This is a genomic window from Shinella yambaruensis, assembly GCF_022899355.1.
In the GTDB taxonomy this organism is placed as follows: domain Bacteria; phylum Pseudomonadota; class Alphaproteobacteria; order Rhizobiales; family Rhizobiaceae; genus Shinella; species Shinella yambaruensis.
The window spans coordinates 1-56747 of sequence record NZ_JALJCK010000020.1; the positions used below are offsets into that span (position 1 = coordinate 1).

Here is a 56747-nt window from a genome sequence, read left to right on the forward strand (position 1 = left end):
TCATCCACACAAGAAGCAGCCCGACTGAGGGCGCCAACATCAACCGCGCCAAACCACGCGTGTTCTCCGTCGCCATGAAATTCCCTCCCATTCCTCAGGCGGCGGCCTCATCCTGCCGCACGCTTTTCTCCGTCACGGCCGATTGGCGGCCGCGCCGTCATAGATCGCCAGAACGCGGTCCACCGCGGCGATCAGGATGTCCTCCGCGCGATCGGCCTCCCGCGGCACCATCGTCGGCAGATACTGGTGCAGCACCGTTTCGGGAATGCGAACGCCGGAAAGCGCCGACAGCAGGGCAGCAACGGCGGCCTCCGCCTCCGGCCGCGTCCAGTAGTAGCGGATACGGTCGCTGTAGCTGAAATGGCGCTGGATCCTGAGCGCAGTCTCATCGCCGTGGTAATAGCCGCTCCAGGACCCGGGCACATCGACCATCAAGGCTTCCATCGCCCGCGCCAGCGGTCGGTCGCCATAGCCGGGCACGATGTCCGAGGCGACGAGATCGAGCGCATAGAGCGCCTCGCGGTAGGCAAAGGTGAGGCCCGGCCCGACCTTCAGGATGGGAAAACCATCGCCGACCAGCGCGGCCAACGCCTCTTCCGCCTGATAGTCGGTGGAATGCGCCTCGAAGACCAGCGCCGGCTCCTCGTCGAGCAAGGCGCTGAGGGCCGCGGCGCGCGGCGGATCGTAGGCGACGACATTGTCGCTGCCGAACTCCACGCCGGGCTGCACGACGAAGGCGATGACCCGCGTGAAGGCATCGGAAAGCCCTGCCTTACCGAAAGCGGCACGGTGCACGGCAATCGCCTCCCGCGCAGCGTCGGGCGCGGTCGGCTCGACCGTCGCCAGCGCATGGTCGGCACCGCCGGGCACGGGCACCTCCGTGCCGAGGATATAGACGGGAGCGGGCAGGTTCCCGCGCCGGGCGGTTTCCTCCGCGACGGCGCAAAGAGCCGCGGCCCGTTCGGCAACGGTGCGGTCGTCCAGGGCGGCCGGCTCGCCGGCGCAGCCCATCGAGGCGTCGAGATGGATTTTCGTGAAGCCGGCCGCAACATAGGCCTCCACCATGCCGGCCGCTTTTTCGAGCGCGACCGAAGCCTGCTCCCTGCGCCAGGGATTGGGCCCGAGATGATCACCACCGAAGATGATCTTGTCCCGCGCAACGCCTTCCTCGGCGGCAATCGCTTCGACGAAGGCGATGAAATCGGCGGGCGCCATGCCGGTATAGCCGCCGAACTGGTTGACCTGGTTGCAGGTCGCTTCGATCAGCACCGGCCCCTCGCCCTTCGCCGCCCGGCGCAACGCGGCACGCAGCACGGTCGGGTGGGCGGAGCAGACAGAGGCGATGCCATAGGGACGGCCCGCGCGGCGGGCCGCGGCCAGGCCCGCGAGGAAGCGGCTCATGCCCCTACCTCCCGGCCGGCGGCCGCAATGAATTGATCGAGCGCCTGCCGGCTGGACACGCCTTCCATCGGCCCCTGCCGGTTGACCGCGCACGCCCCGGCGGCATTGGCGTAGAGCAGCGCATGAGCCGGCGGAAGGCCAGCGCGGCGACCGGTGAGATAGGTGGCTCCGAAACAGTCGCCCGCCCCCGTCGGATCGATCTCCTCCACGGCAAAAGCCGGGCAATCGATACGGCCGGAATCCCGGCTGAAATGGCTGGAACCGGCGCTGCCGCGCTTCAGCACGACCTCGCCGATGCCGAGGCCGAGCAGGCGCTCCACCGCGGCCTCTTCCGTCGCCTCGCGGGCCGCGACGAGCAATTCGTCTCCGGAGGGCAGCAGGAGATCGGTGACAGCCAGCATGTCATCGACGAGCTTGCGGCCCTCGCCGTCCTGCGCCAGCTCCTTGCGGATGTTCGGATCGAAGGAGACCGAGCCGCCTCGCGCCCTGACCGAAGCGACCGCCTCGAGAAGGAGGTCGCCGATGCCGCGGATTGCGAAGGCGGACCCCATGACGTGGACATGGCCGGCACGGGCGATGAGCGCGCGTGCAGCGTTCGTCATCGTCGTGTCGCCGGCCGCGGAATGGGCGATATTGTAGACGAAATCCCGCGAGCCATCCGCCCGATAGCGCACGAAGGCACTGCCGGTCGGCTTGCCGGGAATGACCGCGATGGCCGACACGTCGACGCCATCGGCGCGCAGCCGCTCCACGTTGAGCGTGCCGAAGTCATCGGCGCCGACCGCCGCCACAATGCCCGCCGCACCGCCGAACCGCGCCACCTGATCGATGAAGATCGCCGGCGCGCCGCTCGCAAACGGCCCGACGAGCGGCTGCGGCGCAAGGAACCCCGCCCCGACCGTCGTCGCCATGATCTCCACCAGGATCTCACCGACCGTCACCGTCGGCCCCAGGCCTTCCGGCGCCACTGCGCTCACTCTCATCAATGCACCCTCCCTGCGACGGAGCCCGAAAGCATACCGCGATCATTTCCCATTGGTGATAGCGGATCAGCCCGGCAAAAGTCAACAATTTTTTACGCACGTAAATTTATTTATGTGAAATTCGATTGCAACTCCTCAAGAAGGCTGGAGAGAAAATCTGCAACTTCAGATTAATTCCCTTTTATTACAAGGCGTTACTGGCAATCGTCGCCATTGCACCATCGCAATCGCGAAATTTGTCGCTTGACAACAATGGCTGTTTCACCGCATAAAAACTTTACGCATGGCATTTTATGCGTAAACATCCGTAAAGGAGGAACGGACCCATGAGGAACATGACCCGCATTCTATCGTCGTCCGCCATCGGCCTTGGATTGCTGACCGGCCTCGCACAGGCCGAGGAAATCAGCATCGCTACCGTGAACAACGGCGACATGATCATCATGCAGAAGCTTTCCGGCGCCTGGGAAAAGGAAACCGGAAACAAGATCAACTGGATCGTGCTCGAGGAGAACGTGCTGCGCGAGCGCGTGACCACCGACATCGCCACCCGGGGCGGCCAGTTCGACATCATGACCATCGGCGGCTACGAGGCGCCGATCTGGGGCAGGCAGGGCTGGCTGGCGCCGGTCGACGACCTCGGCGATGACTACGACTACGCGGACCTGCTGGAGCCGATCAAGGCGGGCCTGACGGTCGACGGCAAGCTCTATGCCGTCCCCTTCTATACGGAAAGCTCGTTCACGCTTTACCGCAAGGACCTGTTCGATGCCGCCGGCCTCACCATGCCGGAACAGCCGACCTACGAACAGATCAAGGAATTCGCCGCCAAGCTGACCGACAAGTCCAAGCAGCAATATGGCATCTGCCTGCGCGGCAAGCCGGGCTGGGGCGAGAACATGGCGTTTGTCGGCACGATGGTGAACGCCTATGGCGGCCGCTGGTTCGACATGGATTGGAAGCCTCAGCTCAGTTCCGAGCCGTGGAAGAAGGCGATCACCGACTATGTCGCGCTGCTTTCGGACTACGGCCCGCAGGGGGCCACCGCCAACGGCTTCAACGAGAACCAGACGCTCTTTGCGACGGGCCACTGCGCCATGTGGATCGACGCGACGTCGGCCGCCGGCCGCGTCTACGACCCCAAGCAGAGCCAGGTCGCCGACAAGATCGCCTTCACGCGCGCGCCGATCGCCGAGACGGCGAACGGATCGAGCTGGTCCTGGTCGTGGAACCTCGCCATTCCGGCGACCACGCAGAAGGCCGAGGTCGCCAAGTCGTTCCTCAAATGGGCGACCTCCAAGGACTATGTGAAGCTGGTCGGCGAGAGCGAAGGCTGGGTCGCCGTGCCGCCCGGCACGCGCAAGTCAACCTACGCGCTGCCGGAGTACCAGAAGGCGGCCCCCTTCGCGGAAACCGTGCTTCAGGCCATCCTCTCGGCCGACCCGTCGAAGCCCACCAAGGATCCGGTGCCCTATACCGGCGTGCAGTTCGTCGCCATTCCCGAGTTCCAGGCGATCGGCACCTTCGTCGGCCAGCAGGTCAGCGCGGCCCTTGCCGGCCAGCAGACGGTCGATGCGGCACTCGATGCCGCCCAGGTCCAGGTCGAGCGCGACATGACCCGCGCCGGCTACATCAAGTAAGGCTCCCGCCTGCGGGCATGGCCCGCAGGCCCTCCCAGGAGGATCCGGCACTCCGGTGCCGGGTTTCCCGCACGACGAACATTTCCAACGAACGCATTTCGCGGCACCGGCTTTGACCCGCAACGCATGGAGAAGAGACATGAAACTCAAGGACAAGGTCGCGCTCATCACCGGCGGCGCACGCGGCATCGGCCTCGGCTTTGCCGAAGCCTTCGTGGCCGAGGGCGCCAAGGTCGTCATCGCCGACATCAATCTCGCCCGCGCCGAGGAAGCGGCGGCGGCGATCGGCTCGGCCGCGACAGCCATCAGGATCGACGTCACCAACCTTCAGGACATCGATGCGGTCGTCGGCAAGATCGACGCCGATTTCGGCGGTATCGACATCCTCGTCAACAATGCCGCGATCTTCGACATGGCGCCGATCCAGGCGATCACCGAGGAGAGCTACGACCGTGTCTTCGACGTCAACCTGAAAGGCCCGCTCTTCACCATGAAGGCCGTCGCCAACGTGATGATCGCCCGCGGGCGCGGCGGCAAGATCATCAACATGGCGAGCCAGGCCGGCCGGCGCGGCGAGGCGCTGGTGACGCTCTACTGCGCCTCCAAGGCCGCGATCATTTCGGCAACCCAGTCGGCAGCGCTCGCCCTCGTCAAATACGGCATCAACGTCAATGCGATCGCCCCCGGGGTGGTGGATGGCGAACACTGGGACATCGTCGACGCAAAATTCGCCGAATGGGAAGGCCTGAAGCCCGGCGAGAAGAAGGCTGCCGTGGCGAAATCCGTGCCGATCGGCCGCTTCGCCACGCCCGACGACATCAAGGGCCTCGCCGTCTTCCTCGCCTCCAGCGACAGCGACTACATTCTCGCCCAGACATACAATGTCGACGGCGGCAACTGGATGAGCTGAGCCATGGCGAACCGCATGAAAGCGATCCAGTTCACCGCCAAGGGCGAGGCAAGGCTCGCCGATCTCGGGGTCGGCGATGTTCCGGCCGGCCATGCCCTCGTCAAGGTCAAGGCGGCCGGCCTCTGCCACACGGATATCGACGTGCTGCATGCCCGCTACGGCGACGGCGCCTTTCCGCTCGTGCCGGGCCATGAATATGCCGGCATCGTGGAGGCCGTCGCCGCTGACGTCACGGGCCTCCAGGTCGGCGCGCGCGTCGCCGTCGATCCGAACCTGCCCTGCGGCACCTGCCCCGCCTGCCGCAAGGGCCTGACGAACCTCTGCCGCGACCTGAAGGCCTATGGCGTTTCGCACAATGGCGGCTTTGCCGAATACAGCGTCGTGCGCGCCGACCAGTTGCACGGCATCGGCGACCTGCCTTTTCCCGTCGCGGCCCTTGCCGAGCCGCTCGCCTGCGTGGTGAACGGCCTCAACAGCACGGGCATACGCGGCGGCGCACCGCTGCCGAAGGACGCGCTCGTCATCGGCGCCGGGCCGATCGGGCTGCTCCTTGCGCTGTCGCTGAAGGCGGAGGGCGTCGAGACCGTGACGGTCGCCGATATCAACGAGAGCCGGCTCGCCTTCGCCGCCGGTCTCGGCCTCGGCGGCATCGTCTCCGGTTCCGATGAGCTTGCAGCCAAACGGCGAAGCTACGACTTCGTCGCCGACGCCACGGGCATTGCCAGCGTCGTCGAAGGCATGATCGATCTTCTCGCCGACGGCGGCACGGCGCTTGTCTTCGGCGTCTGCGCTCCGGATGCCCGCATCTCCGTGGCGCCCTTCGAGATCTTCCGCCGCCAGCTGAGGCTTGCCGGTTCCCATTCGCTGAACCGCAACATTCCCGATGCGCTCGAGATCCTGAAGAAGGATGACGGCGGGATGGCGCGGCTCGTATCGCATCGGCTGGCGCTGGAAGAGGTTCTGCCCTTCTTCACGAGGAAGCCGACGGACCCCGCGACGATGAAGGTGCAGTTCGCCGCCGACTGATCACCGAACCGCCGATAGTCGGCCTCGATTTCGGCTTTTCCCGCGAAATGAGGCCGGCTAAGAAGGCGAACACCGGAACCGCAGGAGCACCGCTTGGCCAAGTCGATCAGAACAATGGAGGATTTTTCCGAGTTCGTCGGCCTGTCCCGGCCCACGGTGTCGAAATATTTCAACGACCCTTCTTCCGTTCGCAAGAAGACGCGGGACGCCATCGAGGAGGCGCTGAAAAAGTCCGGCTTCCGGCCAAACATCTTCGCCGTCAACCTCAACCGCCGTCGCAGCAACATCATCGGCATCGTCGTGCCGACCTCGATCGACCCCTTCTACATGGCGCTGACGCGGCGCATCGAGCTCATCGCCAACGAGGCCGGCTTCCACGCCTTCGTGCTTTCGGCGGATGGCCGCGCCGATATCGAGGACAACGCGATCAAGACGTTCAAGTCGATGAACGTCGCCGGCGCCATCATAGCTCCGCTCGGATCGGCCGCGCGGCCGAAGACGCTGGAGCAGCTCGGCCAGTCCATCCCCCTCGTCTATGTCGACTCCCCGCTCGACGAGACCTCCGCCTTCGTCGGCACGGACAACCGCCAGAGCTTCGGCCTCATCGTCGACTACCTCTGCCGCTCCGGCGAGCCGCCCTGCTATCTGGGCATGCCGCATGTCAATACCAACGCGCTCACCCGCGAGACCGCCTATCTCGAAGCCATGGCGCGCCTCGGCATGGAGCCGCATGTCCTGCCGGTCTCGGAAGCCGCAAGCTGGGATTTCGAACGCTTCGCCTTCGAGGAAGCGAGCCGCCTGCTCGAAAAGCCGGCCGCGCTCAAGAGCCGCACCATCCTGTGCGCCAACGACCGCCTCGCTTTCGGCGTCATCGCCGCCGCCTGGCAGAAGGGCCTGAAGGTCGGCCACGGCGCCGACTATGACCTGCGCATCGCCGGCCACGACGACCATCCCCTCTCCCAATACGCCTGCCCCCCGCTCACCACCGTCGCCCAGAACTACGACGAGATCGGCCGGCTCGCGATCCAGCTCCTGCTGCACAAGCTTGACGAAGCGGACCACCCTGCATTGGGCAAGGAGCAGATCTTGCTGAAATCGGAACTGATGCTGCGGCATTCGGCCTAAAGCCCTTGAACGGACCCGAAACGGCGGCAGCACATCGCTCCGCCTTCCTCAAACGGCCTTCAACCATTCCGCCCAGCGCGGATCGCTCATCACGAAGCGCGCCCGCATGTGCTTCCAGAAGCCGTATTTGAAGAAATCGAAATCGAGGCGGGAGATCCGGTTCTGCACCATCGCCCAGGTCGACCATTTCAGATCGACCAGCGCCTTGAACAAAGAGACCCGCGCCAGGAGAGCCGGATCGAGGCGGCCGTAATATGCCTCGATCATCTCCGCCTCCACCTCCGGCGAGAAGCACATTTCGCTGAACCACAGGGCAAGTTCGGCCGCCCGGTCGTTGGTCGAGGCATATTCGAAATCGACGAGCATGACCCGCTGGTCGGCATGAAGCAGGAAATTCCCGGCGAGCGTATCGTTCATGCAGGGGGCGAGATCGAGGCCGGACGCTTCCAGCGCCTGCCGCGCCTCGCGGTAGCGCGCATTGAGCCAGCCGAAATCGCCGGGAAACTCGCCGCCCAGCGCCAGGGCCTGCTCGAAATGCTCGTCGATCATGTCGAAGGTCGTCTTGCGCTGGGAGAGCGGCGTGCTGTCGTTGAAAGCCTTCAGGGCGCGCAGGCCGTTGAAGCGCACGACCGGATCGAGAAAGTCGGCATTGGTGGATGTGCGCAGCCCCTCGACGAACTCGCTGACCTCCACGCCGGTCTCGGGGAAGAAATCGATGATGCGCGCGCCGACGCCGGCGGCATGCGCCTTGCGGCCGGCCTCGTTCGCCGTCCGGCGGTCGATGAACATTTCCGTGCCTTCGCCCGGGATCTTGACGAAGAAGCTGTGCGGCGCGCCATCGACATGCACCCGCCAGTTCGGATTGCTGATGCCGCCGGGCACCGGCTCGTAGGAAACCGGCCGCTCCCGCCAATCCGCGACGGCGAGAATGGCGGCCTCGATCGCCCGCTCCGCCGGAGATACGCCTTCACCCAGGCTGCGTCGCATCCGCCCCTCCCTCAGACCTGTTTCAGCCACGTTTCGAAGCGCGGCCCCTCGATCACGGTCCGCGCCCTGAGCAGCCGCCATTCGGCATATTTGAAGAACTCGACGTGCTTTCGCGGCGAGCGCGCCGCACTGACGAAGCCCCACAGCGCCCACATCAGATCGTCCGCCGCGCCATAGAGGCGTGCGCGGGCAAGGATCTGCCCATCCGGTTTACCGGTCGCGATCTCGATCGCCAGCAGCGCCTCGCCATCGAAGGCAAGCAGTTCGGCAAGCACGGTTCCAAGATCATGGGCGGGATCCGCCTGTCGCGCCCATTCGAAATCGACCAGCCGGACGGCGTCTTGCGGCCCGACCATCACGTTCGACGACGCGCCATCGGCATGGCAGGCGACGCGATCGACGCCGGCCGCCGCGATCGCCGCGCCAATCCGCTCGACGGCCGCTGCAACGGTCCGCACCGGCGCGGGCAGGATCACGCCGGGCGCTTCGGCAAGCCTTCGATAGGCGGCGACGAGATCGAACACGCTGCGGTCTTCGGCGAGCGGTGCAGCCTCCTGGAAGCGGCGCTTGGCGGCAAGCAGGTTTTCGAGCACCGCGGGACGGCGAAGCACATCCGCACGGCCCCATGCCCATTCCTCGCCCAGCGCCTCGAACATGAGGACACCCCGCGCGGGATCGGCATGCAGCAGCCGGGGCGCGATACCGAGCTCTCCCGCCTTGCGGCTGGCCTCCGCAACGCGGTCCAACGCGATGAAATCGGCCATGTCGTCGTGACGGTGCTTGAGGAAGACCGGCGGCCGGCCGGGCGCCGTGGCGAAAAGGCAGGTGTTCTCGACGGCCCGGTGAATGGGAGAAACAACGCCCCCGACCGGCGGAGAAAGCACCGCGCCAGACAGGCCGACGGCTGCGAGCGCGAGCAGGATCGCCTCATGGTTCTGCATGAAATCCTCCCTCGGCGAGCTGTCGCAACAGTGCTGTCAAAACCTTGAGACCCGCCTTCATATCCTCCGGATGGGTCAGTTCGTCGGGATGGTGCGCGATGCCGTCGACGCTCGGAATGAAGATCAGGGCCGAGGGAATGCCGGTATTTTGCAATGCGACGGCGTCGTGCCCGGCGACCGAGCGCATGACCAAGGGCTCGAAACCGCAGGCGCGCGCTATGTCGCCGGCAAGCGCCGCCAGACGGTCGTCCATGCTGGCGGGCGGGCGCAGCCCATCGGCGGCAATCTCCAACCGCGTGCCGGTTTCGAGCGCCGCCTTTTCGAAGGCCGCGATCACCGCCCGGCCAGCGATGTCGAGTTCGGCGACGTCGAGACCGCGCAGTTCGAACCAGACGGTCGCGCGCTCGGCCACGACGTTCGGCGAATTCGGCTCGATGACGAGGCGCGCAGCCGAGCGATGGAGGTGGGGATGATGCGCGGCGACAATGGCCTCGAAGGCCGTAATGCCCCGCGCGGCGGCGAGAAGCGCATCGCGCCGGTCCGCCATGGGTGTCGGTCCCGTATGGGCGGCGCGGCCGGTCCAGGCCGCGGTGATCTTGCGAGCCGCCCAGGTCCCCTCGACGACGCCGATCCGCCGCTCGGCCTCCGTCAGGACCCCGCCCTGCTCGACATGCAATTCGACATAGGCTTCGGGGCAAGGCGGAACGCTTTCGGTTTCGCCGGCCACACCGATCGTATCGAGGGCGTCGCGGAGCGCAATGCCGGCCCCGTCCTGGAGAGCAAGCGCATCGTCCAGCGGCAGGGCACCCGAAAAGACGCCGCTGCCGGTGAGGCTCGGCTGGTAGCGCGCACCCTCCTCGTTCGTCCAGTTGACGACGGCGAGATTGCGGCTTGGACGAAAGCCGCCGGCGCGGATTTCCGCATCGAGATCGAGCGCTGCGCAGCCCGCCGCGAGCACGCCGAGCGCGCCGTCGAAGCGGCCGCCGCGCGGCTGGGTGTCGAGATGCGACCCGGCAAAGACCCAGGAAGCCCCCTCACCCGCCCAGTCGAAACAGGCGAACTGGTTGCCGATCGCATCCTGCGCGATACGGGCGCCGCCCCTCGACATCCAGTCGGCAAAGAGGCGGCGCGCCGCGCCATCCTCGGCGCTCGCCGCCAGCCGCGTGATCCCAGCCCCGGGACGCGCGCCGATCGCGGACATCCGGTCGAAAACCGCCGCCAGATCGGAGCCGGCCATAGCCGCTGCGCTATCCATGGATGATCTCCAGTCCCTCGGCCTGGACGGCCGTGACGAGAGCGGGCGGAGGACGGCGGTCCGTCACCAGCGTATGAACCCGGCCGAAGGGCGCGGTGATGACGTTGCCGACCTTGCCGAACTTGGAGTGATCGGCAAGCATCACGCTTCGCGACGTCTGCTTCAGCAGCACCTGGCGGATGCGCGCCTCGTCCTCTTCGAAGTCCATGAAGCCGTAACCGGCATTCACGGCGGCCGCGCCCATGAACACCATGTCGAAATGGAACTGCTGGATATAGGCGATCGTGTCGTAGCCGACGAGATCCTGCTCCACCGGCCGCAGGTGCCCGGGCGTCATCAGCACCTGAACGCCGAAATGCTCGCAGGCCGCCTGCGCGATGCGCAGCGAGTTGGTGTAGAGCCTGAGTTTCTTGAAACCGACGAGCCGGCGGGCGAGCGCCAGCGTCGTCGTGCCGGTGTCGAGGAAGATGACGCAGTCGTCGACGATGAGATCGCGCGCAAGGCCTGCGACCTCGTCCTTCTCCAGCGCATTCAGCTTGATACGCTCGGTGATCGGCGTGTCGGCGGTGCGGCCCGCCGGAATGGCGCCGCCATGCACGCGCCGCACGGCGCCCTCGGCCTCCAGATCCTTGAGGTCGCGCCGGATCGTTTCACCGGAAACGCCGAATTCGGCCGAAAGCTCGAGCACGCTGACGCGCTGATCGCGGTCCAGGCGCTCCAGGATGACCTCCTTGCGGATCTCACTCGACATGAACGGCTTCCTCCTCATGCGGCGCCGCGTGCCGGTGCAGGCAGGCGGCGTAGTTGCCGCCGGCAAGGGCCAGCAGCGGCGGGTCGGTTTTCGCGCAGTCGCCCTGCGCGCGCGGGCAGCGCGAACGGAACGAACAGCCGAGCGGCAGATCGATCGGGCTTGGCGGCTCGCCGTCGAGCAGGTAGCGCGGGCGCGGAAAGCGGTTGTCCTCCAGCGTCGGCATGGCGCTCAGCAGCGCCCGGGTATAGGGGTGGTGTGGCTGTTCGAAAAGCGTGCTGTTGTCGGCCAGTTCCACGATGCGCCCGAGATACATGACGGCGATACGGTGGCACATCCGACGCACGAGCGCGAGGTCGTGCGAAATGAACACATAGGAAAATCCGTGTGTTGCCTGGAGCCGGTTGAAGAGGTCCAGAAGCTCGGCCTGCTCCACCTGGTCGAGCGCCGACAGCGTCTCGTCGAGGATGAGGAGGCGCGGCTTCAGCACCAGCGCGCGGGCGATATTGATGCGCTGGCGCTGGCCGGCGCTCAGACCCACCGGCAGCCGGTCGGCAAGCTCCATGTCGAGCCCTACCTCGGCCATCGCCTCCTGTGCCCGTTTCCCCGCCTCCGCCCGGCCGATGCCGTGAATGAGCAAAGGCTCCTCGATCATGCGCTGGAGCGGCATGCCTGACGGCAGCGAACCGTAGGGGTCCTGCAGAAGCAGCTGGAAGGACCGGCGCATTTCCGTCAGCGAGCGGGCGGAAAGGTGCGAAAGGTCCTTGCCGAGGAAGGCGATGCGGCCACCGTCCGGCTGCTCCAGCCAGGCGAGGAGGCGGGTCAAGGTGGATTTGCCGCAGCCGCTTTCGCCCACGATGCCGAAATTCTCGCCGGCCTTCACGGTGAAGGAGACGTCGCGCACCGCCTTCACCTCGTTATAGGCGTTGAAGGAGCCTCGCCGGCGCACGAGGTAGGAGCGCATGACGTTGTCGACGGTCAGCACGGCCTCGCCTTCCTGCGCCGCCGGGGCCGTCACATCCTTCCAGATCGAGGGGATGCGCGAGATGAGCGCGCGCGTATAGGACTGGCGGGGACGTGCGGCGAGCTCCGCCGTGCACCCCTCCTCCACGATGCGGCCGCGCTGCATGACGAGCGTGCGCTCGGCGATCTGCGCCACCACCGGCAGCGACGACGAGATGAAGAGGAAAGCGGTATCGAGGCTCTGCCGCAGCCCGTCGATGAGACGGATGATCTGCGCGGCCACCGTCACGTCGAGCGGCTGGGTGATGTTGTCGGCGATGACCAGCGACGGATCGGAAACAAGCGCATCGACGATCATCACCCGCTGCATCATGCCGCCGGAGAACTGGAACGGCGCCTCGTGGAAACGGGCGCCCGGCGAAGGGATGCGCACGCGGGCGAGCAGGTCGAGCACCTTGTCGCGCGCCTCGGCCCGGCCGATCCCGGGCCGCACGCAGCGCAGCTTCTCGACGATCTGCTGGCCGATCGGCAGACGGGGATCGAGCGATCCCATGGGATTGGCGCCGATGAAACCGATGCGGTTGCCGCGGATGGCGGAGAGCGCGCGCGGCGGCAGCGACAGGATGTCCTTGCCCTCGAAGACGACCTTGCCGGCGGTTATTTCCAAGGGCGTGGAGACGGCGCACACCAGCGCACGGGCGAGCACCGACTTGCCGGAACCGGCCTCGCCGACGAGGCCGAGCACTTCGCCGGGCGCCAGGGCGAAGCTGACATCGTCGACGACGCGCCGGCTGCGCCCTTCACGCTCAAGATCGACGCTGAGATTGGAGACGGCGAGAATGGGACCGGCCATCACGCTTCTCCCCGCAGCACGGCATTGCGCGCGCGCTCCAGCGCCGATCCCATCAGGTTGAGGCAGGTGAGCGAAACCAGCATGAAGACGCCGGGCATGGTGGCGATCCACCAGGCGTTCAGAAGGTATTTTCGCGCATCGGCGATGACATTGCCGAAGGTTGGGGTCGGCGGCTGCACGCCGAGGCCGAGAAAGCCGAGAATGGATTCGAAGATCATCATGCGGGCGATGTCGAGCACCGCGACAAAGGCGATGGGCGGCAGAACGACCGGCGCGACGAAGAGCAGCATGATGCGCAGGTCCGAAGCCCCGAGCACCCGCTCGCCCAGCACATAGCCACGGCTGCGCTCGCCGAGCGCCACGGAGCGGGCGACGCGGGCATAGAGCGGCCAGCCGGAAAGCCCCAGAACGAGGATGATCGCCGGCACCGTCGGGCGGGAAACGCCGAGAATGGTGATGGCAAGGATGATCATCGGGATCGAAAGCTGCGCATCGGTGAGCCGCATGATGACGGCATCGACCCAGCCGCCGCGGAACCCGGCATAGAGCCCGAGGCTGCAGCCGACGACGAACATCAGGACGACGGTGGTGATGCCGATCAACAGCGAATAGCGCAGGCCCACCAGACAGCGCATCAGCACGTCGCGGCCGAGCTGGTCCGTGCCGAGCAGATAGGGCCACTTCCAGCCCTCGGCGGGGAACGGCGGCAGCAGCTTGGAACCGTAGGCGATCTTGATCGGATCGACCGGGCTCACCAGCGGCAACAGGATCGCAAGGCCGACGAGCAGGGCAAAGCCGACGAGGCCGATGCGGAAATCCGTGCGCGCCGCGGCGATCTGGAGCATGCGCCGGGTGGGCGTGACGCCCCGTTTGGCCGCGGGGCGCGGGGCGACATTCTCATGGGCGATATCGGCCACGTCAGTACTCCAGTCTCGGATCGATGGTCATCGCGATGAGGTCGACGAGAACGTTGATCATCACGAACATCACGGAAATGAAGATCGCGATGCCCTGGATGAGCGGGAAATCGCGTTGCAGCACGGCATTGATCGTCAGGAGGCCAAGGCCGGGATAGTCGAAGATGAACTCGATGACGAGGACCCCGCCGAGCAGCATGCCAAGCTGCACGCCGAGCAGGTTGATGAGCGGGATCGCCGAATTGCCCAGCGCATGGGAGAAGATCGTGCGGCTGCGCGAAAGGCCACGGATCGGCGCGAGCTGGATGAAATCCTCGCGCATCACCTGCGCCACCGAGACGGTGAGCGTGCGCAGGATGAACGGCACGATCTCCACCGCGAGCACGATCGCCGGCAGGATGGTGTAGCTGAAGCCGCGATAGCCGATGGCCGGAAGCAGTTTCAGCTTCACCGACAGGAACAGCGTCAGCACGATGCCGAGCCAGAAATTCGGCGTCGACACGCAGATGGAACCGATCGCCAGCGCCAGCTTGTCCGGCCATCGCCCCGGATACAGCCCGCCCAATGTGCCGAGCGGCACGGCCACGAGCAAGGCGAGCGCCAACGCCACGGCCGCAAGCTGGAGCGTCATCGGCAGGGTCGCGAGGATGAGATCCAGCACCTTGGCGCGCTCCTCGCGCGTCGCATCGTCGAAGGACGAGCCGCCGAGGCTTGCGCCGCTTTTCGGGCGCACGAAAGACGTGCCGAGATCGCCGGTCACGAGATCGCCGAGATAGGAGACGAACTGCACGGGAATGGGCCGGTCGAGGCCGAGTTCCTTCGCTTTCATCACCACCACCTCGTCGGGCGCCATGCCGCCGACGATGAGGCGTGCCGGATCGCCCGGCACCACACGCAGCAGCGTGAAGATGATGAAGGTCACGAGCAGGATGATGAGCGCCCCCTGCAGGAGCCGTCTCAACAGGAACGACAGGACGAACATGCGGTTTCCCTTGCGCTGATCGGTATGGAAGCGGCCGCCCTCGACGGCGGCCGCCGCTTGCCATCAGGCCAGGGTCGCCTTGTTCGCGTCCATCATGCCGTTCGGGTAGAAGTACATGCCGTCCAGCCCGTCGCGCATGGCGTGGATGAAGACCGAGGTGAACAGCGACAGCGCCGGCACCTTGTCCGCCAGCATCGGCATCACCTCGTTCTGGATCACCGCCTTGCGCTCCGCCGGATCGAGCGTGTTGCGCTCCTTGTCGAGAACCGTATCCAGATCCTTGTCCTCGATGCCGCAGATGCGCTTCGAGCTCGAATGGAAATGCGTGCGCAGCACGAGGTCCGGCTCCGGCGAGCCCGTCGACCAGCCGCAGTCGATCATGTGACCCGGCCCGCCGCCCGGCCGGTCATAGAGCCGCTCGTTCCAGGCGGCGACCTCCATGACATTGAGCTTCACGGGGAAACCCTGTTCCTGGAGCATCGCCGTGATGACCTCGCCATATTCCTTGGTTTTCGGATAGAAGCCGACCGAGGTGATATATTCGAGTTCGGGCAGGCCCTCGCCCTTCGGGAAGCCGGCTTCGGCCAGAAGCCGCTGGCTTTCCTCCGGATCGTATTCCGGATAGTTCGGCGTATCGACATAGCCGAACTTCACCGGCGAGATCCACGCCTTGGACGCGTGGCCGGAGACGCCGAGAATGTCGAGCAGCACGGCGCGGTCGATGGCATGGGCGGCCGCCTTGCGCACGCGCGGATCGTCGAAGGGCGGCTTGGAGCAGCGGAACCAGAGATATTTGTTCTCGACGGACACAGCCTTGTTCAGCGTGTAGCCGCCGGTCTCCTCGATGGTCTGGACCTGCTCGGCCTCAAGACGCTCGATGAGGTCCGCCTCCCCGTTGAGCAGCGCCAGCGTGCGGGTGGTCGCATCGCCGACGAAGCTGAAATTGATGCCGGGAATGGCCGGTTTGCCGAGATGGAAGCCGTCAAAGGCCTCCAGCACCGTCGTGTTGCCATCCTGGCGGGCGAACCTGAAGGCGCCGGTGCCATTCGGACGCGAGGACAGCGTCTTCGGGTCGGCGACGTCCTTTGCGGACATGATCGGCAGGAAGGCCGACAGGAACCAGAAGAGGCTCGCCGGGTAGCCGGCCTTGTCGGTCTTGATGCGGGCGACATGATCGCTCACCACTTCGACCTCGCAGGGGCCGGGATACCACGCCGCCGGCCGGTCGGGCTGGCTGGCATATTCGAAGGTCGCCTTCACGTCTTCGGCGGTGAAGGGCTTGCCGTCATGGAAGGTCACGCCCTCGCGCAGCGTGAACTCCAGCGTATGCTCGTCGACGAGCTTCATGTCGGTCGCCAGTTCCATCACCAGTTCGTCCGGATTGTCCGGCCGCATCGGCGCGCGGGTGAGATAACCGAAGACGAAGCTCTCCAGATTGATCTGGGCGAGCGTGGTGTGCGAGGACGGGTCCCAGTTGCCGGTCAGGTTCTCCGCCGACATGAAATTGAGGACCTTGCCCTCGGCGGCATGCGCCGGATCGACGAAAAAGGCGGTGTTGAGGACCGGAAGGCCGACGGCGACGCCAGCGAGCGCGGAACTCTTTAGGAATGCTCTCCTGTTGAATTGCATGACGATATCTCCGCAGTTGGATTGCTGGGTGTTCCCCACCCCGCTTTGCCGCCAGCAACGACAAGCGGAGGTATTTTATTTTGGAAAAGATGGTCTTCGGCCTGCTGGCAGAAGGCCATCACAAGCGCATCGGCATGCCGCCGGCCAACGACCTGAAGGCCGACCGGCAGGCCATTCGCCGTCAGCCCGCAGGGCAGCGAGGCCGCCGGGTTGCCCGACAGGTTGAAGGGATAGGTAAAGGGCGTCCAACCCGTCCAGGCCAGCACCTCGGACGGCGACGTGAACCCTTCGGGCGCCTCGCGGTCGGCGGCGAAGGGCTCGACCGGCACGGTTGGCATGAGCAGGAGGTCGATATCCTCGAAAAGCGCATGGACGCTGCCGGCGAATTCGGCGCGCGCCTTTGCGGCCGCAAGATAATCGGCGAGATCGTAGCGCGCCGAAGCCTCGACGAGACCGCGAAAACCGCTCCCGAAAGCCGAGAGGTCCGCCTGCGCGCCATAGGCGACGCCACGGCCGGCGACCCAAAGCGTTTCGAAAATCCCGATCGGGTCCTGCCAGTCGAGCACGACCGGGCGGATGTCGATGCCGAGCGCCGTGGAGAGGGTCGCAACGGCGTCCCGCACCACCCGCTCGATTTCGGGCGCGACGGAAAAGCCGAACAGGCTCGGGACGAAACCGACGCGCAACGACCCGAGGGATCGCGGCGCGGTGTAGTCGGCGCCGTCATCGGGCAGCGCCTGATGGTCGCGCGGATCCGGCCCCTTGAGGATGTTGAACAGGAGGGCGCTATCCTTCGCCGAAAGGCTCATCGGACCGGCATGGGAGAGCATTTCCGTTGCGCTCCACGGCCAGGCCGGTACGCGTCCCAGCGAACCCTTCATGGCGAAAATTCCACAAAAGGCTGCCGGGATGCGCACGGAACCGCCGCCGTCGGACCCCAGCGTGAAGGGAACCATCCGCGCGGCGAGCGCCGCACCGGAACCGGAACTCGAGCCGCCACTCGTCAATTCCAGATTCCAGGGATTGCGGGTCGGCCCGTAGAACTCCGAGCAGCCGGATCCGGACCAGCCCATCTCCGTCGTCGTCGTCTTGCCGATCATGATCGATCCGGCATCGATCATCCGCTGGACAATCGGTGCCGTCGCCTTGGGAGCGAAATTCCTGTAGGCGGCCGAGCCTCGCTGACAGAGCCGGTCCGCCACGAAGAAGAGGTCCTTCACCCCCATGGGGATGCCGTGCAGCGGGCCGCGCAGGCGCCCTTGCGCCCTCTCCCGGTCGCAGGCGCGCGCCTCCTCCAGGGCCTCCCTTTCGTAGACCTGGCTGAAGGCGTTGACGACCGGGTTCAATCGCCGGATGCGCTCCAGGCTTTCCTGCACGAGCGCCTCGGAGGTGAGGCTGCCGGAAGCAATTGCCGATCTGAGTGCAAGAACCGAAAAATCCACGACCTTCGTCTCCAGTTATGTGGATTTATGTTGGTTTTGTGGAAATTGTCAATATGCAGAAAATCAACAAAACACAGCCAAACCGGCACGCCTTACGCACCGAACGGCAATCGTGTTGATTTGCAATGAGAACTCACCCGGCACTGCCCCGATCAGCATGGAGTTGCGTAGCGAGGGCAAGGCAAGGCGGCACCCGCCGACCGCGACCGAAGCGTCCTTGCCGACCGATGGATTGTCAGATTATCTATAATCCATGAGCAAGACCGACAAGACACTCGCGATAACAATCGAGGCAACGCTTGCCGAGCGGATAATCTCGGGCCGGATACAACCCGGATCGCGCCTGCGCCAGGACCATGTTGCCGAGGAATTCGGGGCAAGCCATGTGCCGGTGCGTGAAGCATTCAGGCGTCTTGAGGCCAGGGGGCTGGCTTCAAGCGAGCCCCACAAGGGCGTCCGCGTCACCTCCTTCGACGTGGCGGAGCTGCGCGAGGTCGCACAGATGCGCGCGTCGCTGGAAGCGCTCGCCTTGAAGAATGCCGCCCCGAAACTGACCCGGGAACTGCTGCTGGAGGCGGAAAAGGCAACCGTGAGGGCCGAAAACGCGCAGAATGTGCGGCAGTGGGAAGAGGCCAACCGCGCATTCCACCGCATGATCCTTGCTCCATGCGGCATGCCGCGATTGATGGCCGCGATCGACGACCTTCATCTCGCCAGCGCACGTTTCCTGTTTGCGGCCTGGCGCTCGGACTGGGAGGCCCGCACCGACTACGACCACCGCGCGATCCTCGCGGCCTTGCGCGGCGGGCAGGTGAACGCCGCCTGCGATGTGCTGGCGCGCCATGTGGGTTGGATGGGGCGTGGCGCCGGCGCGCGGCCGAGCGTGGAAACCCAGGTCGCTGAAAAGCTTCTTGGCTGATTATCTATAATCTGCATTGCGGCCGGTGGAATTTTCTCGTTGTTATAGATTATCCGTAACAGCAGGAATGACATCATGCACCGATCCTCGCCGGCCAATATCCTCTCCATCGATCTTCTGCGCGCTTGCGGGCTTGTGATCGGGGCGGCAGTCCTGATTGCAGCCAGCGCCAAGGTGCAGATTCCGTTCTGGCCCGTTCCCATGACGCTGCACACGCTCGCGGTCCTGTCGTTGTCGGTCATCCTCGGGCCGCGCCTCGGCCTGGCGGCAATGGCGGCCTATCTCGGCGCGGGGCTCGCCGGCTTCCCCGTGTTCTCCGGGTCTCCCGCAAGGGGTGTTGGAGCGGCCTATCTGCTGGGCCCGACGGGCGGCTACCTTCTCGGATACCTGGTGGCAAGCTGGCTCACCGGCCGACTCGCCCGGGATGGCGGCGCTCTCCGCATCGCCCTGGCCATGCTTGCCGGCCTCTGCCTTGTCTACGCAGCCGGGCTTTCCTGGCTTGCCGGGTTCGTGCCCTCAAAATCCCTCGTCGCGACGGGCCTTGCCCCCTTCCTTCTGGCGGATCTGCTGAAGGTCGGTCTCGGCACAGCCATGATCTGCGGCTGGCGCAGCCTGCGCAGCGGGGCTGCGCGATGATCCGCACCGATTGGAGCATTGAAGAGGCGCAGGCCATCCACGACCTGCCCTTCCCCGAGATCATGTATCGTGCGCAGGACATGCACCGACGCAATTTCGATCCAACGGCCATCGAGACCGCAAGCCTGTTGTCGATCAAGACGGGAGGCTGCCCGGAAGATTGCGGATACTGTTCACAAAGCATCCACAACGATCCGGGCGTCAAGGCGACCAAGCTGATGGAACTCGACGAGGTGCTGCGATCGGCCCGGCGGGCCAAGGCTTCCGGGGCACAGAGATTCTGCATGGGCGCGGCCTGGCGAAGCCCGAAGGACCGCGACATGGACAAGCTCTGCGCCATGATCAAGGGGGTCCGGGAGATGGGGCTGCAAACCTGCATGACCCTCGGAATGCTTTCGCCCGAACAGGTGGAGCGCCTCAGAGCAGCGGGGCTCGATTTCTACAACCACAATATCGATACCTCGCTCGAATATTACGGCGAGATCACCACCACCCGGACGATGGAAGATCGCCTGGAAACCGTCGATCGCGTGCGCAAGGGCGGGATCAAGGTTTGTTGCGGCGGCATCCTCGGCATGGGGGAAGAGGCCGCCGACCGCATCTCCATGCTCGTGACGCTGGCGACCTTGCCCGTCCATCCCGACAGCGTCCCCATCAATCTCTGGAACGAGATCCGCAACACGCCGGTTGAGAAACGGGCAAAGCCCGTGGACCCGTTCGCCCTCGTCCGGGCCGTCGCCCTGGCACGGATCCTGATGCCGCGCAGCGTAATTCGCCTGTCGGCCGGCCGGACAGGCATGAGCCAGGAGCTCCAGGCGTTGTGTTTCGTCGCGGGGGCGAACTCCATCTTCGTCGGCGACGTTTTGCTGACAACGGAAAATCCGGCGGCCTGGCAGGATCGGGAGTTGATCGGCAAGCTGGGGATGCGGTTTGCCCCGCTGCGCGCGGCAACCGTGCCGATCGCCGCCGAGTGAGGTCATGGCGCCGGCAGCGGCGCCACAACACGCCAGCGCCGGCTGCAAGGCGGCGGGCCGCCCTCGCGTCAGTTCAGCAGATGCACCAGCCACAGTGAGATCGCCGGAAAGGCGAGGAGAACGACAAGGCGGACGAAGTCCGCGATGACGAAGGGGAATACCCCGCGATAGGTGCTCACGATCGGAACGTCCCGGGCGATTTTGTTGATGATGAAGACGTTAAGGCCAATCGGCGGCGCGGTGAGGCCGATACCGACGACGACGAGCACCAGTATGCCGAACCAGATTGCAACGTCCTCGGTCGGCATGCCGAAGTCGAGCGAGAGCACGACCGGCATGAAGACCGGCAGGGTCAGCAGGATCATGGCCAGTTCGTCCATCACCGCGCCGAGGACGATATAGGCCAGCATCATGCCGCAGATGACGGCATAGGGCGGCAGGGACGATTCGCCGATCATCGAAGCGAGCGTCATCGGCATCTGGGTCAGCGCCAGGAATGCGCCGAAGACCTCCGCGCCCAGCAGGATGAGGAAGATCATGCCGGTCGTTTCCGCCGTCTGGAGGAAGCTGTGCCGGATGTCCTCCAGGTCGAGGCGCCTCTGCGCAATGCCGACCGCCAGCATGATGGCGGCCCCGACGGCCGCCCCCTCGGTCGGCGTGAACACCTGGCCGTAGATGCCGCCGACGACGACCACCGCGATGGCCGCCGCCGGAACGACGGCGAAATCGGCAAGGACCATGAGCAGGCCGAGGATCGCCAGCAGCACCCCGCCGACCGCGCCGAGATATCCCGCAAGCCAGGCGCCCGCGGCAAGGAGAACCAGCACGGCGCCCGCGGGGCGGGCCCATGCGGGGCGCGGGGTGGCTGCCGGCGGCGCGAATTCGATCGGCGGTGCCAGCTCGGGATTGCGCCGAACGGCAACGGCGATCGCGACGATGTAGAACGCCACCGCGATGAGCCCGGGAATCAGGGCCGCCTGGAAAAGCTTGGCGATGTTCTGCTCGGCGGTAATGGCATAGATGACGAGGATGACCGAGGGCGGAATGAGGATGCCCAGCGTGCCGCCGGCCGCGATGGTGCCCGTGCCGAAGCCCGGATTCACGTTCGCCCGGCGCAGTTCCGGCAATGCCGCCCTTCCGAACGTGGCGGTGGTGGCGACCGACGAGCCGCAGATGGCGCCGAAGCCGGCGCAGGCGGCAATCACAGCCATCGGCATGCCGCCCCTCAGGCGGCCAAGGCTGTGTTCCGCCGCGCGCAGGAGCGTTGCCGCGATGCCAGAGCGCTCCGCCAGCGCCCCCATCAGCACGAACAGCGGAATGACCGACAGCGTATAGCTGGCGAACTGGCTGTAGGCGTTGGTCTGCAGATAGTAGATCAGGGCGTGGGGGCTCGACAGCCATGCATAGCCGGCAGCGCCGACCACCAGCATGGCCAGGGCGATGGGCATGCGCGCCGCGATCAGCAGCAGCATGGCGCCGAACCCGAGCAGCGCGATGGAGAATCCGCTCATCTGCCGCCTCCAAGCTTGCGAAAGGCGACCGCGAGCGTGATCAGGCAGGCGAGTGCGGCGAGAAGGGAGCAGGTGACATAGACGGGCCAGATCGGCCAAGCGATCTGGATCAGCGTTTCGCCATAGGCGCGTGCGCTCAACCCTCCGGCCAGGAGCCCCCAGGAGAAGAAGCCGAGGAACCCCGCCAGCAGGAGGTTCCAGAGCCCATCGACAACGGCATTCAAGCGCGATCGCAATTTGAGCGTGAAGGTATCGACGGCGATGTGGCCGCTCTTGGCTGCCGTATAGGCCAGAAAGGCGAACACCGCGGTTCCGACGCTGATCTCGACCAGCTCGTAGTCCCCCGGGATCGGTTTGTTGAACAGCCGGCGTCCGGCGACGCTGACCGTCACCAGCACAGCCGCAAAGCAGATGAGAATGCCGCCGGCCACGGCCAGCATGCCGGCCAGGCGCTCGACCCAGCCCGCTCGATGATCCGGGCGCGGTTGTTCGACCTTTTCCATGAAAGGCTCCATAGCGATCGTGGAGAGATGCGCCGGAACGGCCAGGGCACCGTCCCGGCGGTCCTGGTCAGGCCTTGGCGTATTTCTGGATCGCGTCCTGCGCAGCCTTGAGAAGCGCCTCGCCGTCGAGCCCCTTCGCCTTCATGTCGGCGACCCACGTGTCGCGAACCGGCGCCGTGGCTTCGACCCAGCGCGCCTTTTCCTCCTCGCTGATCGTGGTGACCTTGTTCTTGCCGCCGGCCTCGACCTTGGCGCGAACCTCGGCGCCAACCCTGTCCCACATTTCACCGGCGGCGTTTGCGAAGGCAAGGCCGCTGTTGCGGTCCAGGATCTCGCGCAGTTCGGGGGCAAGGCCCTCGTACCGCGCCTTGTTCATCGCCAGGAAGAAGGTCGCGGTATAGAGCGTCGGCGTGCCCGGTATTTCCAGATGATACGAGGTCAACTCATCGATCTTGAGCGAGGGCACAACCTCCCACGGCACGACGCAGCCGTCGATGGCGCGCTGCGCCAGCGCTTCCGGAATCTGCGGGATCGGCATGCCGACCGGTGTTGCGCCGAGCGCGCCAAGCGCTTCGCCGGCCAGGCGGGTCGGGTTGCGCAGCTTCAGTCCGGCAAGGTCTTCCTTCGTCCTGATTTCCGCATTGCTGTGGATCAGGCCGTGGTCATGGGCCCAGAAGCAGAGGATCTTGGTATCCGTCACCCCTGGAACGACATGGGCCTGGGAATATTCCTCGCAGGCCGGCGCGTTGACCGACGCCTTCTGCGCGGCGACGAACGGCAGTTCGAAGACCTCTGTCGAGGGGAACCGCCCGGGCGTGTTGCCCGGCAGGGTCCAGACGATGTCGACGACGCCGTTGACCGCCTGGTCATAGAGCTGCGGCGGCTTTCCGCCGAGCTGCATGGCCGGGAAGATCTCGACCGTGAGCTTGCCGTCGCTCTCGTCGGCCAGCATCTTGGCCCAGGGCATCAGCAGGTGCTGGTGGACATTGGCGGCCGGCGGCAGGAAGTGGTGCAGCCTGAGCGTAACGGCATCCTGAGCGCGTGCGATGGTGGACTTCAGAACAGCCGGGGCGGCAAGCGCAATCCCCGCGGTCGCCATGAACGTTCGCCTGGTGAATTCCATTCTCTCCTCCTTGGATCCGGCCTCCCCGCCTGCTCCTCCTCGAGCAGACGAATGCCTGATTTCATGCTGGAAGCGGCCGCGCCACACCAGCATATTTAACATGCTAAGCAAATTATGCAGGTTTCGCCCGATAATCAATAGGCGTGATCGCGGCCAGAACATTTACAGCCGAAGCCGCATCGCTTCGACGTCATGCTCGCCCAGGATGGAGCCGCCCGCGCAAGCCGACGGCAGGGGGAGAAGGAACGTTATTCATGGCGGGGGGATCACGGCTACAGTAGCGGCCCGACGATCGCGAGGGCATTGTTCCACAGGCGCCGCCCGATGCCCCAGGAGCCGACCTCCTCCGGCAGGATCCGCAGGCATTGCGTGAGATAGGTCTCCTGCCGGGCACGCAGGGTCGCCGTCAGGTCTGCATCCTCGACGAGGATGTTGTTCTCGTAGTTGAGGTCGAAGCTGCGCCGGTCCATGTTGGCCGAACCGATCAGCGTGATTTCCCCGTCCATGGTCAGCGTCTTGGCGTGAAGCAGCCCGGCTTCGTATTCGAAAATCTTCACCCCCGCATGGAGAAGGTCGGAATAATAGCTGCGGCTTGCCGCCGCGACGGCGAAGTCGTCGTTGCGCGCGGGGAAAACGAGGGTGGTGTCGACGCCCCGGTTGGCGCAGGCGCAGAGCGCCGCCTGCATCGCCGCGTCCGGCACATAGTAGGGCGTCGTGATAAACAGCGAGCGCTTCGCCGCATAGATGAGGCTCTCGAACATTTCCGGCATGGCCGAGTTGCGGAAGGTGGGGCCGGTGGCGATCACCTGCGCGGTGAAACCGGGCTTCACCGCTTCCATCGGCCGGCGCAGGAGATCGCTGATATCGCCACCGCCGTTGCCCATCCAGTCACTGGCGAAGAGATGCTGGTTCTGCCGCACCACCGGACCCTCGAACCGCATCAGCACATCGACCCAGGGGGCGAATTTCCTCTTGGGCAGGAACTCGGGATCAGCGCAGTTCTGGCTCCCGCAATAGGTGATGCGGTTGTCGATGACCGCGATCTTGCGGTGGTTGCGCAGATCGATGCGGCCGGTAAGCGCGCGCAGGAGCGGGTTGCCGATCACCAGCGCCCGGCGGACCTCCGCCCCCGCCGCCGCCATGTCCCGCCAGAGCGGGCCACGCACGAGATCGCGCGAACCGAGATCGTCGACGAGGACCCGGCAGGCAACCCCGCGCCGCGCGGCACGCTGCACCGCCTCCGCCACCTTCGTGCCGTTGCGGTCGGCAAGCCAGATGTAGAACAGGAGATGGACATGGTCGCCCGCCGCGTCGATATCCTTGACCATCGCATCGATGGCGGCGTTCGAGTCCTCCATCAGGCGGGCGCTGTTGCCGCCTACCGGCAGGTAGCCGCTGATCGACCTGCCGACGGCGAAGAGCGCCTCGTGCCTGTCCGGCGTCCGCGGCACGGCATGCCAGCCCGGCGCATCCTGTGGCCGCGGCAGGCCAAGGAACGCCGCCCTCAGCCGTTCCACACGCTTGCGCCCGACATTCGTCTGCCCGACGAGAAGATAAGCCAGCGCGCCGAGATAGGGCAGCGTCAGGACAAGAACGAGCCAGGCGGCGCGCGATTCCGGCTGCCGGTGCGGACGCAGGAGGATATGCGCGGCAGCAACCGCGACAACGAGAATGTGCACGGCCATGAACACCATATTGCGCCTCCACCCGTCGCATTCCCTTCACCGATCCCGTACCATCCCGAAAACCCCTGGGAAAGGCGAGACCACCCATGCGCGCATTGCGTCGTATCGTTGACGATATCCGGGCGCTGGTCCGTGCCAGCAGCATCCCGCACTCCCACCTGCGCGACAGGCTGAGCGCCGCCCTCGCGCTGACCTTCCTCGTTGACATCGTCGCGAGCGGCCTTCTTTTCCTTCTGGAGAGAAACCATTCGCAAACGGACATCCATACCTTCTGGGATGCGTTGTTCTTCACCACCTCGCAGTTGACGACGCTCTCCTCCGCCATGGCAAACCCCGTCACCGTGCCCGGAAAGGTGCTGTGCCTGCTGATCGATATCTATGCGATCACCGTGGTCGCGACCGTGGCCGGCATGTTCGGCGCCTTTTTCTCCCACCGCAGCGCCGATATCGCACGAGACGGGCAGCGGGATGGCCCCGACAGGCCGGCGTGAGGGATGGCCGGCCCGCCCCTCAAGGGGCATGCCCGTAGAGAAGATCGAGCGCGGCGAGCACGATGAGAAGATAGGTGCCGTTGCCGGCGGCGTCCTCGTCTTCGGAAAGGTCGAAGCGTTTCCACGCGCCTTGCCGGTTGCCGGCCTCGTATTCGCGGATCACCGTATCGGCGGTCTCACGGATCTCGGCGAACTGCGCGGGATCGAAATGCAGCCCCTCCCCGTCGGCGAAAAGACCGTGCGCCCTCAGAAAAGCCGCCATGGGCATGGACGTCCCGGAAAGATAGAACAGGAGGTCGCCGGCATCCATCGGCTGGTCCGCCGATTGGGGCACCAGGCCGACGCGGTCGGTCAGCAGACCGGCTTTCGCCTGGATGTCCTGCGTCAGTTGACGGGTCGTCACGAGGGTCATGACGTGCTCCCTTCGTCCTCGACGAGACTGAGAGCGCCGCCCTTGTGCGCGGCGATGTGGTCGGTCTTGTCGCTCTTGATCTCATATTGCGGATCATCGGGCGATGCCCGGTGGGTGTGGCCCTTGTAGTCGAAGTCTTCGGTATGGACGGCGATGATGGTGCCCGACACCCGGCCGGCCTCCGAATTCCAGGTGACATGGTCACCGACTGCAAATCGCCTGCTCACTCCGTCCTCCTTTCCTGCCGTTCCGCCTCACTCCGGCACCAGCGCCACCGCCGCTTCGGTCGTCAGCGTGCGGAAGGTCAGGCTTTCCTGCACATAGAGGTCGACGGTCGTGGCCGAATGGCCGAGATAGCCGATGGAGAAATCCTGCCCGACGGTCAGCTCGAAATCGCCGCCGCGCAGCGACAGGACGAGGCCGCCTTCGATGGCCGGCGCCCAGACGATCCCGCCGTCGACGATCCGCTCGATATGGTGGAAGACCGGATAGCCATCGTCGCTGCCGCCGCTCGCGGCGATATAGGCGTCGCTGCCGAGCACCAGCGCATATGGCCCCTGCACGCCGGCAAGGCGAAGCTGGCCGACCGCCCGCGCCACCGCATCGGAATAACGCTTCACGCCGGCCGGCAGCGGCACGGCGGGATTGCTCGCGGCCGCGCGGATACCCTCGATGCCGGCGGCGGCATAACCGTCGAACACGGCGCGGTCCTCGGCAAAGGCGATCGTGCGCATCGCCTCCTTGACCGGCGACCAGTCGCTGTCGAGCGCGCCGCGCTCCACGTCGTCGATGGCGCTGCGCGAAAGCTGGAAGGGCACGCGAAGCTCGACCAGCGCCTTGACCTCGCGTTTCACCGACTGCACGCCTTCGGCAGGCGGCGCGATCGGCATCACATGGCCCGTTCCGACCGCCGAAAGGCCGGAGCCTGAGGGACCGACCATGTCGACCACCCGGCGGGCGGCAAGGTGGCGCTTGAGCGTGCGCGACGCCTCTTCCTCGATTTCCGCCCAGGCGGCCTCGGAGACGGGTGCAAGTGCACGGTGCAGGTTATTCATGGGAAGCCCCTTTCCGGAGAGAGCCGATGCCGAGCGATCCGTCGCCGCGGCGCGAGGGTGGCGGGTCCGCCGCCGCCGGCGCAGCCGCCTCGGGCGCCGCAACGCCATCGGGCAGGACCGCGTCGAGGAAGGAGGCGGAGGGAATGAAGAACAGCGTGCCGGTGACCGCGCGGCTGAAATCGAGCAGCCGGTCGTAATTACCCGGCGGACGGCCGATGAACATGTTCTCCAGCATCATCTCGATCCGCCGCGGCGAGCGCGCATAGCCGATGAAATAGGTGCCGAACTCGCCCTTGCCGACGCTGCCGAACGGCATGTTGTCGCGGAGGATCTCCAGCTGCTCGCCATCCTCCTCGATCGTGGTGAGCGCGTTGTGCGCGTAACTCGGCTTGGCGGCATCGGAGAGCTCGATGTCTGAAAGCTTTTCCCGGCCGATGATCCTCTCCTGTTCGCAAACCGGCACACGGTTCCAGGCGGCGAGGTCATGCAGGTATTTCTGCACGATCACATAGCTGCCGCCGGCAAAATCCGGGTCCTCGTCGCCGATGATCGTGGCCGCCACGGCAGCGCCGTCGACCGGGTTTTCCGTGCCGTCGACGAAGCCGATCAGGTCGCGGTCGTCAAAATAGTTGAAGCCGTGCACCTCGTCTTCCGTCGAAACGAAGCCGGTCAGCCGGCTCATGATCTGGCTCGCCAGCTCGAAACAGAGATCCATGCGCGCGGCGCGGATGTGGAACAGAAGATCGCCGGGCGTGGCGACCGCATGGTGCTGGCCGCGGATTTCTCGGAAGGGATGCAGCTCCTTCGGGCGCGGCACGCCGAACAGCCGGTCCCAGGCATCCGAGCCGATGCCGAAGACGCAGGAGAGCCCGCCCTCCAGATCGCGGAAACCAACCGCCCGCAAAAGGCCGGACAGATCGGCACAAAGCGCGCGAACCGCAGTCTCGGCCTCCCGGCCGGGCCCGAGCGTGACGACCAGAAAGATGGCTGCGCGCGTCAGCCGCGCCGCGACCGGCTGCGGGACGACGGAAGGGAGGACTGCATTCATGGGCGACCTGCTCGACAATGGCGGGAAGAGACGAAGCCGGCTGGAAAGCCGGCTCAATCCATGTCGCGGAAGGCGTGTCCGTTTGCCTCGACCGCCTTCACCACATTGGAAGGTAGCGAGTCTTTTTCCACCGTGCCATCGAAAATCCAGTCCTTCGCATCGGCAATGTCGGGCAGGCCGGCGCCGGTGCGCACATAAAGGCCGATCGCCGGGTTTTGAGGGTTCAGATAGAGATCGTAGTTTTCCATGAGGGCACCCTGTGCTGGAGAAAACGGGGCGGCCGGAGGAAAGCCGCCCCGGAGCTGGTCAGAGGTCGACCGGACGGCCGGATTTTTCCTCTTCCAGCGTCACGGCGATATTGGCATTGGCCGACAGGCGCACCTTGTCGCCCTCGACGCCGGCCACGAAGCCCATCTCGATATAATGGTGGTGGCCTTCGTGATGGCCGAAGCTGTCGCTCTTCTTCAGCTTGATGCGGTTGCCTTCCACACGGTCGACCGTGCCCACATGCACGCCGTCGGCGCCAATGACTTCCATGTTTTCCCGGACCTTGTCGCTCATGCCATTTCTCCCTTTCGGATGATGTTCAGACCATGTCGAATTCGTCTTCATCGACGAATTCAGGCTTCCTGCCATTGAAGGTGATATCGCCATCGGCGGCGGAGACGCGAACGCTCGTTCCGTCGCGCACCTCGCCGGCGAGGATCATTTCCGCCAACGGATCTTGTACATAGCGTTGGATCGCCCGTTTCAAGGGACGCGCGCCGTAGGCCGGATCCCAGCCCTTTTCCGCCAGCCAGTCGCGGCCGGCGTCATCGAGGGTGACCGCGATCTTGCGCTCTTCCAGCATGCGGGCGAGGCGCGCGAACTGGATGTCGACGATCTTGCCCATGTCGCTCTTCTGCAGACGGTGAAAGAGGATCACGGCATCGATGCGGTTCAGGAACTCCGGCCGGAAATGCGCCCGGACCATCGTCATGACCTCATCGCGCACCGCGCTGGTCTTTTCCCCTTCCGGCTGGTTGACGAGGAATTCCGCGCCGATGTTGGAGGTCATGATGATGAGCGTGTTGCGGAAATCGACCGTCCTGCCCTGCCCGTCGGTCAGCCGGCCGTCATCCAGCACCTGTAGCAGGATGTTGAACGTGTCGGGATGGGCCTTCTCGATCTCGTCGAAGAGGATGACCTGATAGGGACGGCGGCGAACAGCCTCCGTCAGCACGCCGCCTTCGTCATAGCCGACATAGCCGGGCGGCGCGCCGATCAGCCTTGCGACGGAGTGTTTCTCCATGAATTCCGACATGTCGATGCGCAGCATCGCGGTGTCGTCGTCGAAGAGGAAGGCCGCGAGCGCCTTGGCAAGCTCGGTCTTGCCGACGCCCGTCGGGCCGAGGAACATGAAGGAGCCGATCGGCCGGTTCGGATCCTGGAGGCCCGCGCGCGACCGGCGCACGGCGGTGGAAACGGCACGCACCGCCTGCGCCTGCCCGACGACGCGCCTGCGCAGCGTCTCTTCCATGTGCAGCAGCTTTTCCCTCTCGCCCTCCAGCATCCGGTCGACCGGCACGCCCGTCCAGCGCGAGACGACCTCGGCGATATTGTCGGCGGTCACCGTTTCGCCGGTGGAGGAATGTTCGCCCTCCTCGATGGCCGCGAGCTTCTTTTCGAGCTCCGGGATCGTGCTGTAGGCAAGCTCCCCCGCCCGCTGGAATTCGCCCTTGCGCTGGGCGTTGGCGAGTTCCGTGCGCAGGTTCTCGAGCTCGCCCTTCAATCTCTGGGCGTCGGACAGCTTGCCCTTTTCCGCCTGCCATTTCGAGGTGAGGTCGGCCGAGCGGCGCTCCATGTCCGCCAGTTCCGTGTCCAGCGCCTTCAGCCGGCTTTTCGAACCTGCGTCGTGCTCCTTCTTCAAGGCCTCCTGCTCGATCTTGGCGCGGATGATCTCGCGGTCGAGGGAATCCAGCTCGTCCGGCTTGGAATCGACCTGCATCTTCAGCCGCGCCGCCGCCTCGTCCATCAGGTCGATGGCCTTGTCCGGCAGGAAGCGGTCGGTGATGTAGCGGTTGGAGAGCGTGGCGGCGGCGACGAGGGCGGAATCGGCGATGCGCACGCCATGGTGCAGCTCGTATTTCTCCTTGAGGCCGCGCAGGATGGAGATCGTATCCTCCACCGTGGGCTCGGGCACGAAGACCGGCTGGAAACGGCGGGCGAGCGCCGGATCCTTCTCCACATGCTTGCGATATTCGTCGAGCGTTGTCGCCCCCACGCAATGCAGCTCGCCACGCGCCAGCGCCGGCTTCAGGAGGTTGGAGGCGTCCATCGCGCCGTCCGTCTTGCCGGCACCGATCAGGGTATGCATCTCGTCGATGAAAAGGATGATGCCGCCGGCCGCGGAGGTCACCTCCTGCAGCACGGCCTTCAGGCGCTCCTCGAACTCGCCGCGATATTTCGCGCCGGCGATCAAGGCCCCCATGTCGAGGGCCATCAGGGCCTTGTCCTTGAGGCTTTCCGGCACGTCCCCGTTGACGATGCGCAGCGCCAGCCCTTCCACGATCGCCGTCTTGCCGACGCCCGGCTCGCCGATCAGAACCGGGTTGTTCTTCGTGCGGCGGGAGAGGACCTGGATGGTGCGGCGGATTTCCTCGTCGCGGCCGATCACCGGGTCGAGCTTGCCGTCGCGGGCGGCGCGCGTGAGGTCACGGGCATATTTCTTCAGCGCGTCATAGGCGTTTTCGGCCGAGGCACTGTCGGCGGTGCGGCCCTTGCGCAGCTTGTCGATGGCGGCGGCGAGGAGCGCCGCGTCGAGCCCGCTGCGGTCCAGAAGCTTGCCGGCGTCGCTCTGCCTGTCCTCCAGCATGGCCTGGAACAGGCGCTCGACCGTGACGAAGCTGTCGCCGGCCTTCTGTGCCAGCTTTTCCGCCGCGGACAGCAGCCGGGCGGCCTCCGAGGCGAGATAGACCTGGCCCGAGCCGCCCGTGACCTTCGGCAGCTTCGCCAGCTCCGTCTCCGTCACCGCAAGAAGGGTGCGCGCGCTGCCGCCGGCCCGTTCGACGAGGCCCGAGACCAGTCCCTCCTCGTCGTCCAGAAGAACCTTGAGCAGATGCAGGCTGGTGAATTGCTGGTTGCCCTCGCGCGTGGCCAGCGACTGTGCCGACTGAATGAAGCCGCGCGCGCGATCGGTAAATTTCTCGACGTCCATCGATCACCTCTCCCATGGGCCGGCCTGCCGCCGTCCTGCCTCGGGAAAGGAATTGCAACGGGCATGCCAGTCTTCATGACGAGAGAAATCAAGGGCTTGCGCTGCAGATTGGCAGCCGCTCAAGACAGAGTGTCGAAAAGCCCGCGGACATTCTGTCCGGCATTCCTGTCAGAAATCATCCTCTGTCGCCGGCAGCCAGACCTTGAAGGTCGTGCCTTCGCCGGGCTCGCTGCGGACCGTGATCTTGCCGCCGTGCTGCGACATCAGCATCTGGCTGATCGAAAGGCCGAGGCCGGTGCCTTCCCGGGATTTGGTGGTGAAGAAGGAAGCGAAGATCCTGCCCATCACGTCCGGCGTCATGCCCGCGCCGGTATCGCTCACCTCGATCTCGACGCCGTCCACGCCGCCATGCGCGGCATCGACGGTGCGCAGTCCAAGGCACCCGCCCCGCGGCATGGCATGGATGGCATTGACGATCAGGTTGACGAGAACCTGCTGAAGCTCCGTCCGGCTCATCCGGATCAGGCGCAGCGCGCGGTCCTCGCGCTCGACGGTGATCATCGTCTTCTTCAGGAGATGCTGCACCAGCGGCAGAGTGTCGGAAATGACATCGGCCGGGGCATAGTCCTCGGTAAAGCCGGCATATTCCTGCGGCTTGGCGAATTGCAAGAGCTTGGTGACGATCTCGGTGATGCGGTTCATCTGCTGGTTGATCAGGCGAAACTCCGTCTTCGCCTCCTCGGCGCCCGGCCCCATCATGTCGCGGATGATTTCGAGGTTGCCCTGCATGACGGCGATCGGGTTGTTGATCTCGTGGGCAACGCCGGCCGTGATCTCGCCGATGGCGGCGAGCTTCTCCGACATGACGAGCTGGCGCGTCGTCGTCTCCAGGCGCGCGGCGGTATCGCGCAGTTCGAGCGCCCGCTGCTCCGCCCGCTGGCTGAGCTGGTCGTTCCACAGGCGAAGCTCCGCGTCACGCGTCTGGATGCCGTCGAGGAGCCTGTCCAGCTCGCTCGCCACGAGACCGATCTCGTCGCGGTTTTCGACCGCCCCGGTCCGCGCCGCAAGGTCCCCGTCCTCGACCCGCGCGATGGTCTCCTTCATGCGTTCGAGCGGCCTGAAGATGGTGCGGGCCCAAATGAGGAAGAGCGGCACCGTGGCGAGGACGGCAAGCAGGAAAGCGACGCCCATCGTCAGCCATGTCTCGTGTTTCGCCTTGGCGAAGGGCGCCTCGACGAAGCCGGCGTAAAGCATGCCCACCCGGCGGCCGTAGCTGTCCACGATCGGCTCATAGGCCGAGACATACCAGTCGTTGACGACGAAGGCACTGTCGAGCCAGGTCTTGCCCTGGTCCAGCACCGTGCTGCGCACCTCTTCGGAAACGCGGGTGCCGATGGCGCGCCGATCACCGAACAGGCGTACATTCGTACTGACGCGTATATCGTCGAGAAAGAGCGTGGCGGTGCCCTGCGTGCCGTCGGGCTGCGTGGAACCGTGATAGATGAGATCGTTGATCGCATCGACGAAACCGAGGTTGCGATTGAGCAGGATGCCGCCGACGAGCGCGGCACGCCGCCCGTCCGGCAAAAGCAGCGTGGCGGCCGATTGGAGAACGAGCCCGCGCGTCTCGACGAGACCACCCGGCGCGCCGTCACGCACCACGGGCACGATCTCGACGCGCGCCCTCTCCGCCAGTTGCGGGGAGAGCGCCGAAAGCTCCGAACCGGCGAACACGTCGATCGCCGTCCTCGACCGGCCGGCAAGCGCCGAAACCACCACCGGCCAGTCCCAGCGCAGCGTTGCGGGCGTCGCCGCCTTGTCGCCGGCAAGGATCTCGCCGTCGTCAGCAACCACATACAAGAAATCGAACCCGCCGCGCTGCGCGGTCGCCTCGAGATAGACCGGAAACGCCCGGTCCGACTCGTTCCCGGCGCGCAGCAGCTGGCGGAAGCGCTCGGATTCTCCGATGGCGACCAGCCTGTTTTCGGTGTTTTCCAGAATACGGGAAAGATATTGGCGTGCGATCGTCAGGTCGTCGTTCACCTTCGCGATCGTCACCGCGTCGAAACGATCGTTCCACCGGTCGATGCCGATCGCGAGCAGGACCGGCAGGACGACCAGCATCGGAACCAGCGCGATCGCCAGCAGGCGGTAGCGCACCGACCGCCGGAAGAAGCCCGATTTTTCGCTCGCCTCAGCCATACCAGCTTGCATATTTTCGATCGATGGTCTTGCGCGAAATGCCGAGGCGCCGCGCCGCTTCCTCCCGGTCGCCGCGCGCCTCCCGCAGCACGGCAAGGATATGCCGCCGCTCCATATCGGCAAGGTTCTCGCTGCGCGGCTGGTCGTCATCCGCCGCGACAGGCCCGATGCTGGCGGGAAAGCCGCCGAGGATGACGCTGCGCTCGATCAGGTTGCGCAGCTCGCGAATATTGCCGGGCCAGTCGTAGCGGAGCATCGCGGCTTCCGCCTTCTCGTCGATGCGAACGGGCGGCATGCCGAGCTGCTGGGAGAGTTCCCGCATGAACATGTCCGCCAGTTCCAGCACGTCCTCGCCCCGGTCGCGCAGGGGCGGAAGATGGATCTGGATGACGTTGATGCGGAAATAGAGGTCCGCCCGGAAGGTACCTGCCTCCACGCGCTTGGCGAGATCGGCATTGGTGGCGAAGATGAAGCGGGCATCGAAGGGAACCTCTCGCTCCGAGCCGACCGGCCGCACGCGCCGGTCTTCGAGGACGCGCAGCAGCTTGGTCTGCAGCGGCAGGGGCAGCTCCCCGACCTCGTCGAGAAACACCGTGCCGCCATGCGCATGCAGCATCAGGCCTTCACGGCTGCGGCTGGCGCCCGTGAAGGCGCCCTTGAGGTGACCAAACAGTTCGCTCTCGATCATGTCCGCCGGAATCGCGCCGCAGTTGATCGGCACGAAGAGCTTGTCGGCCCGGTCGGACAGCATATGCAGGGAGCGCGCCGCCACCTCCTTGCCGGTGCCCGACTGGCCGGTCAGGAGAACGGATGTCGGCAGCGGCGCGATACGGGCAATCGTCTCCCGGATGTGCTGGATGGCCTTGGACCCGCCGAGAAGCTTGTTGCGCAGGAGAAGCTGGTGCGACGGCGAGGTCAGTTCGTGGCGCAGCACGTCGTTCTCGCGCTGCAGCCGCTTGCGGTCCAGGCAGCGGGCAATGGCGTTGAGCAGCTGGTTCGAGCGGAAGGGCTTCAGGATGAAATCCACCACGCCGGCCCGCAGCGCATCGATGGCCGTGTCGAGGTCGGCATAGGCCGTCATCAGGATGACATCTGCAAAGAAGCCGATGGCGCGCTGCTCGGCCAGCCATTCGAGACCGGTCTGGCCGGGCATGATGTTGTCCATGATCACGACGTCGAAATTCTGCTCGTCGAGCTTGCGGGACGCCTCCACCGTATTGGCGGCGACATCGATCAGCCGGCAGCGCGGCCGCAGCGTCTTGATCAGGAAGTTGCAGATGCCGGGCTCGTCGTCGACGATGAGGATCGCGGCCTGGGCCAGCCATGGCCCGAACTCCGCAAGGCCGGGCGGCTCCGCCGCGCTTTTGTTCTGTCCCATCGTCCCGTCCTTTCCGTTTCCGCCGTCAGTCCCTGTTTTCGCCGACGTGCTTTCGCAGGGCGTCGAGCGCCTGGCGCATGCCGTGCAGCTGGTCCATCAGGTGCAGGATGACGTCGATGCCGGCATCGTTCGCGCCGAGGCCCGCGCGCAGCTCCAGGATCAGACGTGCCCGGGCGATGTCGATCTCCCGGAACCGCGGGCCCGACGGCGTCTGCTCGGGCACCAGCCATTCCTGCGCGATCCACACGTCCACAACCTGTCCCTTCAGCCCGGCGCTCTCCAGGAACGCCTCCTTGCTCATCGCCATGATCAGGCCTCCTCACGCGGATTGAACGCCTGCCCCTTCGCCCAGCCGGCCACGAAGGCCTCCAACGCCGGGTCCGGCGGGCTCGGCAGAACCACCTTCAGCCGCACCAGCTGGTCGCCGAAGCCCCCGCCCCGACGCGGCGCCCCCTTGCCCTTCAGCCGCAGCGTCGTGCCCGTGTTCGAGCCCTTCGGAACCGTCATCGTCACCGCGCCCGTGGCCGTCGGAACCCGCACCCGGCTGCCCAGAACCGCCTCGCCCAGCGAGACCGGCAGCTCGAGCGTGATGTCGTCGCCCTCCCGCGTGAAGCGCGGATCGGCCAGCACCTCCACCTCGATCAGTGCATCGCCCGCCCCGCCGCCGCCCGGCGCCCCCTTGCCCTTCAGCCGGATCACCTGGCCGCTGACCAGGCCCGGCGGGATCTTCACGTCCAGCGTGCCGCCGTCCGGCAGCGTGATGCGCCGCGTCGCCCCGGCGATGGAATCGGCGAAGGCGATCTCCAGCCGGTAGTGCAGGTCCGCGCCGCGCCGGTTCGCCCGCCCCTTCTGGCTGCGGCGCAGGAGGTCGGCGAAGATGTCGTCGCCGTCCATGAAGTCGGCATAGGCCGAGGCATCCGCATAGGGATGGTCCGCCGGCCCGCCGGCATAGTCGCGGTAATAGCCCTGGCGCGGCGGGCGCTCGGCGCCGGCGGCGTCGATCTCGCCCGCGTCGAAGCGCTTGCGCTTGTCCGCATCGCCCAAAAGGTCATAGGCCGCGGCGACCTCCTTGAACTTGTCCTCCGCCGCCTTGTCGCCCGGATTGAGGTCCGGGTGCAGCTTCTTGGCAAGCTTGCGGTACGCACTCTGGATCTCGGCCGCCGTCGCGCCGGGCACAACGCCGAGAACATCATAGGGACTTGTCACGACCGGCTCCAAATCGGGTTGTGTCGATCATAATTAGGCCATGGCGGGCTTCCGGCAACGAGGCAGACTGCCCCGCCGCCGAATTTCCCCCATCATCCTCATTTGCGCTCGTCGTCGGGAACCTCGCTGAACTCCGCATCGACGACGCCGTCCTCCGCCGGGGCCGACGACGCCGCACCGGCGGACGCGGAAGACTGGGCGAGCGCCGAGACCTTCTCCTGCAAGGCCTCCGCCTTCTCGCGGATCGCGGCCGCATCCTCGCCGCCCAGCGCATCGCGCACGGCCACCGCCGCGGCTTCGACCGCCTGGCGATCCGCAGGGGCGGCGGCCGTCCCCTCTTCGGCAAGCGCCTTTTCGGCCGTATGCAGCACGGCTTCGGCGACGTTCCGCGCCTCGACGACCTCCTTGCGCTTGCGATCCTCGGCCGCATGCGTCTCGGCATCCCTGACCATGCGCTCGATATCCGCCTCGGAAAGACCGCCGGAGGCCTGGATCTGGATGCGCTGCTCCTTGCCGGTGCCCTTGTCCTTCGCAGAGACGTTGACGATGCCGTTGGCGTCGATGTCGAAGGTCACCTCGATCTGCGGCACGCCGCGCGGGGCGGGCGCGATGCCCATCAGGTCGAACTGGCCGAGCATCTTGTTGTCGGCCGCCATCTCGCGCTCGCCCTGGAAGACACGGATCGTCACGGCGCTCTGGTTGTCCTCGGCGGTGGAGAAGGTCTGGCTCTTCTTAGCCGGCACCGTGGTGTTGCGCTCGATGAGACGGGTGAAGACGCCGCCGAGCGTTTCGAGGCCGAGCGAGAGCGGCGTCACGTCGAGCAGCAGCACGTCCTTGACATCGCCCTGAAGCACGCCCGCCTGGATGGCCGCGCCGACAGCGACCACCTCGTCCGGGTTGACGCCCTTGTGCGGTTCCTTGCCGAAGATCTTCTGCACGGTCTCCTGAATCTTCGGCATGCGCGTCATGCCGCCGACCAGCACCACCTCGGCGACATCCTTGGCGTCGAGGCCCGCGTCCTTCAGCGCATTGAGGCAGGGCTCGATGGTCCGCTGCACGAGGTCCTCCACCAGCGCTTCGAATTTCGAGCGGGTGATCTTCACCTGAAGGTGCTTCGGCCCCGTCGCGTCCGCGGTGATGAACGGCAGGTTGACCTCGGTCTGCGTGGAGGAGGACAGCTCGATCTTCGCCTTTTCCGCCGCTTCCTTCAGGCGCTGGAGGGCGAGCTTGTCCTTGCGGAGGTCGATGCCCTGGTCCTTCCTGAATTCGTCGGCGATGTACTCGACCAAGCGCATGTCGAAATCCTCGCCGCCGAGGAAGGTATCGCCATTGGTGGACTTGACCTCGAAGACCCCGTCGCCGATGTCGAGGATGGAAATGTCGAAGGTGCCGCCGCCGAGGTCGTAGACGGCGATCTTGGCCTGCTTCTTCTTCTCGAGGCCATAGGCGAGCGCGGCGGCCGTCGGCTCGTTGATGATGCGCAGCACCTCCAGGCCCGCGATCTTGCCCGCATCCTTGGTGGCCTGGCGCTGGGCGTCGTTGAAATAGGCGGGAACCGTGATGACCGCCTGCGTCACCGCCTCGCCGAGATTGGCTTCCGCGGTCTCCTTCATCTTCTGCAGGATCATCGCCGAGATCTGCGAGGGCGAGTAGGGCTTGCCTTCCGCCTCCACCCAGGCATCGCCATTGCCCGCCTTGACGATCTTGTAGGGCACCAGCCCCTGGTCCTTGGTCACGGTCGGATCGTCATAGCGCCGGCCGATCAGGCGCTTGACGGCGAAGATCGTGTTCGTTGGATTGGTCACGGCCTGCCGGCGGGCCGGCTGCCCGACGAGCCGCTCCCCGTCGCTGGTGAAGGCGACGATCGACGGGGTCGTGCGCGCGCCTTCCGAATTCTCGATGATACGCGCCGCCTTGCCGTCCATGACCGCCACGCAGGAATTGGTTGTCCCCAGATCGATACCGATGACCTTTGCCATTGCGAACTCCTCCTTGCTGTTGCTCTTCCGGTCGGCGGATGCCGTCGCCATCCGTTTTCTCAGCAATGCCCATGCCAGTTCGCAAGCCGCGGAAATTCAATCATTTAAGAGAAGGAAGGCCACCGCCGCAGACAAGCTGTCCGCCTTTCGGGGGACAATCTGTCGGCGTGGGGGCCGCCTCGACGCACAAATCGTTGATTTCGCAATCGCGGCCGCATGGCACGTTTGTTGCAGTCCGTTCGCCGGGAGGGCCATGTGCGGTGACCTTCCGGCATGGCAGACAGCGAGGACAGCAGATGACGATGCTCGGAAAGTGGCGCGCGGCAGCGCCATGCACAGCCAAGATGGGGCTCAGGGAGGCGCAGACGATCCTGCGCTCGCAAGCCGAGCCTGCCGGAACCGAACGGGTTCTGCTCGGCAATGCCGGCTTTCGCATCCTGGCCGAACCTCTTTTCGCCCGCATCGACTCTCCGCGCGAAACCGTCGCCGCCATGGACGGTTTCGCGGTGTCGGAAAAGGCCGTTCAGGCCGGCTGCCTCACCTTCGCGCTCGCCGGCGCCAGCTATCCCGGCGACAGCGCCCCTGCCGGCCGCGATCCCTCCGCAGCCGTGCGGGTGACGACCGGGGCGCCGATGCCGCCGGGCAAGGACCGCGTCATCCCCTTCGAGCTCGTGGAGGAGACGCCGGCGACCATCCGCCTCGCCGGCCCGCTTCCCGGCGCACGCCACGTCCGCCTGAAGGCCTCGGGCTTCGAGGCCGGCCAGCTCGTCCTGCCGCGGGGTACGCTTCTCGACCCCGCAAAGCTCCTCGTGGCGGCGGCATCGGACAATGGCGACGTCCTCGTCCATCGGCGGCCGGGAGTGCGCGTCATCACGAACGGCAGCGAGCTGGTCGGTGCGGGCCTTGCCGCCGAGACCGGCAATCGCGTGCCGGACAGCCTTTCCCTGCCGCTCCTTCTGATGGCGCGGCAATGGGGTGCCGACGCCGTCGGCGGCATGCTCTGCCCGGATTATGCCGGCGCGATCCGCAAGGCCGTCCTGGCGGCGCTTGAGGATTGCGACGTGCTCGTCATCGCCGGCGGTGCCTCGAACGGCGATTGCGACCTCGCCCGTCCCGTCCTGCGCGCGCTCGGTCTCGTCCCCTTCTTCGCGGGCGTTTCGATCAAGCCGGGAAAGCCCGTCTGGTATGGCAAGGCCGGCGGCGTCCATGTCCTCGGCCTCCCCGGAAACCCCGCCGCCGCGATGACCATCGCCCGGCTTTTCCTCGCGCCCCTCCTCTCCACCCTTTCCGGCCGGCCTTTCGCGGCGGCGCTCGACTGGCAGGAGAAGCCGCTCGGCGCGGCCGCCGAGGCGGCGGACCCGATGCGCGACATGGCGCTGTTCGGCCATCGCGGCCCGGATGGCACCGTCACCATCCTGCCTCGCCAGTCGGCTTCCGCGCAATTGCCGCTGGCGAAGGCGGAGTTGCTCGTGCTGCGCCCCGCCGGCGGACCGGCCCTGCCGACGGGTGCACCCGTGCCCGTGCTCGACCTGTAGGCGGCCGCTTCCACCGCCCACCCTGATCATCGGTCCAAGGCCGCCTCGCACTTTGCCCGAAATGCCTAGCCGCCATCCGCCGCCGCCGCCGGACCGCCCCGCGCGACCCCCACCTTCGCGGCCCGCAACGGACGCGAACCGATGGCATAACCCGGCGAGACGACCGTGCTGACGGTGCCGCTCGGCACCGAGGGATCGGCCACCTCGAACAGGGCCTCATGGAGGTGGGGATCGAACCGCTCGCCGAGCGGTTCGATCCGGCGAATGCCGTGTTTCTCGAAAACCTGCATCAGGTCCTTGCCGGTCAGCGCGACGCCATCGGAAAGCGTCTTCAGCACGGCCGAGCCTCGCCTTGCCTCCGCCGGCACGCTGGCCAGCGCCCGTTCCAGATTGTCGGCGACACCGACGAGGTCGGCCGCGAACTTGCTGACGGCATATTGCCGCGCATCGCTGACATCGCGCTCGGCGCGGCGGCGCAGGTTCTCCGTCTCCGCGAGCGCCCGCAGCAGGCGGTCCTTGAGGTCGGCGACCTCCGCTTCCAGCCGCACGACGGCCTCGACGGCGGCTTCGCCGGGTTCCTCGCGGGGCGTCTCCGTTTCCACGTCGTTCGGAGTTGCGGGTTTGCTCATGATCTGCTCCTCGCTCTTCATCGTTGATGGCTACCGGCCGGATGCCGCCTCGCTGAACATCGCCGCGCTGCCCGTGAGCACGGCGGCGACGAGCTTGGTGACGGCCACGGCCACATTGCCGGCCAGTGCCGCATAGACCGAGGCATGGGCGGCATGCGGTGCCGGCGGGCGCGGATCGGAAAGTGCTGCGTTCAAATCCGTTCCTCCCTTGCCGCCGGCCGTCAGGCCCGTAGCCAGAACCGCAGGATCGCGGCGACGAGGCCGAGCACGGCGACGCTCGACAGCCAGATCAACAGCATCCAGCCGACCTGCCGCACGGTCGGCATCAGTGATATCCGTGGGTGCCGACCTTACCGCGGAACACCCAGTAGGCCCAACCGGTATAGGTCAGGATCAGAGGGATGATGACAAGCGCGCCGACCAGCATGAAGCGCAGGCTTTCCGTCGGCGCGGCCGCATCGCGGATCGTCACGGCCGGCGGCACGACATAGGGGTAGAGGCTGATGCCGAGCCCGACGAAACCGAGCAGGAAAAGCGCCAGCGCCATCAGGAAGGGAAGCCGCTCATGCCCGCGTCGAAGGCTCCAGAAGAGGATGGCCGCGGTGATGGCGACGAGCAGCGGCACCTGCGCGGTCAGCAACACGCCCGGCATCTCGAACCAGCGCCGCCAGTATTCGTAGTGGAGGTTGGGCGTGGCGGCGCTGACGGCGGCAAGCGCAACCAGCGTCATGATGCCGAGCCTCCACGCCATCGTCTGCGCATGGCGAAGGCTCGACCCCTCCGTCTTCCAGACCAGCCAGGTGGCGCCCAGCAGCGCATAGCCGGCAACCACGGCAAGGCCGGTCAGCACGCTGAACGGGCTCAGCCAGTCCAGCCAGCCACCGGCATAGGCGTCGTTCTCCACCGTTATCCCCTGGAGGATGGCGCCGAGCGTCATGCCCTGCGCAAGAGCCGCGACGACCGAGCCGAGGCTGAAGGCGACATCCCAGACCGGGCGGTGGCGCGGATCACGCCAGCGGAATTCGAAGGCGACGCCACGGAAGATCAGGCCGAGCAGCATGGCGATGATCAGCGGATAGGTCGCCGGCAGCACGATGGCATAGGCGAGCGGAAAGGCCGCGAAGAGCCCGCCGCCGCCCATCACCAGCCAGGTCTCGTTGCCGTCCCAGACCGGCGCGATGGAATTCATCGCCTGGTCACGCTCCTCGCCCACCTGGAGCGTGGGAAACAGGATGCCGATGCCGAGGTCGAAGCCGTCCATGACCACATAGGCCATGACGGCAAAACCGATGATGCCCGCCCAGACGAGCGTGAGGTCGAGGCTTTCCATGGCGCTTACTCCCTGCCCACCGTGCGGGCGGCGACACCCGAAGCGGGCGTGATGCCCGCTGCGCGCTGCGGCACCTTCTGCGGTTCGCTCTCGCCCGGCTCCGGCGGTTTGGCCATCAGGCGCAGGAGATAGTAGGTGCCTGCGCCGAAGGCGGCGAAATAGACGATCACGAAGGCGATCAGCGAAACGGCGACGGCGGGCGCAGCGAGCGGCGAATGGGATTCGGCCGTGCGCAACAGGCCGTAGACGGTGAAGGGCTGGCGGCCGACCTCCGTCGTCACCCAGCCGGCGATGACCGCGACGAAGCCGGACGGCCCCATGAGGACGGCGGCGCGGTGCAGCCACGGCCAGTCGTAGAGCTGCCGGCGATAGCGCGCGAAAAGGCTCCACAGGCCGATGCCCAGCATGGCGAAGCCGAGGCCCACCATCAACCGGAACGACCAGAAGACGATCGGCACCGGCGGCCACTGGTCACGCGGGAAATCCGTGAGGCCCGGCAGCGGCGCAAACGGATCGTGCTTGAGGATGAGCGATCCGAGATGGGGGATCGACACCTCATAGCGCACGTCCGCGGCCTCGCTGTCGGGCCAGCCGAAGAGGATGAGCGGCGCGCCATTCGGGCTCGGGCGATAATCGCCTTCCATCGCCAGCACTTTGACAGGCTGGTGCTCCAGCGTGTTGAGGCCGTGCGCGTCGCCGGCAAGGATCTGGACCGGCGCGACGAGCGCGGCCATCCACATCGCCATCGAGAACATCTTTCGTGCCCCCGGATTGGCCCGATCCCTGAGCAGATGCCAGGCGCCGACGGCACCGACCGCAAAGGCCGTGGTCAGGTATGCGGCGATGACCGTGTGGACGAGGCGGAACGGAAAGCTGGCCGTGAAGACGATATCGAACCACGAGCCCGCCGGAATGAACTGACCCTTGTCGTTGATGGCGAAGCCGGCCGGCGTCTGCATCCAGCTGTTGACGGCGATGATCCAGGTGGCCGAGATCAGCGTGCCGAGGGCCACCATCGATGTCGCGAAGAAATGCAGGCCCTTGCCGACCTTGTTCATGCCGAAGAGCATGACGCCGAGAAAGCCCGCCTCAAGGAAGAAGGCCGTCATCACCTCATAGGCCATCAGCGGCCCGATCACCGGCCCCGCCTTGTGCGAGAAGACGGACCAGTTGGTGCCGAACTGGTAGGACATGACCACGCCGGAGACGACCCCCATGCCGAAGACGACGGCGAAGATCTTCAGCCAGTAGCGGTAGAGGTTGGCGTAGACACCCTTGCCGGTCTTCAGCCAGAGGCCTTCCAGCACCATGAGATAGCTGGCAAGGCCGATGGAAAAGGCCGGGAAGATGAAATGAAAGGAGACGGTGAACGCGAATTGCGCGCGCGCCAGCACCACCGGATCGAGCCCATCGAACACTGCCCTCGCCTCCTGTTCCGGCAAGGCTCCGCCCTCGCCCGCCGGGGCGGCGGGCGGCGCCCTGCATCTCGATAATCGTTCAGACCCGCCTTCTATCCGGCGACCACCCGCACCGGTATGGACTTTGCCGCCGGCGTGCCGCTGATCCGGTCGTAATAATCGAGCGGCAGCAAGGGGTTGAGTTCCGGATAGTAGCCGGCGACCGCCCCGCGGGGCATCGGATAGTCGAGCGCCGTCAGGCCGTCGACGCGCCGCGCCATGCCGTCCGTGCTGATGGTTTCGAGCGCGATCCGCGCGCCGGAGGCAAGGCCCCGTTCCGCGAGGTCCTCGGCGTTCATGAACAGCACCATGCGGTCGTTGTAGACGCCGCGATAGCGGTCGTTGTTGCTGTAGATGGTCGTGTTGAACTGGTCGTGCGAGCGCACCGTGGCGAGCCGCAGCATGGCAGGATCGTCGACGACATCGTTCACCTCTAGCCCCGGCAGCAGCAGGAAATTCGCCTTGCCGTTCTCCGTCGGCCAGACGAGCCGGCGCGGCGGGATGTCGAGGTGGAACCCCTTCGGATTCTTGATGCGCTCGGAAAAGCCCGCATAGATTTCGGGATAGACCTCGGCGATCTTGCCACGGATGAGATCGTAGTTGTCGATATAGCTTGCCCAGGGCACCTTGCTGTCCGGCAGCGTGGCCATCGCCATGCGACAGACGATCTCGACCTCCGGCAGCACATGGGGGCTTGCCGGCGTCAAGACGCCGCGCGAGGCCGTGACGTTCGCCATGGCGTCCTCGATGGTGACGAACTGCTCGCCCGCCGCCGTGCGGATCCATTCCGAGCGGGCGACGACCGGCAGGATCAGCGCATCGCGCCCGTGCACCAGATGGCCACGATTGAGCTTGGTGGCGATGCCCACCGTCAGCGCCAGCTTGCGCATGGCAGCGTAGGACCGATCCGTATCCGGGATCGCCCGGACGAAATTGCCGCCCATGCCGATGAAGACCTTGGCCGTGCCGTTCTCCATCGCCTCGACGGATTCGACCGTATGGTGCCCGTGCCCGCGCGGCGGCTCGAAGCCGAAGACGTCGCGCACGCGGTCCAGATAGTCCTGCGAGGGCTTTTCGTCGATGCCGACGGTGCGGTCGCCCTGCACGTTGGAATGGCCGCGGATCGGCGCGATGCCGGCGCCCGGCTTGCCGTAGTTGCCGCGCAGGAGCAGCAGGTTCGACACCTGCTGCAGAAGGCGCGAGCCCTGCTGGTGCTGGGTGAGGCCCATGCCGTAGCAGATGATGGTGGCGCGCGAACGGATGTAGATCTCCGCGCACCGGCGGATCTGCGCCTCGTCGAGCCCCGAGACGCGGACGATCTCGGCCCAGTCCTGCGCCAGGGCATCCGCGCGGATCGCCTCGATGCCCACCGTGTGCTCCGCGATGAAATCCGCATCGAGCACCCTTTCGCCGGCCGCCTCGCGCTCGAACATCACCTTCATCATGCCCTTGATGAAGGAAAGGTCCCCGCCGATCCTGATATGCACGAACTCGCTGGCGATCGGCGTCGAGCCGAAGGTCGCCATCTGCACGACGTCCTGCGGTTCGGTGAAGCGGATCAGCGCGCGCTCCGGCATGGGATTGACCGCAACGATGGGCGCGCCGCGCTTGCGGGCCTCGACCAGGTTGGTCATCATGCGCGGCGAATTGGTGCCGGTGTTCTGGCCGATGACGAAGATCGCCTCGGCATGCTCGAAATCCTCCAGCACGACCGTGCCCTTGCCCACGCCGATGGCCGGCGGCAGGCCGCGGCTCGTCGGCTCGTGGCACATGTTGGAACAGTCCGGGAAGTTGTTGGTGCCGAACGCGCGCACGAAGATCGAATAGAGGAAGGCCGCCTCGTTCGGCGTGCGGCCGGACGTATAGAACTCCGCCTCGTGCGGGCTCGACAATGCCCGGAGGTGCCGCCCGATCATCGCGAAGGCCTCGTCCCAGCTGCACGGCACATACCGGTCGCTCGCCGCGTCGTAGCGCATCGGCTCGGTAAGGCGCCCCTGCATCTCCAGCCAGTAGTCGGACTGCGCCATCAATTCGGTGACGGTGTATTTCTGGAAGAACTCCCGCGTGACGCGGAACTTCGTCGCCTCGTGGGCGAGCGCCTTGGCGCCGTTCTCGCAGAATTCCAGCGTCTTCTTGCAATCGGCATCCGGAAAGGCGCAGCTCGGACACTTGAAGCCGCCCGGCTGGTTCATCGCCAGGAGCGCGCGCGACCCCTTGGTGATGACGCTCTGCTCCATCAGCACCTTGGCGGTCGCGGCAGCGGCGCCCCATCCGCCGGCCGGATGGTTGTAGGTTTTGTATTGCGGCTTTCCATCGGCCATGGCGGACACTCCCCGGATGCGACAGAAATCAAGTAAACCATGTTATGCCATTGAAATCCATAGACAATTTGTCCGAGCTACCATGGACAAACTGTCCAAAGCCGCGCAATTGCCACAGCCAAGCCGTTGAGTTTGCTCAGCCCTCGCCGCTGGCACGCATCCTGCTAAGGGGGAAGAGGCGTGCACGCCGCCGCGCTGTCCCATCTTGCCGACACTCCAATGATCCTGCGTTCAAAACCGAGCTTCAAGGACATCATCTTCGCGATCAACGGCTCCATCCTGCCGAGGATCGCCTGGCACCTCGTGGCGATGACGGTCCTCTCGGTCATCGCGATCTTCGCCGCGCGGGAACATCCCGGGATCTTCGCGAGGATCAGCGCCATTCCCTTCACGCTGACCGGCATCGCGCTTTCCGTCTTCATGAGCTTCCGCAACAATGCGTGTTATGCGCGCTGGTGGGAGGGCCGGGTCCTCTGGGGCGAGCTCATCATCGCCTGCCGGTCCTTCGCGCGGCAGACGGCGGCTCTTGGCGATGACGACCGCCGCTTCCTCCTCCATCGTCTGTGCGCCTTCACGGCGGGCCTCGTCGCACGGCTCCGCGGCGAGGACGAGCCGGCCGCCATCCGCCGCTGGCACGATACCGACGTCGATGCCCAAAGCCCCAACCCCACCAACGACGTCCTCGACGGCATCGGCCGGCACTGCCTCGCGCTGGTGCGCGAGCATCGGATCGGCGAGATCCACTATTCGGTGCTGGAGGGACAGCTCGCGGCGCTCGCAAAGGTCCAGGGGGGATGCGAGCGCATCGCGCTGACGCCCGTTCCCTTCGCCTATTCATTGCTGCTCCACCGAACGGCGCTGGTCTTCTGCCTGATGCTGCCCTTCGCGCTGGCCGGCTCCCTGGACTGGTGGACGCTGCTTCCGGTGCTTCTCGTCGCCTATACGTTCTTCGGCCTCGAAGCGCTCGGCCACCAGTTGGAGGACCCGTTCGGCCTCGACCCCAATGCCCTGCCGCTGGAGGCGATGCAGCGCACCGTGGAGCGGGAGATGCTATCGGTCCTCGGGCATGCGGACCTGCCCGAGCCGATCCTGCCGCGCGACAACGTGCTGCGGTAGCGGCGGGCATTTCCGTCCATGCCGCGCTTCCGGCCGTCGGCGATCGTCTCCGCCTCGTGATCGTCGGCGGATCGGTATTCGCGCGGGGAATGGTCGACATCACAGAGGCATCGCAGACATTGAGGCCTTCCACCGGCCCGGCTGAAGCCGTTCGAAAAAATTAGTTGAATAATTCAACCATTATGTCTAGCCTGACCTCGAAATTCCACGCATGGAAAGCAGCGGGGTTGCCGTCGATGAGCACGCGCAAAAGTCAGGAACTGGCGGCCCAGGTCGATCTGGGCGTGCTCGACGGCCTGCTGAGCTTCTATGTCCGCGTCTTTGAGATCGCCGTCAGCCGGCACCTCGACGACCGGCTCGCGCCCCTTGGCTTTACGGGGCGAAAGGGCACAATCTCCTCGCTCCTGCTGATTGCCCGCCACGCCGGCATCCGGCCGACCACGATCTCCACCCTTCTCGGCATAGACAAGTCGATCACCGTCAAAACCGTTGATGAGCTGCGGCGCGCGAAACTCGTCACCCGTCGCAGCGCGGCGGATGACAAGCGCGCCCAGGAGCTTTTCGTGACCCCGGAAGGGGCCGCGCTTGCGGACAAGGTCGAGACCCTGATCGTCGCGCATTCCGACGAGTTCTTCGCCGGCCTGATGACACGGGAAGAGCACGACATCGTCGTGAACATATTCCGGAAAGCCTTCAACCGGCTGCGCGAGGTGGGAGAATGAGCAAGGGTGTGGCGATGGTCTCGGGCGCGAGCCGGGGCATCGGAGCGGCGGTCGCGTCCCGCCTCGTTTCGGAAGGCTGGAAGGTTTCCCTCGGCATGCGCGGAGGCAGGATACCGGACTGGGCGGCGTCGCTGCCGGCGGAGAGCGTCCTTGCCTGCGCCTACGATGCGGCGGCCGGCAATGAAGAGGCGCGATGGCTTGCACAAACCCGCGCGAGCTTCGGCCCGGTCGGCTGCATCGTCGCCAATGCGGGCATCATGGTGCCGAAATCGGTCATCGAAGCCGAGGACGACGAGGTCGCTGCGATGATGGAGGTCAATGCCTTCGCGCCCCGCCGGCTTGTGCGGGCCGCCTGGCAGGATTTGCGCGCCAGTGGACGGGGACGTGTCGTCATCGTCGCCTCCCTCTCCGGAAAACGCGTGAAATCGGCCCTTTCGGGAAGTTATTCCATGTCGAAATTCGCGGCCGTGGCGCTTGCGCACGGCATCCGCCATGCGGGTTTCGACGTCGGCATCCGCGCCACCGCGGTCTGCCCCGGTTTCGTCGCCACGGATATGGGGCTGTCGCTCTCGGGCCGGCCGGCCGAGGCCATGACGAAGCCCGAAGACCTTGCCCGCATCGTCTCCATGCTGATCGACCTGCCCAACGAGGCGAGTGTCGCCGAATTCGCCGTCAACTGCCAAGCTGAGGAATTCTTCTGATGCCCGGTCCCTTCGTTGTACCCGTCCATGGCGACACCGAACTGCCTGCGGAGGTCGATGTGGTCGTCATCGGCGGCGGCATCATCGGCGTTTCGACGGCGCTGGAGCTTGCCGAAGCAGGCCAGCGCGTGGCCTTGTGCGAAAAGGGCGGCATCGGCCACGAACAGTCCAGCCGCAACTGGGGCTGGGTGCGCGTGGCGCGGCGCGACCCGCGGGAAATCCCGCTGGTGCTGGAGGCCCAGCGCATCTGGCAGGGCCTGAATGCGCGGACCGGGCGGGACACGGGCTATGCGCGGGCCGGGATCATCTTCAATGCCGAGAACGGGGCCGAGCAGGCCTTCTACGAGAAATGGCTGAAGCATCTCGATGGCCACGGCGTGGATTGCCGGATGCTCACCGGCGCGGACTTCGCGGCGATGTTTCCGCAATCGCGCCTTCGCCCGCCGGCCGCGCTCTATTGCGCCGACGACGGCCGGGCCGAGCCGCAGAAGGCAGCCCCCGCGATTGCCGAGCGCGCCCGCGAATGCGGCGCCCATATCCTCACGGAATGCGCCGTGCGGGGCATCGAAACCTCCGGCGGCGCGATCTCGGCGGTCGTGACCGAGCGAGGCACGATCCGCTGCGGCGCCGTGGTGCTGGCGGGCGGCGCCTGGTCGGAGATGTTCACCCGCAGCCTCGATGCCGGCATCCACCTGCCGCAATTGAAGGTGAAGAACTCGGTCCTGCGCACCGAGCCGCACGATGCCGGCCCCGAACAGGCGATGTGGGCGGGCGACTTCGCCATCCGCAAGCGGCAGGACGGCGGCTACACCATCGCCTCGGGCCTCGGCAACATCGTCGACATCGTGCCGGCGTCCTTCCGCTATGCGCGCGACTTCGTGCCGGCATTGCGCGCGGAGTGGCGCTCGCTGATGCTGCGGGCCGGCTGGCGCTTCTTCGACGAGGCGCGCATGCCCCGTCGCTGGGATCTCGACGAGCCGAGCCCCTTCGAATATTGCCGCGTGCTCGACCCCAAGCCCAGCCGCAAGCTGGCCGACATGGCCATGGCCTCGGCGCGCAGGGCCTTCCCGGCTCTCGCCTCGGCAAAGGTCGCGCAGCGCTGGGCCGGCTATATCGACGCCACGCCCGACGCCATCCCCGTCATTTCGGGCGTGGCGGCAATTCCGGGCTTCTTCATCGCGACGGGCTTTTCCGGCCATGGCTTCGGCATCGGCCCCGGCGCGGGCCGGCTCGCAGCCGATCTCGTGCTCGGGCGCAAGCCCGTCGTGGACCCCAGGGAATTCAGGATCGAGCGCTTCGTCGACGGTTCGAAGATCGAACTGCTCGCCGGATACTGAACCAACAAGAAGCCGGAACGGCCGACAAGGGAACGTCAACATTCACACCACCGGGAGAATGACATGTCTGAAAGGGATTTCCAGTTTACCCGCCGCCAGAGCCTGAAGTTCTTCGGCGCCGCCGGTCTCGCCGCCATGGCCCCCTCCGTTCTCGGCATGGGAGCGGCAAGGGCCCAGGATACGCCGAAGGGGCAGATCGTCGTCGGCTTCTCGCAGGAGCCGACGGTCTTCAATCCGCATCTTCTGCATATCGAGGTCGACGAGGGCGTGCATTTCGCGATCTTCGATCCGCTGTTCGACGTCGATGCCAAGGGCAATTTCTATCCGCTGCTCGCCAAGGAAGTGCCGACGGTGGAAAATGGCGGTGTTTCCGCCGATGGCCTGACCTGGAAGGTGACGCTGCGCGACGACGTGACATGGCATGACGGCACGCCGTTCACGGCCGAGGACGTGAAGTTCACGCTCGAGCTGCTGGTCAATCCGGATTTCCGCAGCTGGCGCCGCACGGGCCACAGCCTCGTGCGCGACATAACCGTCGTCTCGCCGACGGAAATCAGCTGGCGCATGGAAAGCGCGTTTGCGCCCTATACCGCGATCCTCGCCTCGACCTTCATCGTGCCCAAGCACGGCTTCGAGGGCGCCGACCCGAACAATGCGCCTTTCAACAACGCCCCGATCGGCACTGGCGCCTACAAGTGGAAGCAGCGCGTGGCGGGCGACCATATCGAGCTTGAGGCCAATCCCGGCTATTTCGGCGACGGGCCCTATCTCGAACGGCTCGTGCTGAAATACATTCCCGATATCACCGTGCTCTATACGCAGCTCAAGACCGGCGACATCGACGTGCTGGCGCTGCAGTGGATCTCGCCCGACAACTACGAGGAGGCGAAGACCCTGCCCGACCGCGTGGTGGAGGTCTTCGGGGCACCGTTCTTCGAAGGCCTCAGCTTCAATCTCCAGCGGCCGCAGTTCAAGGAGCGCGCCGTGCGGGAGGCGCTCTATTACGCCGTGGACAAGCAGACGATCATCGACGCGCTCTACTACGGCGTGCCGCAGGCGACCGAAAGCTACATGCCGCGCGAATCCTACTACTACAACGCCAACCTGCCGGTGCAGGAATACAACCTCGACAAGGCGCGGGCGCTGCTCGACGAGGCCGGCTGGAAGCCGGGTTCGGACGGCATTCGCGAAAAGGACGGCGTCCGGCTTGCCTTTACCTGCTCGACGACCTCGGGCAACCATCTGCGCGAGCAGGCGCAGCAGTTCCTCCAGCAGTCCTTCCGCGAGATCGGCGTCGACATGCAGATCGGCAACCTGCCGCCGGCCGTCATGTGGGGCGACCACTGGATGCTGTCGCAGTTCGACATGGCGCTGGCGGGCCTCAGTTGCCTGACCGGTCCCGACCCGGACACGTCCGACTACTTCCTCTCGACCTCCTCCCCGGCCAAGGGCGGCAACGGCCAGAACACCTGGGTCTACGAGAACCCCGAGGTGGACGAGCTGCTCAAGAAGGGCGGCGCGCTCGTCAGCCCTGAAGAACGGCTGCCGATCTACCAGCGCATCCAGGAGATCATGCGGCACGACCTGCCGTTCCTGCCGATCTTCCAGTACGCCAACATCCGCGGCTACAAGACCGGCATCCAGGGCGTCGAAGCGAACATCAACAACCGCATCGACACCTGGAACGTGCGCAGCTGGCGCTGGGCGTAACGTCCGTTTCCACCGGATCCGGGGTGGGTGTCCCCACCCCGGTCTGCATCGCCCTGCAGCAAGGACGTCCATCTCGCCCAGGGCCCGCATTCACTGCAAGGAACCGGAAAATGGCCCGATTTCTGATCGGCAGGCTTTGGCAGAGCATCGTCCTCCTGCTGCTCGTCTCGCTCATCGGCTTCATGGTGCTCAACCTCGCCCCCGGCGGCCCGCTCTCGCAATTCGCGCTGACACCCGGCATGACGAAGGAGGCGCTGGACCGTATCGCCGAGCAGATGGGGCTCAACAGGCCGCTGCCGGTGCAATATCTCGACTGGCTGTGGAAGCTGGTGCAGGGCGACTGGGGCCGGAGCTTTCGCGACAACCGCCCCGTCCTGGAAGTGATCAACAGCCATCTCTTCGCCACACTGCTGCTCATGGGAGCTTCGACCTTCCTGTCGATGCTGATCGGGGGCTGGATCGGCATCCGCAGCGCGATCCGGCAGGGCTCCGCCTTCGATTACGCGATGACGGTCGCGTGCTTCGTCGCCCTCTCCATCCCGACCTTCTGGGTGGGTCTGGTGGCGATCTTCCTTTTCTCGCTGCGGCTGGGCTGGCTGCCGGCGGGCAACATGTACACCGTCGGCGACGGTTCCTTTTCGGACATCCTCGTGCATCTGGTGATGCCCGCCTGCGTGCTCGCGCTCGTCAACGTGGCGATCTGGGCCCGCTACATGCGGACGGCCACGCTGGAGGTCATCAACCAGGATTTCGTACGCACCGCCCGCGCCAAGGGCCTGCCGCCGCGCCGCGTCCTCATGAAGCATATCGTCGGCAACGCCCTTCTGCCGATGATCACCCTCGCCGGCATGCAATTGCCGACGCTGCTTGGCGGCGCACTCGTGACGGAGACGGTCTTCACATGGCCCGGCATGGGGCGGCTCTTCCTCGATAGCCTCGGCTACAACGATTATCCGGTCGTGATGGGGCTCCTCATGTTCTCGGCCATCCTCGTCCTTATCGGCAATCTCCTCGCCGATCTGCTGGTCGCCTTCGTCGATCCGCGCATTCGTCTTGAATAGGAGGCGTGAAAATGACAGCCGCTTCTTCCTCCCCCGCTCTCCGCCGCCGCTTTCGCGACAATCGTGCCGTCCGCCGCTTCGCGCGCAACCCGCTGGCACTGCTCGGCCTGTTCATGGTGCTCGGATTGACGGTCGCCTGCTTCCTCGGGCCGCACCTTCTGCCCTTCGACGAGCTCTATATCGACCTGCGCGCCCGTTTCGCGCCGCCCCTGACGGGCGCCCATATCTTCGGAACGGACCCGCTCGGCCGCGATATCGCGGCACGGCTGTTCCATGCCGGACAGGTTTCCATGACGGTCGGCTTCCTCGCCATGGTGATCTCCACGGTCATCGGCACGGTGGTCGGTGTCGTCGCCGGCTATCGCGGCGGCTGGACGGGAACGGTCCTGATGCGCCTCGTCGATGCCTTCCTGTCCTTCCCCTCGGTCTTCCTGCTGCTGACGCTCGCCGCCTTCATCAAGCCGAGCCCGATGACGATCACGCTCATCATCGCCTTCACGAGCTGGATGGAGGTGGCGCGCATCGTGGAGGCGGAGGTCAAGTCGTTGCGCGAGCGGGAATTCGTCATGGCCGCGCGCATGCTGGGCCTGTCGAACGGCTGGATCATGTTCCGCGAGATCCTGCCGAACGTGATGGGGCCGATCGTCGTCGCGGCAACGCTGACCGTGGCGCGGTCGATCCTGATGGAGGCCTATATCTCCTTCCTCGGCTACGGCATCCAGCCGCCGCTGCCGAGCTGGGGCAACATGCTCAACGGCGCGCAGCAGTATCTGGCGGCCGCTCCCTGGCTCGCCATCGTGCCCGGCCTTGCCATCACCATCGCCGTCACGGGCTTCAACTTCATCGGCGACGGCCTGCGCGACGCCCTCGACGTTCGTTCACACAATGGGTGACAGGATGACCAAGTTTTCCCCCTTCGACCAATCCTACTGGTTTGCTTCCGCGCCGCCACCGCCGGAAACCGAACGGCTTGCCGGCGAGAAGGTCGTCGACGTCTGCATCGTCGGGGCCGGCTATACGGGGCTCACCACCGCGATCGAACTCCGGCGCAAGGGCGTTTCGGTCGCCATCCTCGAGCGCGAGGAAGCCGGCTATGGCGGATCGGGCCGTAATGCCGGCCATTGCAGCCCCACCTTCTCCTACTATTCGCTGGACAAGATCCGTTCGCTTCTCGGCCAGCCCTGGGCGGAACGCCTCATCCACCGCCAGACGCGAGCCGCCGATCGCGCCGCGGACTACATCCAGCACTACGGCATCGACTGCGAATGGGTGCAGAGCGGCCTCGTCATCGGCGCGATGCGCCCCGGCCACCTGCCGCCCCTCGAACACAAGACCGAAAGCTACAACGCCGTGGGCGCGCGCACCCGCATGCTCGACCGGGACGAGATAACGCGCATCACCGGCAGCCCGCGCCTTTACGGCGGCTGGCTGCACGAGGAAGGCGCGCACATCCATCCGCTGAAATATGCCCGCGGCCTTGCGGCGGCGGCGATCAGCGAGGGCGCCACGCTCTATACCCGGTCGCCGGCGAAACGCTGCGAGAAGACCGGCGGCAAGTGGAAGGTGGTCGGCGAAGCGGGCCACGTCATCGCAGACAAGGTCATCTTCGCCACTGGCGCCTACACGGTGGAGGGCTGGCCCGATCTCGACAAGAGCTACCGCATCATGCCGGTCTATGTCTGCGCCACCAATCCGCTGTCCGATCGTGCCCGCGAAACGGTGCTGCCGCAGAACACGACCATGATCGACGGACGCGGCGACTTCTACTGCTACAAATGGACCGCCGACAACCGCATCGTCGCTTCCATGTTCCTCAGGGGGCCGCGCGGCCGCGACATCGCCTATTCGAAGACGGTCATGACCGACCGGCTGAAATGGCTGCACCCGCAGCTGACCGAGGCGGTGCGCTGGGACTACTTCTGGTTCGGCGAGCTGGACATGCAGTACCGCACCGTGCCCCGGCTCTACAGCCTTGCGCCGGGCGTCGTGGCCCTCACCGGCCTTTCCGGCCGGGGCGTGCCGACGGGCACCATGCTCGGCGGCATCCTTGCGGACTGGGCAATCGGCACGCAGGAACGGGACCTCGACCTCAAGGTCGAGCCGCTGCATCGTGCGCCGTGGTGGATGGACTACGGCCCGAGCTACAAGCTGCGCGAGATGCGCGCGGTCGACAATTTCATGAGCAAGCGGGGCGGCGTGGAGCTGCCGCCGCATTCTTGAGAAGGAGGACGAACCATGTCGATCTACTGGAACGTGAAAGACGATACCGGCCGCACCGAGGCGGCCGTGGCGGAAAACGGCGCGCAATCCTATCGGCGCATGATCTGGGAGGACCAGGGCGACAGCGCGGCTGCGGTCAAGGCTGCCGTCTGGATCGCCGAGCCCGGCATCTATCCCTACCCCGCCCGCGCGCTGGAGGAGACCTTCGTGGTGATCGAGGGCGAAGCCGATTGCCGCATCGGCGACGGTGAGAAACGGCGCATCGGGCCGGGCACGATCGTGGTCGTTCCGAAGGGAGAGGCAGCCTGGCTGGACGTGATCACCCCCTTCCGCAAATTCGCGATGGTCGTACCCAAGCCCTGACCCGCCTAACGAAGGGGAGCCCCATGACAGACCTTCACCGCAATCCGGCCGGAACGATTCTCGCAGTCCGCTCGCTCGACGTGAGCCTTCCGCGGAACATGGAACGCAGTCATGCGGTGGAGGGCGTCTCGCTCGATCTCAGGCAGGGCGAGATTCTCTGCGTCGTCGGCGAAAGCGGCTCCGGCAAGTCCGTGACCGCCAGCACGGTCATGGGCCTGCTGCCGCCCGCCATGCGGGTGACAGGCGGGGAAATCCTCTACAAGGGGCGCGACCTCATCGCCATGCCGGAGGCAGAGCGCCGCCAACTGCGCGGCAAGGCGATCTCGATGATCTTCCAGGATCCGCTTTCGGCGCTCAATCCGCTGATGACCATCGAGGAGCAGATCGACGAGGTTTTCGTCGCCCACGGCGTGACGAACCGCGCCGAGCGGGAACGTCGCGTGCTGGAGCTCATCACCGAGGTCGGGCTTCCCGATCCCCCGCTGATCCGCAAGCAATATCCCTTCCGTCTTTCCGGCGGCCAGCGTCAGCGCGTGATGATCGCCATCGCGCTGGCCCTCGATCCCGACATCCTGATCGCCGATGAACCGACGACGGCGCTCGACGTGACCATCCAGGCGCAGATCCTCGACCTGATCCGCCGGCTGCAGGCGAAGAAGAACACGAGCGTCATGTTCATCACCCACGACTTCGGCGTGGTGGCCGACATCGCCGACCGGGTCGTGGTGATGGAAAAAGGGCATGTGGTGGAGGAAGGCACCGCCGATGCGGTGCTGCGCGATCCGCAGCATCCCTACACACGCCGGCTGATCGCCGCGGTACCCCGCCTGCGTGAGGCGGAGAACGAGGTGAAGGCGGGCGAAACCGTTCTGGAGGTGCGCGGCCTCAGCAAGACCTATCGCAGCCATGCCGGCCTTTTCGGCAAGGTGCGGGTCGTTCCGGCCGTCGAGGACGTCTCCTTCACGCTTCACCGCGGCGAGACGCTGGGCGTCGTCGGGGAAAGCGGATCCGGGAAATCCTCGATGGGCAAGGTGCTCATGAAGCTCGTGGAGGCGGATGCCGGCGAAATCCTGCTCGGCGGTCGCGACATAAGGCCGATGGGCGAGGCCGAGTTCCGTCAGCTCCGGCCCCGCATCCAGATGATCTTCCAGGATCCCTTCGCCTCGCTCAATCCGCGCCTTACCATCGGCACGTCCCTGACGGTGGGCCCGGTCGCCCATGGGCTCGACCGGAAGGAGGCCCATCGCCGGGCGCTCGGCCTGCTGGAGCGCGTCGGGCTCGGCGCCGCCGCCTTCGAGCGCTATCCGCACGAGTTCTCCGGCGGCCAGCGCCAGCGCGTCGGCATAGCGCGTGCCCTGATGTTCGATCCGCAGATCATCGTCGCCGACGAGGCCGTCTCGGCGCTCGACGTCTCCATCCAGGCGCAGATCCTGCAACTGCTCGCCGAGGTGCAGGCGGAAAAGCACCTTGCCATGATCTTCATCACCCATGACCTGCGCGTCGCCAGCCAGATCTGCGACCAGGTGATCGTGATGAACCGTGGCCGCGTGGTCGAGGCCGGCACGCCGATGCAGATCTTCCACAACCCGCAGGAAGCCTATTCGCGTCAGCTCATGCAGGCGATCCCTGGCTCCGACCTGTAGCATTTGCCGTTGCTCTGCGGGGCAGTGCCTGCTGAAGCCCTGTGATTGAAGAGAAGCTACAGAAGTCCACCCTTGTCAGTCGATATCGGCACCAGCTCCATCGGCCGGTGCGTCTTGCCCTCGACGAGAAGGGTGTCGATGTTATCTCTTCCGACAGACACGTCCGCAGTCGAAAACCTCGCTCGCCGTCGCCCTTGGGTCAGGCTTGCAGCTGCGTCGGCGGGTCCGTGCCCGCAAGGCCGAGGGCGGCGCGCAGCGTCGCCTCGCTCTGCCGGGCGAACCGGTCGGCGGCCAGGCGGCCGCGGGCTTCGTCCCTCGGCGGCAACGGGCCGGCCAGCCGCTCCGCGATCCCGTCCGCCGTCATGGGCACATGCGGGATGTTCTCGACGATGCACAGGCGATGGGCAAGGGAACCGTAGCGCACGACGGCCGGGATGCCGAGCTGCGCGGCTCGACCGAGAACGCCCGAGGCGTGGTCGCCG

The 56747-nt window shown here is 66.0% G+C and carries 53 protein-coding genes (1 of these 53 running past the window's edge); 19 read left to right on the forward strand and 34 right to left on the reverse strand.

Translation table 11 applies throughout. The features are described from left to right. Positions 1-132: 132 nt before the first annotated feature. On the reverse strand, positions 133-1401 hold the full coding sequence (locus tag MUU56_RS29960; protein WP_245082027.1) for a D-tagatose-bisphosphate aldolase, class II, non-catalytic subunit: 1269 nt from the start codon (positions 1399-1401) through the stop codon (positions 133-135). Further along, positions 1398-2384 carry a tagatose kinase gene (locus MUU56_RS29965; protein ID WP_245082028.1) on the reverse strand — a complete coding sequence of 329 codons (987 nt, stop codon included), beginning with the start codon at positions 2382-2384 and terminating at the stop codon, positions 1398-1400. The genes MUU56_RS29960 and MUU56_RS29965 overlap by 4 nt, the downstream gene beginning before the upstream one ends. Positions 2385-2719: 335 nt before the next feature. On the opposite strand from MUU56_RS29965, the gene MUU56_RS29970 reads away from it, so the two are divergent. The 4 genes from MUU56_RS29970 (at position 2720) to MUU56_RS29985 (ending at position 7085) form a co-directional block, all read left to right on the forward strand. Further along, positions 2720-4024: an ABC transporter substrate-binding protein gene (locus MUU56_RS29970; protein ID WP_398433272.1), complete on the forward strand. Its 1305-nt coding sequence runs from the start codon at positions 2720-2722 to the stop codon at positions 4022-4024. A gap of 139 nt (positions 4025-4163) precedes the next feature. Further along, positions 4164-4934 carry an L-iditol 2-dehydrogenase gene (locus MUU56_RS29975; protein WP_245082030.1) on the forward strand — a complete coding sequence of 257 codons (771 nt, stop codon included), beginning with the start codon at positions 4164-4166 and terminating at the stop codon, positions 4932-4934. Between the two features lie 15 nt (positions 4935-4949). Then, positions 4950-5960 carry a zinc-dependent alcohol dehydrogenase family protein gene (locus tag MUU56_RS29980; RefSeq protein ID WP_245082032.1) on the forward strand — a complete coding sequence of 337 codons (1011 nt, stop codon included), beginning with the start codon at positions 4950-4952 and terminating at the stop codon, positions 5958-5960. A gap of 114 nt (positions 5961-6074) precedes the next feature. Next, positions 6075-7085 (forward strand): LacI family DNA-binding transcriptional regulator, encoded by a 1011-nt coding sequence (locus MUU56_RS29985; RefSeq protein WP_245082237.1) that lies wholly within the window; start codon positions 6075-6077, stop codon positions 7083-7085. 48 nt (positions 7086-7133) lie between these two features. Here MUU56_RS29985 and MUU56_RS29990 read toward each other — a convergent pair whose 3' ends face one another. The 9 genes from MUU56_RS29990 to MUU56_RS30030 form a co-directional block, all read right to left on the reverse strand. Next, entirely contained in the window at positions 7134-8072 is a 939-nt protein-coding gene (locus MUU56_RS29990; RefSeq protein WP_245082034.1) for a choline/ethanolamine kinase family protein, read from the reverse strand. Positions 8073-8083: 11 nt separating this feature from the next. Further along, complete coding sequence (locus tag MUU56_RS29995) at positions 8084-9013, reverse strand: phosphotransferase (RefSeq protein WP_245082036.1); 930 nt, start codon at positions 9011-9013, stop codon at positions 8084-8086. After that, positions 9000-10268: a Zn-dependent hydrolase gene (locus MUU56_RS30000; protein ID WP_245082038.1), complete on the reverse strand. Its 1269-nt coding sequence runs from the start codon at positions 10266-10268 to the stop codon at positions 9000-9002. Before MUU56_RS30000 ends, MUU56_RS29995 begins: the two co-directional genes overlap by 14 nt. Next, positions 10261-11019, reverse strand: a complete 759-nt coding sequence (locus tag MUU56_RS30005) for a DeoR/GlpR family DNA-binding transcription regulator (RefSeq protein WP_245082040.1) — start codon at positions 11017-11019, stop codon at positions 10261-10263. Before MUU56_RS30005 ends, MUU56_RS30000 begins: the two co-directional genes overlap by 8 nt. After that, complete coding sequence (locus tag MUU56_RS30010; RefSeq protein ID WP_245082042.1) at positions 11009-12832, reverse strand: dipeptide ABC transporter ATP-binding protein; 1824 nt, start codon at positions 12830-12832, stop codon at positions 11009-11011. Before MUU56_RS30010 ends, MUU56_RS30005 begins: the two co-directional genes overlap by 11 nt. After that, positions 12832-13740: an ABC transporter permease gene (locus tag MUU56_RS30015; protein WP_245082240.1), complete on the reverse strand. Its 909-nt coding sequence runs from the start codon at positions 13738-13740 to the stop codon at positions 12832-12834. Before MUU56_RS30015 ends, MUU56_RS30010 begins: the two co-directional genes overlap by 1 nt. A gap of 10 nt (positions 13741-13750) precedes the next feature. Then, entirely contained in the window at positions 13751-14731 is a 981-nt protein-coding gene (locus MUU56_RS30020; RefSeq protein WP_064333736.1) for an ABC transporter permease, read from the reverse strand. 63 nt (positions 14732-14794) lie between these two features. Continuing rightward, positions 14795-16360: an ABC transporter substrate-binding protein gene (locus tag MUU56_RS30025; protein ID WP_245082044.1), complete on the reverse strand. Its 1566-nt coding sequence runs from the start codon at positions 16358-16360 to the stop codon at positions 14795-14797. Then, the gene (locus tag MUU56_RS30030; RefSeq protein ID WP_245082046.1) at positions 16333-17802 is read right to left on the reverse strand and encodes an amidase; all 1470 of its coding nucleotides are present in this window, start codon (positions 17800-17802) and stop codon (positions 16333-16335) included. The genes MUU56_RS30025 and MUU56_RS30030 overlap by 28 nt, the downstream gene beginning before the upstream one ends. Positions 17803-18055: 253 nt before the next feature. Between MUU56_RS30030 and MUU56_RS30035 the strand changes: the two genes are divergently transcribed. The 3 genes from MUU56_RS30035 (at position 18056) to bioB (ending at position 20331) form a co-directional block, all read left to right on the forward strand. Next, positions 18056-18721: a GntR family transcriptional regulator gene (locus tag MUU56_RS30035; protein WP_245082048.1), complete on the forward strand. Its 666-nt coding sequence runs from the start codon at positions 18056-18058 to the stop codon at positions 18719-18721. 75 nt (positions 18722-18796) lie between these two features. Then, positions 18797-19357, forward strand: coding sequence for a biotin transporter BioY (locus tag MUU56_RS30040; RefSeq protein ID WP_245082050.1), 561 nt, complete (start codon positions 18797-18799; stop codon positions 19355-19357). Further along, complete coding sequence (gene bioB / locus MUU56_RS30045; RefSeq protein ID WP_245082053.1) at positions 19354-20331, forward strand: biotin synthase BioB; 978 nt, start codon at positions 19354-19356, stop codon at positions 20329-20331. The genes MUU56_RS30040 and bioB overlap by 4 nt, the downstream gene beginning before the upstream one ends. A gap of 68 nt (positions 20332-20399) precedes the next feature. On the opposite strand, the gene MUU56_RS30050 is transcribed toward bioB, so the two are convergent. The 4 genes from MUU56_RS30050 to cls all read right to left on the reverse strand — a co-directional run bounded on the left by MUU56_RS30050 (position 20400) and on the right by cls (position 25162). After that, positions 20400-21842: a TRAP transporter large permease gene (locus tag MUU56_RS30050; RefSeq protein WP_245082055.1), complete on the reverse strand. Its 1443-nt coding sequence runs from the start codon at positions 21840-21842 to the stop codon at positions 20400-20402. Next, positions 21839-22345, reverse strand: a complete 507-nt coding sequence (locus tag MUU56_RS30055; protein ID WP_245082061.1) for a TRAP transporter small permease — start codon at positions 22343-22345, stop codon at positions 21839-21841. Before MUU56_RS30055 ends, MUU56_RS30050 begins: the two co-directional genes overlap by 4 nt. A 67-nt stretch (positions 22346-22412) precedes the next feature. Further along, entirely contained in the window at positions 22413-23468 is a 1056-nt protein-coding gene (locus MUU56_RS30060; protein WP_245082070.1) for a TRAP transporter substrate-binding protein, read from the reverse strand. 272 nt (positions 23469-23740) lie between these two features. Further along, the gene (gene cls, locus MUU56_RS30065; RefSeq protein WP_245082073.1) at positions 23741-25162 is read right to left on the reverse strand and encodes a cardiolipin synthase; all 1422 of its coding nucleotides are present in this window, start codon (positions 25160-25162) and stop codon (positions 23741-23743) included. Positions 25163-25239: 77 nt separating this feature from the next. Between cls and MUU56_RS30070 the strand changes: the two genes are divergently transcribed. Beyond that, entirely contained in the window at positions 25240-25644 is a 405-nt protein-coding gene (locus tag MUU56_RS30070; RefSeq protein ID WP_245082087.1) for a hypothetical protein, read from the forward strand. A gap of 19 nt (positions 25645-25663) precedes the next feature. On the opposite strand, the gene MUU56_RS30075 is transcribed toward MUU56_RS30070, so the two are convergent. From MUU56_RS30075 to dnaK, 12 genes are all read right to left on the reverse strand, one after another. Further along, positions 25664-26056 carry a hypothetical protein gene (locus MUU56_RS30075; protein WP_245082090.1) on the reverse strand — a complete coding sequence of 131 codons (393 nt, stop codon included), beginning with the start codon at positions 26054-26056 and terminating at the stop codon, positions 25664-25666. Beyond that, positions 26053-26283 carry a hypervirulence associated TUDOR domain-containing protein gene (locus MUU56_RS30080; protein ID WP_245082093.1) on the reverse strand — a complete coding sequence of 77 codons (231 nt, stop codon included), beginning with the start codon at positions 26281-26283 and terminating at the stop codon, positions 26053-26055. Before MUU56_RS30080 ends, MUU56_RS30075 begins: the two co-directional genes overlap by 4 nt. 27 nt (positions 26284-26310) lie before the next feature. Then, the gene (locus MUU56_RS30085) at positions 26311-27111 is read right to left on the reverse strand and encodes a family 1 encapsulin nanocompartment shell protein (protein ID WP_245082096.1); all 801 of its coding nucleotides are present in this window, start codon (positions 27109-27111) and stop codon (positions 26311-26313) included. After that, on the reverse strand, positions 27104-28159 hold the full coding sequence (locus MUU56_RS30090; RefSeq protein ID WP_245082098.1) for a Dyp-type peroxidase: 1056 nt from the start codon (positions 28157-28159) through the stop codon (positions 27104-27106). Before MUU56_RS30090 ends, MUU56_RS30085 begins: the two co-directional genes overlap by 8 nt. A 53-nt stretch (positions 28160-28212) precedes the next feature. Beyond that, positions 28213-28407 carry a hypothetical protein gene (locus tag MUU56_RS30095; protein ID WP_245082100.1) on the reverse strand — a complete coding sequence of 65 codons (195 nt, stop codon included), beginning with the start codon at positions 28405-28407 and terminating at the stop codon, positions 28213-28215. A 58-nt stretch (positions 28408-28465) separates the two neighbouring features. Beyond that, on the reverse strand, positions 28466-28720 hold the full coding sequence (locus tag MUU56_RS30100; protein ID WP_245082102.1) for a DUF2171 domain-containing protein: 255 nt from the start codon (positions 28718-28720) through the stop codon (positions 28466-28468). A gap of 25 nt (positions 28721-28745) precedes the next feature. Continuing rightward, positions 28746-31355, reverse strand: coding sequence for an ATP-dependent chaperone ClpB (gene clpB / locus MUU56_RS30105; protein WP_245082109.1), 2610 nt, complete (start codon positions 31353-31355; stop codon positions 28746-28748). A gap of 168 nt (positions 31356-31523) precedes the next feature. Then, positions 31524-33557, reverse strand: coding sequence for a sensor histidine kinase (locus MUU56_RS30110; protein ID WP_245082111.1), 2034 nt, complete (start codon positions 33555-33557; stop codon positions 31524-31526). Then, positions 33550-34935, reverse strand: a complete 1386-nt coding sequence (locus tag MUU56_RS30115) for a sigma-54-dependent transcriptional regulator (RefSeq protein ID WP_245082114.1) — start codon at positions 34933-34935, stop codon at positions 33550-33552. The genes MUU56_RS30110 and MUU56_RS30115 overlap by 8 nt, the downstream gene beginning before the upstream one ends. A 25-nt stretch (positions 34936-34960) precedes the next feature. Further along, positions 34961-35242, reverse strand: a complete 282-nt coding sequence (locus MUU56_RS30120; protein WP_245082117.1) for a chaperone modulator CbpM — start codon at positions 35240-35242, stop codon at positions 34961-34963. Positions 35243-35244: 2 nt separating this feature from the next. Then, positions 35245-36141, reverse strand: coding sequence for a DnaJ C-terminal domain-containing protein (locus MUU56_RS30125; RefSeq protein ID WP_245082127.1), 897 nt, complete (start codon positions 36139-36141; stop codon positions 35245-35247). A gap of 98 nt (positions 36142-36239) precedes the next feature. Then, positions 36240-38120 carry a molecular chaperone DnaK gene (gene dnaK / locus MUU56_RS30130; RefSeq protein ID WP_245082130.1) on the reverse strand — a complete coding sequence of 627 codons (1881 nt, stop codon included), beginning with the start codon at positions 38118-38120 and terminating at the stop codon, positions 36240-36242. Positions 38121-38416: 296 nt separating this feature from the next. On the opposite strand from dnaK, the gene MUU56_RS30135 reads away from it, so the two are divergent. After that, complete coding sequence (locus tag MUU56_RS30135) at positions 38417-39655, forward strand: molybdopterin molybdotransferase MoeA (RefSeq protein WP_245082134.1); 1239 nt, start codon at positions 38417-38419, stop codon at positions 39653-39655. Positions 39656-39720: 65 nt separating this feature from the next. Here the strand turns inward: MUU56_RS30135 and grpE are convergent, their stop codons facing one another. From grpE to MUU56_RS30165, 6 genes are all read right to left on the reverse strand, one after another. Next, positions 39721-40284, reverse strand: coding sequence for a nucleotide exchange factor GrpE (grpE, locus tag MUU56_RS30140; RefSeq protein ID WP_245082138.1), 564 nt, complete (start codon positions 40282-40284; stop codon positions 39721-39723). A 30-nt stretch (positions 40285-40314) separates the two neighbouring features. Next, entirely contained in the window at positions 40315-40479 is a 165-nt protein-coding gene (locus tag MUU56_RS30145) for a hypothetical protein (RefSeq protein WP_398433136.1), read from the reverse strand. Positions 40480-40505: 26 nt separating this feature from the next. Then, positions 40506-40610: a DUF2474 family protein gene (locus tag MUU56_RS30150; protein WP_245082143.1), complete on the reverse strand. Its 105-nt coding sequence runs from the start codon at positions 40608-40610 to the stop codon at positions 40506-40508. Continuing rightward, positions 40610-41614, reverse strand: a complete 1005-nt coding sequence (gene cydB / locus MUU56_RS30155; protein ID WP_245082145.1) for a cytochrome d ubiquinol oxidase subunit II — start codon at positions 41612-41614, stop codon at positions 40610-40612. The genes MUU56_RS30150 and cydB overlap by 1 nt, the downstream gene beginning before the upstream one ends. Positions 41615-41619: 5 nt before the next feature. After that, complete coding sequence (locus tag MUU56_RS30160) at positions 41620-43032, reverse strand: cytochrome ubiquinol oxidase subunit I (protein WP_245082148.1); 1413 nt, start codon at positions 43030-43032, stop codon at positions 41620-41622. A 92-nt stretch (positions 43033-43124) separates the two neighbouring features. Beyond that, positions 43125-45392 carry an FdhF/YdeP family oxidoreductase gene (locus MUU56_RS30165; RefSeq protein WP_245082151.1) on the reverse strand — a complete coding sequence of 756 codons (2268 nt, stop codon included), beginning with the start codon at positions 45390-45392 and terminating at the stop codon, positions 43125-43127. A gap of 219 nt (positions 45393-45611) precedes the next feature. Between MUU56_RS30165 and MUU56_RS30170 the strand changes: the two genes are divergently transcribed. The 10 genes from MUU56_RS30170 (at position 45612) to MUU56_RS30215 (ending at position 56265) form a co-directional block, all read left to right on the forward strand. Next, positions 45612-46508, forward strand: coding sequence for a bestrophin family protein (locus MUU56_RS30170; protein WP_245082154.1), 897 nt, complete (start codon positions 45612-45614; stop codon positions 46506-46508). A gap of 182 nt (positions 46509-46690) precedes the next feature. Next, the gene (locus MUU56_RS30175; protein WP_245082157.1) at positions 46691-47230 is read left to right on the forward strand and encodes a MarR family winged helix-turn-helix transcriptional regulator; all 540 of its coding nucleotides are present in this window, start codon (positions 46691-46693) and stop codon (positions 47228-47230) included. Continuing rightward, entirely contained in the window at positions 47227-47931 is a 705-nt protein-coding gene (locus tag MUU56_RS30180) for an SDR family NAD(P)-dependent oxidoreductase (protein ID WP_245082159.1), read from the forward strand. Before MUU56_RS30175 ends, MUU56_RS30180 begins: the two co-directional genes overlap by 4 nt. Continuing rightward, on the forward strand, positions 47931-49268 hold the full coding sequence (locus tag MUU56_RS30185) for an NAD(P)/FAD-dependent oxidoreductase (protein ID WP_245082162.1): 1338 nt from the start codon (positions 47931-47933) through the stop codon (positions 49266-49268). Before MUU56_RS30180 ends, MUU56_RS30185 begins: the two co-directional genes overlap by 1 nt. 63 nt (positions 49269-49331) lie before the next feature. Beyond that, positions 49332-50978 carry a peptide ABC transporter substrate-binding protein gene (locus tag MUU56_RS30190; protein WP_245082165.1) on the forward strand — a complete coding sequence of 549 codons (1647 nt, stop codon included), beginning with the start codon at positions 49332-49334 and terminating at the stop codon, positions 50976-50978. Between the two features lie 110 nt (positions 50979-51088). Further along, positions 51089-52039 (forward strand): ABC transporter permease, encoded by a 951-nt coding sequence (locus MUU56_RS30195; RefSeq protein WP_245082167.1) that lies wholly within the window; start codon positions 51089-51091, stop codon positions 52037-52039. Positions 52040-52050: 11 nt separating this feature from the next. Then, entirely contained in the window at positions 52051-52932 is an 882-nt protein-coding gene (locus MUU56_RS30200) for an ABC transporter permease (RefSeq protein WP_245082169.1), read from the forward strand. 4 nt (positions 52933-52936) lie between these two features. Further along, positions 52937-54259: an NAD(P)/FAD-dependent oxidoreductase gene (locus tag MUU56_RS30205; RefSeq protein WP_245082171.1), complete on the forward strand. Its 1323-nt coding sequence runs from the start codon at positions 52937-52939 to the stop codon at positions 54257-54259. 15 nt (positions 54260-54274) lie between these two features. Then, a complete protein-coding gene (locus MUU56_RS30210) occupies positions 54275-54622 on the forward strand; it encodes a cupin domain-containing protein (RefSeq protein WP_245082173.1) in 348 nt (115 codons plus the stop codon). A gap of 23 nt (positions 54623-54645) precedes the next feature. Next, a complete protein-coding gene (locus MUU56_RS30215; RefSeq protein WP_245082175.1) occupies positions 54646-56265 on the forward strand; it encodes an ABC transporter ATP-binding protein in 1620 nt (539 codons plus the stop codon). Between the two features lie 199 nt (positions 56266-56464). Here the strand turns inward: MUU56_RS30215 and MUU56_RS30220 are convergent, their stop codons facing one another. Continuing rightward, positions 56465-56747: the final stretch of a hypothetical protein gene (locus tag MUU56_RS30220; protein ID WP_245082178.1), read on the reverse strand. It continues 809 nt past the right edge of the window; 283 of the gene's 1092 nt are visible here — the last part of the coding sequence; its start codon lies beyond the right edge, outside the window; it ends in the stop codon at positions 56465-56467.

Excerpts from the sequence above, each read along its gene's own strand:
- MUU56_RS29980 (WP_245082032.1), top strand. The coding sequence starts at position 4,950 with ATGAAAGCGATCCAGTTCACCGCCAAGGGCGAGGCAAGGCTCGCCGAT.
- MUU56_RS30025 (WP_245082044.1), bottom strand. The coding sequence starts at position 16,360 with ATGCAATTCAACAGGAGAGCATTCCTAAAGAGTTCCGCGCTCGCTGGC.
- bioB (WP_245082053.1), top strand. The coding sequence starts at position 19,354 with ATGATCCGCACCGATTGGAGCATTGAAGAGGCGCAGGCCATCCACGAC.
- MUU56_RS30100 (WP_245082102.1), bottom strand. The coding sequence starts at position 28,720 with ATGAGCGACAAGGTCCGGGAAAACATGGAAGTCATTGGCGCCGACGGC.
- MUU56_RS30005 (WP_245082040.1), bottom strand. The coding sequence starts at position 11,019 with ATGTCGAGTGAGATCCGCAAGGAGGTCATCCTGGAGCGCCTGGACCGC.
- cydB (WP_245082145.1), bottom strand. The coding sequence starts at position 41,614 with ATGGAAAGCCTCGACCTCACGCTCGTCTGGGCGGGCATCATCGGTTTT.
- MUU56_RS30040 (WP_245082050.1), top strand. The coding sequence starts at position 18,797 with ATGCACCGATCCTCGCCGGCCAATATCCTCTCCATCGATCTTCTGCGC.
- MUU56_RS30200 (WP_245082169.1), top strand. The coding sequence starts at position 52,051 with ATGACAGCCGCTTCTTCCTCCCCCGCTCTCCGCCGCCGCTTTCGCGAC.
- MUU56_RS29985 (WP_245082237.1), top strand. The coding sequence starts at position 6,075 with ATGGAGGATTTTTCCGAGTTCGTCGGCCTGTCCCGGCCCACGGTGTCG.
- MUU56_RS30095 (WP_245082100.1), bottom strand. The coding sequence starts at position 28,407 with ATGGAAAACTACGATCTCTATCTGAACCCTCAAAACCCGGCGATCGGC.
- MUU56_RS30115 (WP_245082114.1), bottom strand. The coding sequence starts at position 34,935 with ATGGGACAGAACAAAAGCGCGGCGGAGCCGCCCGGCCTTGCGGAGTTC.
- MUU56_RS30210 (WP_245082173.1), top strand. The coding sequence starts at position 54,275 with ATGTCGATCTACTGGAACGTGAAAGACGATACCGGCCGCACCGAGGCG.
- MUU56_RS30185 (WP_245082162.1), top strand. The coding sequence starts at position 47,931 with ATGCCCGGTCCCTTCGTTGTACCCGTCCATGGCGACACCGAACTGCCT.
- MUU56_RS30135 (WP_245082134.1), top strand. The coding sequence starts at position 38,417 with ATGACGATGCTCGGAAAGTGGCGCGCGGCAGCGCCATGCACAGCCAAG.
- MUU56_RS30050 (WP_245082055.1), bottom strand. The coding sequence starts at position 21,842 with ATGAGCGGATTCTCCATCGCGCTGCTCGGGTTCGGCGCCATGCTGCTG.
- MUU56_RS30120 (WP_245082117.1), bottom strand. The coding sequence starts at position 35,242 with ATGGCGATGAGCAAGGAGGCGTTCCTGGAGAGCGCCGGGCTGAAGGGA.
- dnaK (WP_245082130.1), bottom strand. The coding sequence starts at position 38,120 with ATGGCAAAGGTCATCGGTATCGATCTGGGGACAACCAATTCCTGCGTG.
- MUU56_RS29970 (WP_398433272.1), top strand. The coding sequence starts at position 2,720 with ATGACCCGCATTCTATCGTCGTCCGCCATCGGCCTTGGATTGCTGACC.
- MUU56_RS30150 (WP_245082143.1), bottom strand. The coding sequence starts at position 40,610 with ATGCCGACCGTGCGGCAGGTCGGCTGGATGCTGTTGATCTGGCTGTCG.
- MUU56_RS30215 (WP_245082175.1), top strand. The coding sequence starts at position 54,646 with ATGACAGACCTTCACCGCAATCCGGCCGGAACGATTCTCGCAGTCCGC.
- MUU56_RS30060 (WP_245082070.1), bottom strand. The coding sequence starts at position 23,468 with ATGGAATTCACCAGGCGAACGTTCATGGCGACCGCGGGGATTGCGCTT.
- MUU56_RS29975 (WP_245082030.1), top strand. The coding sequence starts at position 4,164 with ATGAAACTCAAGGACAAGGTCGCGCTCATCACCGGCGGCGCACGCGGC.
- MUU56_RS30175 (WP_245082157.1), top strand. The coding sequence starts at position 46,691 with ATGTCTAGCCTGACCTCGAAATTCCACGCATGGAAAGCAGCGGGGTTG.
- MUU56_RS30075 (WP_245082090.1), bottom strand. The coding sequence starts at position 26,056 with ATGACCCTCGTGACGACCCGTCAACTGACGCAGGACATCCAGGCGAAA.
- MUU56_RS30110 (WP_245082111.1), bottom strand. The coding sequence starts at position 33,557 with ATGGCTGAGGCGAGCGAAAAATCGGGCTTCTTCCGGCGGTCGGTGCGC.
- MUU56_RS30205 (WP_245082171.1), top strand. The coding sequence starts at position 52,937 with ATGACCAAGTTTTCCCCCTTCGACCAATCCTACTGGTTTGCTTCCGCG.
- MUU56_RS30165 (WP_245082151.1), bottom strand. The coding sequence starts at position 45,392 with ATGGCCGATGGAAAGCCGCAATACAAAACCTACAACCATCCGGCCGGC.
- MUU56_RS29990 (WP_245082034.1), bottom strand. The coding sequence starts at position 8,072 with ATGCGACGCAGCCTGGGTGAAGGCGTATCTCCGGCGGAGCGGGCGATC.
- MUU56_RS29995 (WP_245082036.1), bottom strand. The coding sequence starts at position 9,013 with ATGCAGAACCATGAGGCGATCCTGCTCGCGCTCGCAGCCGTCGGCCTG.
- MUU56_RS30085 (WP_245082096.1), bottom strand. The coding sequence starts at position 27,111 with ATGAATAACCTGCACCGTGCACTTGCACCCGTCTCCGAGGCCGCCTGG.
- MUU56_RS30010 (WP_245082042.1), bottom strand. The coding sequence starts at position 12,832 with ATGGCCGGTCCCATTCTCGCCGTCTCCAATCTCAGCGTCGATCTTGAG.
- MUU56_RS30190 (WP_245082165.1), top strand. The coding sequence starts at position 49,332 with ATGTCTGAAAGGGATTTCCAGTTTACCCGCCGCCAGAGCCTGAAGTTC.
- MUU56_RS30070 (WP_245082087.1), top strand. The coding sequence starts at position 25,240 with ATGCGCGCATTGCGTCGTATCGTTGACGATATCCGGGCGCTGGTCCGT.
- MUU56_RS30035 (WP_245082048.1), top strand. The coding sequence starts at position 18,056 with ATGAGCAAGACCGACAAGACACTCGCGATAACAATCGAGGCAACGCTT.
- MUU56_RS30180 (WP_245082159.1), top strand. The coding sequence starts at position 47,227 with ATGAGCAAGGGTGTGGCGATGGTCTCGGGCGCGAGCCGGGGCATCGGA.
- clpB (WP_245082109.1), bottom strand. The coding sequence starts at position 31,355 with ATGGACGTCGAGAAATTTACCGATCGCGCGCGCGGCTTCATTCAGTCG.
- MUU56_RS30090 (WP_245082098.1), bottom strand. The coding sequence starts at position 28,159 with ATGAATGCAGTCCTCCCTTCCGTCGTCCCGCAGCCGGTCGCGGCGCGG.
- MUU56_RS30020 (WP_064333736.1), bottom strand. The coding sequence starts at position 14,731 with ATGTTCGTCCTGTCGTTCCTGTTGAGACGGCTCCTGCAGGGGGCGCTC.
- MUU56_RS29960 (WP_245082027.1), bottom strand. The coding sequence starts at position 1,401 with ATGAGCCGCTTCCTCGCGGGCCTGGCCGCGGCCCGCCGCGCGGGCCGT.
- MUU56_RS30055 (WP_245082061.1), bottom strand. The coding sequence starts at position 22,345 with ATGGAAAAGGTCGAACAACCGCGCCCGGATCATCGAGCGGGCTGGGTC.
- cls (WP_245082073.1), bottom strand. The coding sequence starts at position 25,162 with ATGGTGTTCATGGCCGTGCACATTCTCGTTGTCGCGGTTGCTGCCGCG.
- grpE (WP_245082138.1), bottom strand. The coding sequence starts at position 40,284 with ATGAGCAAACCCGCAACTCCGAACGACGTGGAAACGGAGACGCCCCGC.
- MUU56_RS30170 (WP_245082154.1), top strand. The coding sequence starts at position 45,612 with ATGATCCTGCGTTCAAAACCGAGCTTCAAGGACATCATCTTCGCGATC.
- MUU56_RS30000 (WP_245082038.1), bottom strand. The coding sequence starts at position 10,268 with ATGGATAGCGCAGCGGCTATGGCCGGCTCCGATCTGGCGGCGGTTTTC.
- MUU56_RS30195 (WP_245082167.1), top strand. The coding sequence starts at position 51,089 with ATGGCCCGATTTCTGATCGGCAGGCTTTGGCAGAGCATCGTCCTCCTG.
- MUU56_RS29965 (WP_245082028.1), bottom strand. The coding sequence starts at position 2,384 with ATGAGAGTGAGCGCAGTGGCGCCGGAAGGCCTGGGGCCGACGGTGACG.